Source organism: Lacticaseibacillus sp. 53-4 (assembly GCF_016861805.1).
In the GTDB taxonomy this organism is placed as follows: Bacteria; Bacillota; Bacilli; order Lactobacillales; family Lactobacillaceae; genus Lacticaseibacillus.
Window position 1 is genome coordinate 57672 of the sequence record NZ_BOLT01000007.1, and the last position, 44825, is coordinate 102496.

Genomic DNA, 44825 nt, shown 5'->3' on the forward strand with positions numbered 1-44825 from the left:
CGACCGCACGGCGCTGGAGCGCGTGCTGACGCTGCTGAATGCCAATGGGTACAGCGAGTCGGTGCTGATTCAGGAGTACATTCCTGGCGCCGATGACGCGCTGTGGGACAGTGTGGTTTATGTGGATCGTCAGCACCACGCCCAGATGGTCAGCCTGGCCCAGGTCGTGCTGCAAGAGCACGACCGTACTGCCATCGGCAATTACACCGCGCTGATCGCCCGCTTTGACGCCGCCCTCATGAACCAGCTGGCGGACTTTCTCGAGGCAGTCGGCTACGCCGGGTACGCCAATTTCGACATGAAGCGCGATCCGCGCGACGGCCAGATCAAAACTTTTGAGGCAAACACGCGGCAAGGCCGGGCCAGCTACTACATCACTGGGCTGGGGCAAAACTTGGCTCGTAACCTGGTTGATGATTGCATCAAAGGCGAGACCAAGCCGCGGGTGCTGGCGAAGGGCGACTTTCTATACAGCCTTGTGCCAAAATTTGTGTTGCGGCATTTCGTGAAGTCGCCGGCGCTGCATCAGGAAATCAACCAGCTGATCAGCGGCAAACACTGGGTCAACCCGCTGTTTTACCCGGCGGATCACAACGCAAAACGCCGCCGTTTTCTGTTTTTGCGTCAGTTGAATTACGTTCGCAAGTATTACCGCAATCGCTGAGGCGAGTGCGGTGATACCCCACCTGCGGCCACTTGTTACCGGATAATAAAAGAGGCAGTGCACCTTTAAAGTGCGCTGCCTCTTGCAATTTATTCGGGAAATTATTGAAGTGGCGCGGCCAGCTTGGCCTCTTTGTGCTGGGCGTAGAAGTTCAGCGCCAGCGAGATCAGCATGAGCGCCAGGGCCAACAGCATGATGTTGTGCAAGCCGCTGAAGAGAATCTGGCGCATCGCCGGCAGCAGATGGTTGGGCAGGCTGGCGGCGCTGTTGGAGTCACTCAGCTTGTTCATCATGGCCATGGTGATGCCGGGGTGGGCGGCCACCCCTTTGGCCAGCTGCTGGTTCATCAGCAGGCCAAAAATGGCCACGGTGAAGGTCTGGCTAAGCATGCGAATCAGAAAACTGAACGACGTGGCAACCGACACGTCCTGTTTTTCCGCGTCGACTTGGACTTTGACCTGCAGCTCGTTGAAGCAGGCGCCGTTACCCCAGCCTTCAAATGCGCCGGCCACAAGCAGCAGCCAAAACGGCGCGTGGACGTTCAGGACGGCCATCAGCACGAAACTGATGGTCAGCATCAAAATGTTAAACGTCAGCACCCGGTGCGGCGTGTAGCGGCGGCGCATCATTGGGACCGATTCCGAGCCGGCGACATTGGTGAACGTCGCCGGGATCTGGGTGGCGCCGCCGAGCAGTGCCGTCGTGCCAAGCAGCCCCTGCGCCCACATCGGCGCGTAGGTCAGAAACGAGACGAAGGCGCCCCAAATCAGAGTGAACAGCAGAAAATCCATCACCAGGGGAAAATTGCGAAACAGCCGCAAGGGGATGACAGGGTCTGCGGCGTGCTTTTCGGCACGCAGCAGCAGCGCCATGGCCAAGACCGCCAGCACCACCAAAGCGAGGATGACCGGCAACTTGACCATGCCGATCAGTTCGATGGCGCCCAGCAGGCTGACCAAGAGCACGACCAAGGCGAGGCTGCCGCGCACGTCCAGCGGCGCATCGACGGCGGCGCTGCGGGGCACCTTGTAGTAAATTTGCACCAGCAGGATCGACAGCAGGCCGATCGGCACGTTAATGTAGAAAATCCAGTGCCACGACAGTGTATCGACCAGGAACCCGCCGACCAGTGGGCCGATGATGGTGGCAAAGCTGTAGAAGCCGGAAACCAGGCCCAAGGTTTTCATGCGGTCGCGGACGTTCGGATACAGATCGGCGAACATGATGTATGGCAGTGAAATCATGCCCCCATTGCCGATGCCGGCGATTCCGCGCGTGATGATCAGCACCCAGATGTTGGGTGACAGGCCTTGCAGCAGGGAGCCGACCACAAAGGTCAACGCCGCGAGCTGGTAGGCGAACTTATAGGCGGTCCGCTGGCCAAGCTTGCTCCACAGCAGGGTGGACACAGCGGTGCCAAGCAGAAATACCGCGACGATCCAAGCCATCAGCTGCAGCCCGTGCAGGTCCGCTATGATGGCGGGCAAGGCGGTGTTGACGATGGTGCTGTCGATCCCTGACATCACATTGGACAGCAGAAGGGCGACGGTGACGAGTCTGATGTTACTTTTCGACATAAACGACATTCTCTCAATTAGCGTCATGAAAAAATCATGCATAGATAATCTTATGCTTTTCACTGCCTGGCGTCCATGCTGCGAGCATGAAAAAAGCACTGGCCGCAAGGGTCAGTGCCGAGTGAGTCGGTTACTTGTCTTCGATGGTCCCATCGTGGGTGCGGGCCACTTTCATGTCAACGACTGGGATGTAACCCATTTTCTTAACCAACGTGTTTTGTACCGCTTTGCTTTGGATGTAGTTGATGAACTTGGCGGTGGCGGCGTTCGGCGAGCCCTTGGTGTACATGTGCTCGTATGCCCACACCGGCCAGGCGTTGGTGGTGACGTTCGCGTCGGTGGGCTTGACGTTGTTGAGGGCCACCGCGGTCACGCCGTCCTTAATCGCGGAAAAGGCGAGGTAGGAGATGGCGCCAGGGGTGCTTGAGACCATCTTCTGGACGGTGCCGCTGGAATCTTGTTCCTGCGCGGTTTTGACCTTGTCGGTCTTGAGGGCGAACTGCTCGAAGGTGGCCCGGGTTCCGGAACCCTGCGCACGGTTGATCAACACGATAGCCTTGTCGGCGCCACCCACCTGCTTCCAGTTGGTGACCTTACCGGTGAAGATATCGACCAGCTGCTGTGAGCTGAGGTTCGTGATCTTCGTGTCCGGGTTGACGACCGGTGCCATGCCGACAACGGCGACCTGGTGATCGACTAGCTTGGTTGCCGCGATGCCTTTTTGCTGCTGGGCGAAGATGTCGGAGTTGCCGATGGTCACCGCGCCGGATTGAACCTGCGACAGGCCGGCGCCCGAGCCGCCGCCCTGGACGGTGATGCTGGTGCCTGGTGTCTTCTCCTGATACTGCGCCGCGGCCTGTTCGACCAGCGGCTGCAGGGCTGTGGACCCAACGGCCATGATCTTGCTGGAATCGGCGGCCTTGGCGGTTGACGGCTTGGCCGCGCTGCCGCTTTGCTTGGCCCCGCAGGCGGCGAGCAGCAGCACGACCCCGACGGTGACCAGTAGTGAACCTTTTTTCAAAAGTGAACCTTTTTTCATGAATATTTCCTCCCCTAATGGAATGACTCAAGCATACGCGGTGAGTGTAAAAGCCTTTCGCACTGGGTGTAATTGTTAGGTATCCGGTGTAAAGACACTGCACCGGTTACGTAAATATCGTCAGTACTGACGTTTGTCTTTCAGAAATTGAGACCATATAATAAAAGGGACAAATTCGGGCAATGGAGGCCGCCATGAAAAATTACGTCGACGATCCGCACGTTCAGAAAAATCGCTGGTGGATCATGACCGCCGTCGGCATGTTCACCATCATGTCCACGCTGGACGCTTCCATCGTGAACATTGCACTGCCGGTCATCTCAAAGGACATGCACCTGCCGATGAACCAGGCCGAGTGGACCGTGTCCATTTACCTGATCGTGATTTGCGCGCTGCTGCTGCTCATGGGCAAGCTGGGCGACATTTTCGGTAAAATTCGCATCTTTCGTATGGGTGAGGTGCTGTTCACCATCGGCTCGCTGTTTGCCGGGTTCAACCACTCATTTGTGATGCTGCTGGCGGCGCGGGTCGTGCAGGCCCTTGGCGCGTCGATGACCATGGCCAACAGTAACGGGATTGTGACCGAAGTCTTTCCGTTCCAGGAGCGCGGGCGGGCGCTTGGCATGATTGGCTCGTTTGTGGCCGTGGGGTCGATCGCCGGCCCAGGGCTCGGCGGCCTGATTCTCGGGGTGCTGCCATGGGGCTACATTTTCTGGATCAACGTCCCACTCGGCATCCTGGCCATGATCGTGGGTCAGGTGGTGTTCCCCAAGGACATCGAGCACAGCCAGTCTAAAATTGATTGGCCCGGGTTTGTGGCCTTTGCGCTGTTCATCGTGCCGCTGTTTGCCGGAATTTTCATCGGCCAGGAGATTGGGTTTACGAAGCCCGTCATCCTGGCAATGTTTGCGGTGGCGATCATTGCCTTTGCCGCGTTTATTTACATCGAGCAGCACACCGCAGAACCGATGCTGGCACTGTCGCTGTTTGCCAACAAGGAGTTCACCATCTCGCTGTTCGCCGGTTTTCTAATTTTCGTCACCAATTTTTTCTTTAACGTAATTTCCCCGTTTTACCTAGAAAATGCACGCGGGCTTTCGGCGACGACGGCCGGGTACATGCTGATGCTGTTCCCAATCGTGCAGGTGATCGTCGCGCCGCTGTCGGGCTCGCTGTCAGACAAAATCGGGCCGTATGTCATCACGCTGGTGGGTCTGCTGGTGATTTTGGTCGTCCAGGTCGGGTACGTCACGCTGAGCCTGACCACCCCGTGGCTGCTGGTTTGCGTGATCATTGCCGTGATGGGGTTTGGCAACGGTGCATTCCAGTCGCCCAACAACACGCTGGTCATGTCAGCGGTCGAACCTAAGGACTTGGGGATCGCCGGGGGCCTGAACGCGCTGGCGCGCAACATGGGGATGGTCGTAGGCATCTCCGCGTCGACCACGGTGCTGTACGCGGCGATGAGCCGGGAGGCCGGGCGCAAGGTGACGACGTTTGTCGCCAGCCAGCCGCAACTATTCATCAACGGCATGCACGTTGCCTTCAGTGTGGCGGTGGTGATGTGTGCCATCACTGTGGCACTCACCGCTTATCGGATGATCACGATGCGTAAATAACGCAAAAAAGAGGCTGAGACATCAAGCGGGTTTAGCCCAAAGCACAAGCGCCTCTGTGCCACGATTCGTTTTTAGAATCGCGGTGCAGAGGCGCTTGTGCGCTTGGGCGTTGCTTGATGGAACGCGACTAGGCAATTTTGTCCTACTTTCGTTTGCGTTCGGTTGATTATTTGGCCAAGTCGCGACTGGTTTTGACGCGAGCCATCAGCGTTTCCAGTGGCGTGCCGACATCCAGCTGGTAGGACAGCCAGTGCTGTTTATTCATGTGATACGCGGGCAGCGCCTGGCCATTTTTGAGCTGGGCCTGAATCGTCTGGGGCGTTGCGCGCAGCACCAGCAGGTCGATGGGGTCATCGCCGGTCAAGCCTACCTTGTCCGGGGTGACCTTGACCATCAAGGCGTACCACTTGCGGTTGTCGCTGCGGCGAATGATCGCGTTATTGGGAAATTGCTTCCACAGGTATTCGGGCTGTTCATCGAAGGTCTCGCCGATGGCCGCGGTGACTTTTTTCATCTGCCCGGCGTCAAACATGGTCGGCACGAAGCAGTCCTTTGAGATCGCCGTCAACGCCGCAATGTAGGCCCCGCGGATCTGGCCGATGAACATCCCCGAGTTGGCTGGGTCCAGGTGAAGGGTGTACAAGTCGCCGGACTCCTGGTCGGTGACCGGGCTGGTGATGGTGTCCCCATCGATGTTGACGGTGAGGCTGAAGCCCGGGACCAAGTCGGTTTGATAGCGCCAGGTGGTTCCGGCCTGCTTGAAACCATATGCGGCCAGCTTTTTGGCGTCGGGTTGGCGGTTGTGAAAAATCGTGTCTTGAATCGAGTCTTGTAAGGTGGTCATAAGAATCCTTCTTTCAGGTGGTCATTACGGTGGCGAGTTGCGCAACCCAGTTGGCAATTACTGATGAAAAATAGCTTGACTGTCACGCCGCGTCACAGTTTACCCTAAGGTTGTCGGCGGCAGTGTCAAGGCAGAATACCGGCCTGAATCACTGTGCTACACTAGTTATAAACCATACCGTCACGTGACAGTCAACCCAAAGGACAGTGCGATGCTTAAAATTAGTGAAATGGCCAAGTTAGCCAATACCACCAGACGAACCCTGATCTTTTACGATGAGCAGGGGCTCTTTAAGCCGGCCAAGGTGAGCGACACCGGGTACCGCTACTATGAGTACCAGCAGCTGTACGACCTGATGACGATTCTTGGTCTGCGCCACATCGGGCTCTCGCTTGAACAGATCAAGGCCATCAGGTCCGCCGACAACCGGCAGGCCATCCCGCAGCTGCAGGCCGCTCAGGCCAAAATCACCAGTCAAATCGAGGATCTGCAGCGCGTGCAGGCGGTGATTCAGCAGCGGCTGACGCGGCCTGGCAAGGCGCCGGCCGGTAAATTGTATGCGCCGGTGGTGGCGACGCTGAAGCCCGCCACATTCTGGTGCTCGCGCAAAGCGGTGGACTGCACCGAAGAAGAGGTGGCCCAGCTGTTTTCAGAGTTTTATCAGGAGCTGGATTCGCTGGCGCTGATGAACACGGCCACCTCGGGGTATTTAACCGATTTGCCAGTCGATGATCCCGCCGGTTACATGGACGCGTCGTTTCGGATTCTAAAAGAAACGCAAGGCAAGTCGAACGAAACCTTGCTGCCGCTGATCAAAAAGCCGGCGGGTCGGTATGTACGCGTGCGCGTCGCCAACACCCTGGACGGGATCACCCGCGGGCTGAACGAACTGAACCAGTTCTGCCAGACCGCCGGGCTGCACCCGAGTACACAGCTGTGGCAGATCAATGACCACGACGCGGTGGTGGCGCAAGGCGCAACGCCGTACGGCTGGCTCGAGTACGCGCTGGCCTGACAGAAACCTGAAACGCGATTCAATTAGACAACCAAGGAGGAAACGAATATGCAAGCAATTCAATTAACCGGTCCGTGTGAGGCCAGTGCGCTGAAACCTGTAGAGGTGCCAAAGCCTGAGGTCAAGGCCGGGTTTGACGTGGTGCAGGTCAAGGCCTTTGGGGTGAATGAGTCGGAAGTCACCAGCCGCAAGGGCGAATCCGATGGCGATTTCCAGTTTCCGCGGATCTTGGGCATTGAAGGCACAGGCGTGATTGACACGCCAGCTGCCGACTCACCGTATCAGCGCGGCCAGAAAGTGGCGATGATGATGGACGGCCTCGGCCGGGCGATTGACGGCTCTTACGCCGAGTATTGCCTGGTGCCGCATGCGGCAATGATTCCGCTGGAGACTGACCTTGACTGGGACGTTGTTGGCGCCCTGCCGGAAATGCTGCAGACCAGTTACGGCTCGCTGAACAAGGGGCTAAACCTAACGGCCGGCGACACCGTGCTGATTCGCGGTGGCTCGTCAACCGTCGGGCTCATGAGCATCGGTCTGGCTAAAATGCTGGGGGCGACCGTGCTTGCCACGACGCGCAGTCAAGGCAAGGTGGCCAAACTAACGGCCATGGGTGCAGACCATGTGCTGATCGACGACGGCCACATTGCCGCCCAGGTGCACGACGTACTTCCTGACGGCGTGGCTAAGGCGCTTGAGCTGGTCGGCACCACGACGCTGGCGGACACCTTTAGCGCAGTCAAACCAGCTGGTAAACTCTGCTTCACTGGCGGACTTGGCGGCGGCTGGGAAATCGAGCGCTTCTCACCGTTCATGATCCCCAGCGGCAAGTTCTTGACCAGTTATGCCGGTGAGGCCAAAGACCTGCCGGCCAAGATCTTCAACCAAGTCCTTGCTGCGGTCAAAGAGGGCAAGCTGACCGTCCCAATTGCCAAGGTCTATCGTGGGCTTTCAGCAGTCGGTGAGGCCCATGCCAACTTGGAGTCTGGCCGCTTTGTCGGCAAACACGTGGTGGTGTTAGCTTAATCAGTGTTGGATTTGACCGTACTGCCTGATTTTGGGCAGTGCGGTTTTTTGCGTCGGCGCACGAAAAAACCAGCCGCCTGAGCGACTGGTTGATAGAAGCGGTTAAGCCCGCGGATTTTGCGGGTTCATGTTGCCATGGGTGTAATCGAGCAGGTGGTTCTTGAGGTCTTCTTCCATCTTGCCGAGTTCCTGCTCTGCGGCCTGCCGCTTGGCGCGGCCTTCCTGCTGAATCTGCAGGGTCTGCTGCAAGGTGTCGACCAAGTCGTTTTGCGTTTGGGTCAAAGTCTCAATGTCGACCACGCCGCGCTCGTTTTCCTTGGCGGTTTCGACGGCCGAGATCTTCAGCATCGACGAGTTCTTCTTCAGCAGGTCGTTGGTGGTTTCGGAAACCTGGCGCTGGGCGGTGACGGCATCTTTTTGCCGGAGCAGCGTCAAGGCGATGGCGACTTGGTTCTTCCACAGTGGAATGGCTGTATTGACGCTGGCCTGAATTTTTTCCGCAAGGGCTTGGTTCGTGTTTTGAATCAGGCGGATCTGCGGCGCCTGCTGCAAGGTGATCTCGCGGGCCAGCTGCAAGTCGTACGCGCGTTTTTCCAGGCGGCTCTCAAACTGCTTGAGGTCGTTGACCTCCTGGACCTTCATCTGGTCGCCGGACGCCTGGGCCTCGGCCAAAGCGGCAGGAATCGTCTTGGTTTGCAGCTCGTCCTGCTTGATTTTGGCGGCAGCGATGTAGATGTTCAACGCGTCAAAGTAAGCTTTGTTCTGAGCGTACAGTTCATCAAGCATCTTGTTGTCGTTGAGCAAGCCTTGCTGCTCCTTGGTCAGGCGCGCGGCGATCGTGTCGATTTGCGCACCGATCTTCTGGTACTTGGCTGTGATCTCAAAAATCGAGCGACGAACCTTGCCGAACAGCTTCTTGAAGACATTGTTGTTTTCGGCGCGCAGCTCATCCGGGTTGGCTTCGTTCAGCCGCGCCATCAAGCTGGTGAGGGCGTCGCCGACAGCGCCGGTGTCCTGGCTTTGCACCTTGTCCAGCATTGTCTGCGAAAACTGGCCGAGCTGCTGCTGGGCCTGGGCGCCGTAGCTCATCACGCCGTCATTGTTCTTGACGTCGATCTGCGCTGCAAGGTCCTGAGCCTGCTTTTCCTGCTCCGGGGTCAGGTTCGACGCCGCGTGCTCGGCAGCCGTGGCGGCGGGTGCGGCAGTTGCCGAACTGCTTGGGGCCTGGGTGGCAAAAGGCTGACTCAAGAGGTCGGCGACCAAGTTTGAATCAGCGGCGGTACTGGTTGCGGCTGATGGTGCGGTAGTTTTTGCTTCTTCATCACTCATGCTGTTGCCCCGATTCTTCTGATTTTGGTGTGATGGTGGCGTGCTCCGGTGTCAAATGAACGCCGCGGTCGACTGTTTCGGTCGATTCGGCAAGGCGCGGCTTGATCTGCTTTTTCGCCAAGTCGATGTCAGCTTCCAGATCGTCGATGTCGCTTTCCACAAACTCGCTGTAGCCGGACTTGATGGTGTCGGCCAGGTCGCGCAGGGTGTTGGCCGCGGTGGTCAGCACGTCGTAGGTGTCCTGGGTCTTGACCTCGTGGTGCGTGATGGCCTCGTATTTTTGCGCGATGCTCAAGACGTTTGGCAGCTGCTCATAGATAAAATGTCCAGCTGCGCCCAGCTTCTTGGGGGTCTGCACGATGGCCTTGAAGTAGGCGTGCATGATGTCGAGCAGGTCGGCATTAACGGCAATCGTCTTGATTTTGGGCACGCGGTCGGCGATAGCCTCGAATTCGTGGATCTCGTCTGCGGCCTGGTCCATAGTTTCGCGGAACAAGTTGATCTCGCTTTCGCTCAGCCCGGATTCGGCGTAATGGGCGGCCATGTCTGGGGTGATCGGCGGTGTGGCGGGCTTTTCCACCGGCCGGCTCAACTCGCCGACCAGGCGGGCACCGGCGAAGACCAGCATGACGAACAGCCCGACCCACAGGTGCTGGGTCAAGAGGCCAATCACCAGGCCGGCCGCGGCCCAGAGCCCGACGCGCACCCAGCGGATACGCTTTTCTGTTTTTTTCAACGTCTTTCACTTCCTGAATATGCTTTCGTGCCTTCAGTTTACCATAATATCAGGCCTCAAATATCAGCCTCGAGATGGACTTTGCTGAAGGATTCCTTAAGGCGTTGGTATTCTCGCCGGCCATTGGTATCATAGGATTGAATGCGCCTGTCCAGGCGACAAGAAGGAAGGCTCCCAGATGGAAAAAATCGAAGGACGACAGCAGATTTATCAAGACCAGATACTGACGCTGAGCCAGCTCACGGTCAGACTGGAGGATGACACCATGGCGAAAAGAGTGCTGGTTCACACGACCGGCGCGGCCGGGGTGTTGGCGATAAGCCAGAACAAGGCACTGTTTGTCCGGCAGTGGCGCACGCCGCTTGCGCAGGAGACCCTCGAGCTGCCCGCGGGCAAGATCAATCCGGGGGAGACGCCACTTGAAGCCGCTAAGCGCGAGCTGAATGAAGAGGCGCAGCTGGCCGCCGATGAGTGGGCGCCCCTGACCCACTTTTACCAAAGCGCCGGTTTTTCCGACGCCGAGTCGACCCTGTTTTCCGCCCGGCACCTGCACAAGCCGGCCGAGCAGCGCAGTCAGGACGTCGGAGAATTTGTGACCGGTGAGTGGCTGACGCTGGAAGAGGCCAAGCAGGCCCAAGCTGATGGCCTGATCTGTGACGCCAAAACCACCCTGGGACTGGCGTTGTGGGAGCTGCAGGAGGTGCACCATGCCTGAGTTGACCCGTAAAGAGTACCGTCAGCAGCAGAAGCAGGCCGAGCGCGAGGCCGAAAAACGCGACGAGAAGCGGGTGGAAACCGAGCGTGAGTACGCCAAAGCGGCCCACGAGCCGCGCAAGGCGCCGAGAGCCCCGCACCGCGGCGATTTCGACGAGCAGACCTTTAAGAAGGTCAACAGCATGAAAAAGCGGCTCAACTGGGCCATTGGCATCGTTGTAGTGCTGCTGCTGGTCGTTGCGCTGGTGCTGTTTAAGCTGTAATTTTTGGCTGGCTGGCGTACAATAAGTAAGCTGCTTTTGAACAATAGAAGGGATGAAAGTTAATGAAGATAGGCGTTATTTGCGCGATGGAAGAGGAGATTCGCACGCTGCTCCCCAAGCTGGCAAATCAAGAAGAGCGGGTCGTGGCCAGCCAGCATTATTACCACGGCACGATTGACGGCACCGAGGTCACCCTGGTGGAATCGGGCATCGGCAAGGTGCAGGCGGGAATGACCGCAACCGTGCTGCTCAGCCAGTACCAGCCGGACGTCTTGATCAACACGGGCTCCGCCGGCGGCATCGGCCAGGGCCTGAACATCGGCGACGTCGTGATTTCCAGCAAGGTCGCCTACCATGACGTGGACGCGACGGCGTTTGGCTACAAGCCGGGCCAGCTGCCGCAGCAGCCGCTTTATTTTGACGCCGACCAGCAAGTCGTCCAGGAAATTGCTCAAGCTGCGCATGAAACTGATTTGAACACGCACGTCGGCCTGATCGTTTCCGGCGACGAGTTTGTGTCGAGTCAAAGTGCCGTCAAGCGCATTTTGGCCATGTACCCGGACGCCTTAGCTAGCGAAATGGAAGGCGCCGCGGTTGGCCAGGTCGCGCATGAATTCCACACGCCATTTGTCATCATCCGCGCGATGAGCGACAACGGGGATGACAGCGCGTCGGTCAATTTTGACGATTTCATCATTGACGCGGGCAAGCGGTCGGCGGCGATGCTGCTGGCGTACATTCACAACTTGAAGTAAGGAGCGACAGAGTTGAATCACGTTTATCTCGATAACGCGGCCACCACGCCGATGGCGAAAAAAGTCATTGAGACCATGACCACGCAAATGCAAGCCAATTTTGGCAATGCCAGCTCGACGCACTGGTTCGGCCGGCAAGCACACGCCGTCATGGACGACAGCCGGGCGGTTTTGGCCAAAAGTATCAACGCCAAGCCCGATGACATTGTGATCACCAGCGGGGCGACCGAAGCCAACAACACGGCCATTATGCAAACGGCGCACGCGCGGGCTAACTTGGGCAAGCACATCATCACCACGGCCATCGAGCACCTCAGTGTACTGAAGCCCATGGCCCAGCTTGAAAAAGAGGGCTTTAGGGTGACTTATTTGCCGGTGAACGAGGAAGGCGAGATCAGTCTGGCCGACTTTGACGCCGCGCTGGATGACGACACCATCCTGGTTTCGATCATGATGGGCAATAACGAGGTGGGCTCGCGCATGCCGATCAAGCAAATCGGGGAGCGGCTGGTCGACCACCAGGCCTGGTTCCACACGGACGCGACCCAGGCGTACGGGCTGCTCGACATCGACGTCGACGCACTGCACGTCGACATGCTGAGTGTCTCCGCCCACAAAATCAATGGGCCCAAGGGCATCGGCTTCCTGTACCGCCGCAAGGGCGTCAACTTCCCACCGTTTCTGCGCGGCGGTGAGCAGGAAATGAAGCGCCGCGCCGGCACCGAGAACCCGCCAGCCGTGGCCGGCTTTGCCGAGGCGGTGCGCCTCATCACGCCGCAGGAAAAAGGCGACCGGCAGGCCAAGTATTACGGTTTCAAGGAGCAGATCATGCACGCGCTCAAGGCCGCAGACGTGGACTTCAAGGTCAACGGGCCGCTGAAGCCGGATGCGCTCAATCACGTGTTCAACCTGTGGCTGCCTGGCGTTTCGACTTACGCGCTGCAGACCAATCTGGATCTGGCCGGCTTTGCCATTTCCGGCGGCTCCGCCTGCACGGCCGGGTCGCTGGAGCCGTCACACGTGCTGACGGCGATGTACGGCGCCGACTCACCGCGCATCAGCGAGTCGATTCGCGTGTCCTTCGGGGCGTTCAATACCACCATGGACATCGTGCAGTTCAGCGACGCCCTGGTCAAAATCGTCAATCGGCTCCGTAAAAAGGCTCAGGCATAGCCCTTGCCATCACACCGAATCTGCAGCAACATTGCGGATTCGGTGTTTTTGCGTCCAATTGAAAGAAAGGTAAAAAAGCCGCACCGGGCTTTCAGCGGCTGGCGGCAAAAGCGTAGAGTGGAAGTAGTGTCTAAGGGATTTCTTGAGGAGGAATCAGTTTGGCAGAGGAAAAAAGTCACCTTTCTGGATTAACACAAGTCGAAGCGCAGTCTCGCCTAGCTAAGGACGGCCCAAACGAGGTGGCCGAAAAGCCGTTTAGTTTTCCGCGAGCGGTGGCGCAGCGCCTGTGGGAACCGTCCGCCTGGATTCTGGAAGGCGCGCTGCTGCTGGAAATTATCCTTGGCAAGGGCATTCAGGCCGGCTTCATTATTGTGATGCTGCTGTTTGCCGCGGTGAATGGCGCCGTTCAGAATCGCAAAGCGACCAAAATTCTGTCCAGGCTCACCGACCAACTGACCCTGACGGCGACGGTCAAGCGCGATGGTCAGTGGCGGCGGGTGCCAGCGCGGGAGCTGGTGGTCGGCGACTTGGTCAGTTTGACTTCTGGCGATTTGGTGCCGGCGGATGTTGAGTTGCTGCAAGGCAGCGCCGACATCAATGAAAGCTCAATCACAGGGGAGGCCAAAGGCGTGTCTCGGCGCGTTGGTGATGCCGCGTTTGCCGGGACAGAGCTGACTGCGGGCCACGCTGTTGGCCGCGTCACGGCGACCGGAAAGGCCAGTCGCTCCGGCAAAACCATCAGCCTCATCAACAAAAGCTCGGCGCCTGGCCATCTGCAGCAACTACTGGGCAAAATTATCGGCTACCTGGCCGCGGTGGATGCAGTCCTGGCCGTCATTTTAGTCGTGGCGACGCTGGTGCGGGGGCAGAGTTTGCTGGCGCTGCTGCCGTTTTTGGCGATGCTGGTGATCGCGACGATTCCAATCGCCATGCCCTCTAGTTTTGCCGTAGCCAACTCCGTGGAGGCCAAGGTGCTCAGCGGCCAACAAGTCCTGGTCAGCGACCTGACCGGCATTCAAGAGGCGGCCAACATGAACGTGCTGCTGATTGACAAGACTGGCACCATTACCGCCAACAAGCCCAGTGTGGTGGCCTTTTACAACTTGTCGGCGCAGCCAGATACGACTGTCCTGCAATTTGCGCTGACCGCCACGGATCAGCGCAAGCCCAGCGTGATCGATGCGGCCGTTCAAAATTATGCAAAACAAAAACAACTCACTGCTTTAGCTCAAAGTCACTTCCAACCGTTTGATTCCGGCACCGGCTACTCCCAAGTTGAGGTGTCGACTGAGGCTGGCACGCAAACGGTGCGGCTGGGCTCCCTGAAGCAACTGACCAAACTCACGGCCCCATTTACGCTGCCGGCAGCCGTCGATTTTTCCGCGGGGCGAACGACCGCCATTGCAGTGGAAAAGCAAATGGTCGGGTTGTTCATCATGCAGGATCAGCCGCGTGCGGACAGCGCGGCAGCCCTCGCCGAGATCCGCGCCCGCGGCGTCAAGGTGCTGATGCTGACTGGGGACAACCAGAAAACGGCGGCGGCCGTGGCCAAGAAGGTCGGCTTGCCTGGCCGCGTGATTTCTATCTCTGAGCTGAAACCGCACCAGCCGCTGGATGACCTCGCCGGCATCGCCGATGTCGTCCCTGAGGACAAACTGGCCATGGTGACCAATTTTCAAAAGGCCGGTTATATCGTCGGGATGACCGGTGACGGCGTGAATGATGCGCCGGCGTTGAAGCAGGCGGACCTGGGCATTGCGGTTGCCACCGCGGTGGATTTGGCCAAGCGGTCGGCGCGGATGGTGCTGCTGACTCCTGGACTCACTTCGATCACCAATGTCCTTGATAGTGGTCACCGCGTTTATAAGCGCATGATGACCTGGACCATCACCAAGCTGTCGCGGGCGGCCCAGCTAAGCATTCTGCTGACTTTTGGCTACCTGATCTTCGGCTTTTTGCCGCTGAGCCTGAATGCGATGATCCTGGTCGCGCTGCTCAACGATTTGGTCACGCTGGTGCTCGGCACCGACCACGCGCAAATCAGCCATCAACCCGAGCGCTGGGACATGAAAAAGCTGAGTAAAACGGCCGGTCTTTACGCCGGTGGGTGGACGCTTGCTGGGTTTGGCTGGCTGCTGTGGCTGATTCACGTGGGGCAAACCGCGGGCCAGATCAGCACTGCGCTGTTCTGTTTTCTGATGTTCAGCGCGATGCTCACCATCCTGATGACCCGCACGACCAAGCCGTTTTGGGCGAGTGCCGCCAGCAAGCAGGTCAATTGGGCGATTGGAGGAAATACGGTTGTGACCGTCATTTTGGCAATGGTCGGGTTTGGGGTTGCCGCGATCCAGTTACCCGTGATTGTCTTGGCGTTTGCCCTAACGCTGGTGGTCGGGGTGCTGCTGACCGGTCTGACGCACTGGCTGCACCCCGCGGCGTGATCCGCCAATGATTGTGCGGCATTCTTTGGTGCCTGATATGCGATTATGGTAAGATAAAAGCGAATACAAGCGCCGCTTAGCGCACAGGGAGTGGGAGTTATGGCATTACAGGCAACCGGTTCCGTATTGGGCGATCCGAAAACCTACAAGATATCACCGCAGATCAAGCGCTACACGCTGATGGATCTGGGCTTTGTGAAAACAAAAAACGGCAATTTCCAGCTGGAGCGTTCGCTGGATCCGAACTCGCCGTTCACGCAGGCCAATAAGCTGAAGGTGACATTCAAGGCCGACCTGTCCGGGTTCCAAATGGGTGTGACCACGGCCAACGGACTGAAGGCCATCAATATCTTCAAAACTGACAAGACGGCCGATAACGTTGAGCAGTATCACTTCATTATCGACAACATGATCGAGCGTCAGGTGCTTGAAGAGGCATGACCGTACAAATAAGGCCGCTGCGAAAATAAAATCGCAGCGGCCTTTTTGCGTCCAATCGGCGGCTAGTTGATCTTGCGTTTCGGGTTCAGCAGGTTCATCGGATCCAGCAGCGCCTTGATTTGGTGCTGGAGCATGTCGACGTCTTCGCCGAGCTCGGCGTTGTTCCACTGGTTCTTCAGCATCCCGACGGCGTGCTCGCCGGAAATCGTGCCGCCCAGCGCCAGCGTCTTCTTGAACATCAAGGACAGTGCCTGGCTGACCTTGGCCGGGACGCCTTTTTCCTCAAGCGGCCAGACGATGGACGGGTGGACGTTGCCATCGCCGGCGTGACCGGCCGTGTAAATCTTCAGGCCGAGGTCTTGGCCGACCTGCTTGATGTAGTCCATCATTGGCGCCAGCTGGGACAGTGGCATCGCCATGTCCTCCATGATGTGGTTTTGCCCGGTGAAAATGGCTGGGAGCATGTCGCGGCGGACTTTTTCCAGCTGGGCCTGCTCCTCGGGTTTCTCGGTGACCGTGATGTCGCGGGCTCCGTGCTTGGTCAGCAGGGCGTTCAGCACATCCATGGCCTGCTTGGTGCCGTTATCGATTTTGAAGATCAGCATCGCGCCGGATTCTTTGCTGTAGTCGGTGCCGTCGTACTGGTCGATGGCCTGAATGGTCGGGTGATCCATCGCCTCGAGCATCGTCGGGTAGACGCCCGAAATGCGGATCTCGGCGACGGCCTCGGCCAAGGCGGTCATGTTCTCGAAAAAGGCCATACCCATGACCGGCGTGCCAAGTGGAATCGGCATCAACTTGACCGTGATCTCGGTGATGATGCCCAGCGTGCCCTCCGAGCCGACGAACAGTTGCGTCAGATCGTAGCCGAACGCCTGCTTGAGCGTGCGGCCGCCAAGTTTCAACTCGCGGCCGTCTGCCAGCACCACTTTGAGGCCGAGCACGTTGTCCTTGGTTGCCCCGTACTTGACGGTGCTCATGCCGCCGGCGTTGGTCGCAACGTTGCCGCCGATGCCGGAAATCGGCTTGGACCCAGGATCTGGCGCGTAGAACATGCCTTGCTCGCGAGCGGCTTTGTCGAGGTCGCCGTTAATGACCCCGGGCTCGACCACGGCCAGCGAGTCGGCCTTGCTGATTTCCTTGATCTTGTTCATGCCGGCGGTGGACAGAATGAAACTGCCGGCGATGCCGTCCGCCCCGATCACGGTACTGGTGAACCGGTTCTGGGTGACGACTGGGACGTGATACTTGCGTGCGGTTTTGAGCACACCTTGCACGTCGGCAGTGTTGTGCGCCTCGATGAAGGCGAGGGCCAACCCGGAATCATCGTCAGTCAGGTTGGGGGAGAAGGACTGCTTTTTCAAGGTGGCCGGGTCGGTGATGACGCTGCCGGCGGTCACATTGGCTCTCAGGTCGGCGAGAATCTCGTCGTTAGAAAATGCCGCAAAAACTGTCATGCTAAAGGCTTCCTTTCTTTAATACGCTTACAAAAATACCGTAACACTATTTTGCCAAAAGGGGTGCCATAAGCCATCGGCGGGGCTATCTTCCTGAGTCTATTTCTGCAGTGGCAGAGCAATCTGACGGTGGCGCAGCTAACACTTTCGTCATGTTCAAGTGCAACAGTCAAAAAGTGTTATTGTATGTGCCATGCAGTTGTTTTGCTGCAACGATACCAAGCAGGCCCGCTGTGGTGGCAGGCCGGAGGAGAATGATATGGCTTTTGCAATGGGTAAGGATCTGGCCGCCGCACGCGCTGCAAGCGGAAAGTCGCAGGAAGATACTGCGTTGTCGCTGGGGATCACGCCTGACACGTTAAACCAGTGGGAAAATGGGCAAGTTGTCCCGACACTCAGGCAACTCGGCCAACTGAGTCGGGTGCTCGGCGCGGCGCCGCAAGCGCTTGTGGGGATGAAGCCTAAAAAGAAGCGTCTGCCCCTGATCGGCCAGCGGAATCAGAGCAAAAGCGTGAGCTGGGGTGCGACCTCTGACGAACTGCGCCGTCAGATTTTGGCCAATCTGATCAGTCTGAGTGCCAGCTTGACCGCGGAGCAGGCGGCCAGTCTGCAGCCGGTGCTGGAACAACATTACCAGCTTTTGATCCAAGGGGTCACGGCGGTCGCTTACGTGGTACAAACCATGTCGCTGGGCGTCAGCAAGACCATGCGGCAGGCCGGCATCATGTTTTCACCGGCGCAGGAGGCGGATTACATGGCGATTGTTCGAGCGGATTACATTCGCAAGTAAGGCCGGCAAAGACTTCCGCTGCTTACTTTCAGAAAGCGTTGTTTTTCCCGGTTGCACTGGTATAATTAACCTTACTGGAATTGACGACCTTCAAATCGGATAACTCCAGAATCTGATTGAAATGATGGTGATCATTTTGGACAACAGCAACACCCGCGTTGTGGTGGGGATGTCCGGCGGCGTGGACTCGTCCGTGTCGGCGCTTCTCCTTAAGCAGCAAGGGTATGACGTCGTCGGGGTGTTCATGAAAAATTGGGACGATACAGACGAGAACGGGGTCTGTACCGCGACGACCGACTATGCAGACGTGGCTAAGGTGGCTGACGAAATCGGCATTCCTTACTACGGCATCAACTTCGAAAAGGAGTACTGGGACCGCGTGTTCCAGTATTTCCTGGACGAGTACAAGGCCGGCCGCACCCCGAATCCCGACGTAATGTGCAACAAAGAGATCAAGTTCAAGGCGTTTCTCGATTACGCCGAGGAGCTAGACGCTGACTACATTGCCATGGGCCACTATGCCCAGTTAACCACCGACGCAAACGGTACCGTGCACATGCTGCGCGGCGCCGATGCCAACAAGGACCAGACGTACTTTCTCAGCCAGCTGTCACAGACCCAGCTGAAGAAGTCCATGTTCCCCATCGGCGGCATGCAGAAGTCCGAGGTTCGGGCCATTGCCGAAAAGGCTGGTCTGGCCACTGCCCACAAAAAGGACAGCATGGGCATCTGCTTTATCGGTGAGAAGAACTTCAAGGAGTTCCTCAGCACTTATCTGCCGGCTCAGCCTGGCAAGATGATGACCTATGATGGCGAGGAAAAGGGCACGCACGATGGCCTGATGTACTACACCATCGGTCAGCGCCAGGGGCTTGGCATCGGCGGCAACTCGGAGAACTCCGAGCCGTGGTTTGTGGTTGGCAAGGACATCGAGAAGAACATTCTCTATGTCGGCCAGGGTTACAACAACCCGCACCTGATGGCGACCAGCCTCGACGCGTCTGGCATGAACTTCTTTACCGGCGCAGCGCCGGCCACTGACTTCCACTGCACGGCGAAGTTCCGCTACCGTCAGCAGGATGTCGGCGTCACCGTGCACCTCGACGGCGACAACGCCCGCATTGAGTTCGACCACCCGGTTCGGGCAATCACTCCCGGCCAGGCCGTTGTCCTTTATGACGGCGACGAGTGCTTCGGCGGCGGGACCATCAACGTCGCGTACAACGACGCCAAGGTTCTGCAGTACGTTTAAGCATCAGGCACGATTGGACACTCTCACAAATGTGGGAGTGTTTTTTCGTGGCACCAGGCGCTGGTGCGCTGTTCAGAACACGTGTTCGTATGGTAAAATAAAAGCAATTGGAGGTGCCGTGATGCAAGCACAAAGCACGTATGAATCCCCATTCGGTGAGTTGACCCTGCTGGCCGACGACGATCACCTGCTGGGCATCTGGTTCAAGGACCAGGACTACTTTGGCGGGCAGTTTGACCTGGGTCGGGTGCCGCGCAAGGTGACACCAGTCCTGATCAAAACTGGCCTGTGGTTGCAGGACTATTTTGACGGCGACCGGCCTGATCCCAAGGCGCTGCCGCTCCAGCTGACCGGGACGACGTTTCGTCAGACTGTTTCGCGGGCTTTGCTAACGGTCCCCTATGGTGAAGTGACCACCTATGGCGCGCTGGCCGCTCAAGTGGGCGAAACCCTTGGCCGGCCGACCTCGCCGCGTGCAATCGGCAACGCTGTAGGACACAACCCCATCAGCATCGTCGTTCCGTGCCACCGCGTGGTCGGCAAGCACGGTGAACTGGTCGGGTACGCCGGTGGCATCGACCGCAAAATGATGCTGCTGGGGCTTGAAGGCCACACCATCGACGTGGACAAGGCCTGTTTGATGAACCCAAAGGTTTGATGGTTTTAGCCCCCTTGAATTAGGCGCGTTAAATCGCGATAATTAGTAACTATATAAGACCATTAGGGGGAGCAAGATTGACGCGGTTATATTTTGTTCGACACGGGAAGACGGAGTGGAACCTGGAAGGGCGCTACCAAGGGGCCAACGGCGATTCGCCGCTGCTTAAGGAAAGCTATGAGGAAATCGGCCAGTTGGCCAACTACCTGACCGTACGTGGGGTCAAATTTGCCCACGCCTACATCAGTCCGCTGCCGCGCGCGCAAAAAACGGCGCAGTATCTGATCAAGCAGCTTGGTCAAGACATTCCGACGACGACCACGGTGGGGATGCGCGAGTTCAACCTCGGGCGCATGGAAGGCATGCGCTTTTCTGATGTGGAGAAAAAATATCCCACGGAGCTTCACGCGTTCCGCTACGCCCCCGGCGAATACGATCCGACCAAAATTCAAGGCGAGTCGTTTCCAGAATTGATCCAGCGAATGCAGCCGGTGGTGCTCGCCGCCGTCAAACAAGCGCAGCCGGATGATAACTTGCTGTTTGTCAGCCACGGGGCGGCGCTGGTGGCGCTGATTCAAAGCCTGCTTGGCACCCCCATCAAGGACATGCGCAAAGATGGCGGGCTGACCAACAGCAGCGTCACGATTCTTGACGCGCACGGGCCTCAGCTGCCGTTCAAGCTGGTGCGCTGGAATGACACGGACTACATCACGAAGAAACTTGATCCAACCGACACGATTTAGGAGGCACCAGCCATGGCGTCATTGACCGCACAATTTAATCAAGGGGACCACGATGCAGCGATTCAGGCCGCCGTCAAACGCATTGACGAAAAGCCGACGGACCCGAAGCGCTACGCCGTGCTGGCGACCATGCTGATCGGCATCCACGCCTACGATGAGGCGAGCCAGCTGATCGTCAAGGCGCTGGGGCTTTTCCCCAATGATGCCGAGCTGACGTACGACGCCGGCCTCTTAGCGTTCAGCCAGGGGAATTCGACGCTGGCAATCAAGTACTTCGGTCAGCTGGCCACTGCGAAGAAGGGCACCCTCAAGCAGGACGCGCAGTACATGCTGGCGCTCAGCTATCAGCAGGCCGGTCAGGTGCAAAAGGCGCTGGCCTTTGCGCTGACCGCGCATGACGCCGCGCCCGAAAAGGTGGACGCGGCGCTGCTTTCGGCGGAGCTGCTGCTGGGGCTTGGCGCCTTTGCGGACGCCGCCAAGCTGCTGGCGCCATTTTTGCAGATCAAGAATGCACGGGTGCTGTTCACTTACGGCATGGCACTGACCGGCCAAGACGAAGACGGCAGCCAGTACCTGGACCAGGCGAAAAAGCTCGATCCTAAGGGCTATGATCAGCAGGCCGGTCAGGTCCGGGACATTGCCGGATTCCTGAAGGCGCAGGGTAAAGCCGATGAATGAAGATGCACAGCAAAGCGTCAGCGGCCGGGTCAAAAGCATTATTTTCCAAAGCCCGACCACGTTTTTCAAAATCGTCGCGGTGACGATCACCAAAACAAATATTCAATGGCCCGATGACGAGATCACCGTCACCGGGAATTTTGGTGACATCAAGGAAGACGAGACTTATACGTTTGTCGGCAAAGTAGTCAACCATCCGCGCTACGGGCTGCAGTTTGCGGCCGACAACTATCAAGTCGACAAGCCGACCTCTAAGCAGGGGCTGATCAACTACCTGGCCTCAGACCGCTTTCCTGGCATCGGCAGCATCACCGCCAAGAAAATTGTCGATGCTTTGGGCACCGGCGCCATCGACAAGATCCTCAAGGACGAAAATGTCCTCAAGCCCCTTGGCCTGAACGCCGAAAAACGGGCCACTTTGGTCGACAACCTCCAGCTGAATCTTGGCATGGAGCAGGTTATCATCGGCCTAAACGACTTTGGCTTCACGTCCAACATGGCGGCCAAAATCTACCAAAAATACAAAACCGATGCGCTGGACGTCATCAAGGACAACCCCTACCAGCTGATTGCCGACATCGACGGCATCGGCTTTAAGCGCGCCGATGCCATCGCGGCCAACCTGCACATCGAGCCGGATTCCCAGATTCGGCTGGGCGGGGCGGTGCTAGCCGAACTCCAGCGCTTGACCGACGGCGAAGGCGACACGTACGTCGCGCTGCCGGTGCTCGTCAACTCGGCCCTTGGCGTGCTGGAGAGTGCCCGCAACGTGCAGATCGATGCCAACCAGGTGGGCAAGGCCATTTTGGCCCTGACGGAAAAAGGCGAGCTGTACGCCGACGGTCAGCGCATTTTCCCTAAACGGCTGTACGACGCGGAAGGAGAAATCGCCACGCGGCTGGCCACCTTGAAGGAGCCGGTCAAAGATCCGCCCAGCGACAAAGCGGCGGCGAAGGTCATTAAAACCGTCGAAAAAGAAGCGGGGATCCACTACGACGAGACGCAAACCGCCGCCATTAAGCAGGCGCTGCAAAACGAGATTTTCCTGCTCACTGGGGGACCAGGCACCGGGAAAACTACCGTGGTCAACGGCATCGTGCGCGCGTATGCCGAGCTGAACGGGCTCAGTCTGGACATCAACACGTACAAAGATGAGCCGTTTCCGCTGATGCTGGCGGCGCCAACGGGCCGGGCCGCTAAGCGCATCATGGAAACTACCGGCTTGCCGGCATCGACGATTCACCGACTGCTGGGACTGGCCATCGACGCGCAGGAGTACGAGCCCAAGGACCTGCCGGACGGGCTGCTGGTCGTCGACGAAATGTCGATGGTCGACACCTACCTGTTCCGCACGCTGCTGGCGGCGCTGCACCCGGGCATCAAAGTGATCCTGGTCGGCGATAAAGACCAGCTGCCATCGGTGGGCCCGGGCCAGGTGTTTGCGGACTTGCTTCGCAGCCGGACATTACCGGCCATGGAGCTGCGCCACATTCACCGCCAGGACGAAGATTCGTCCATCATTCCGCTGGCGCATGCGATCAATGCTGGCAGACTGCCGGCAGACTGGCAGCAAAGCAAGAAGGACCGCTCGTTCATTCTCTGCCCGCCGGAGCAGCTGGCGCGGGTGGTCGGCCAGGTCGTTGGCAAGGCCGCGACCCAGTTCGACAAGGCGGACGTGCAGGTCCTCGCCCCAATGTACCGCGGGCCGGCCGGCATCGACCAGCTCAACCCGCTGATTCAGGACATACTGAATCCGAAAAAATCCAACCGCACCAAGGAAGTCGAGTTTGGTCCGGTCAAGTACCGCATCGGCGATAAGGTCCTGCAGCTGGTCAACAATCCAGACGCGAATGTGTTCAACGGTGAGCTCGGCATCATCACCGGCATCACCGCGGCCAAGGAAGCCGAAAGCAAAACTGACGAGCTGACGATTGATTTTGACGGCAACGAGCTGCAGTATCAGCGCAGCGACTGGTCCAAAATCACGCTGGCCTATGCGACTTCGATCCACAAGGCCCAGGGTTCGGAATTCCCGGTCGTGATCCTGCCGCTGACGTTGAACGCGCGGCGCATGCTGCGGCGGAACCTGCTGTACACGGCGGTGACGCGGGCGCGGGATTTCTTGATCCTGATGGGGGACGCGCGGGCCTTTGAAACGGCCGTTGAAGCCGTCGCCGACAACCGCAAAACCGCGCTGGTTGATCGGCTGGCCAAGGTGATGAAGCAGGATCAGCCGGACATTTTTGCCGCAAGCACGCCTGCCGCGACCGCGGCGCGACCACCTGCTTCCACAGCGGTTGACAGTGCGCCGGATGCTTCGGATAATGAAAATAGTGAAGCAATTGATCCAAATAAAGAATACCGCCTGACCAAAGCTTTGATTCAAGCTCAGACCATCGACCCGCGTATCGGGTTAAATGGGCTGACGCCGGCGAAGCTGTTGGCAGCGCAGGAGGCTGAGTAAGCCACTAAGGAGTTTTTATGGCAGACGACATCCGCGACGAGCTTGAGATCAGGCCGGTCACCCCGGCTAACCTCGAGCAGTTCAACGATTTATTAGCCTACGTGTTTCAAGTGACAGCCAAAGAGGTCGAGGAATCCGGCTACGAGGACGGCGAGCTCGAACGGGCCAAGCGCCCAGTGCTCGAAAAGTCCGACGTCATCGGCTGGTGGCAGGGCGATCAGCTGATCTCGCAGCTGGCGATTTACCCCTGCCGCGTCAACATTCACGGCCAGCTGTACGACATGGCGGGGCTGACCGGCGTGGGGACGTACCCGGAATACGCCGGCCACGGCCTGATGCACGATCTGGTCAAAATCGGCCTGTCCCACATGCGGGACCACCACCAGTGGATCTCGTACCTGTATCCGTACAGCATCCCGTTTTACCGGAAAAAGGGCTGGGAGATCATGTCCGATCACCTGACCTTCGACGTCAAGGACACCCAGCTGCCCAAGGTCGACAACTCGCTGCCCGGCCACGTCGAGCGGCTGGAAATCGATGACCCGGACGTGATCGAGATTTACAACCGGTTCGCCTTGCACAATCACGGCGCGATGATCCGCAACCAGCTCAACTGGGACGAATACTGGCGCTGGGAGGACGAGGACGAGCGCATCGCCGGCGTTTATTACGACGACAATGACATTCCGCAAGGGTACGTCCTGTACTGGATTGCCGATGAGGTGTTCCACATCAAGGAAATGGTTTACAACACCCAGGAGGCCCGCATCGGCCTGTGGAACTTTGTCGCGGCGCATTTTTCCATGGTGGAGCACGTCAAAGGCGACATCTACAAAAACGAGCCGCTGCACTTCCTGCTGGACGATGGTGACATCACCCAGACCATCCACCCGTACTTCATGGCGCGGATCGTGGACGTGGCCCAGTTCCTCAAGTCGTACCCGTTTGAAGAGGCGGACAAGCCGCTGCACTTCGTCGTGTCAGACCCCTTGGCCGACTGGAACAACGGCGTCTTCGGCCTCTGGTGGGACGAAGCCGGCCATCTGCAGGTCACCGATCGGCCGGTGGGCGACCCGGTCAAGCTGGACATTCAGACGCTGACGACCATGCTGATGAGTTACCGCCGCCCGTCGTACTTGGCCAAAATTGAGCGCATCGAAGCTAGCAAGGCGGCCATTAAGCAGCTGGAGCGCATCATTCCCAACGACGAGCCGTACTTCTCAGATTACTTCTGACCGTCTCAACGAGGCGATGAGAAAAATGCCATTGCCTTTTTTATTCAGGCAATGGCATTTTTGTTGGCATTGAACGGGTGCTAAGGCTAGTCAACACGCTTGATCTGACCGGCGGCGATCGGCAGCGTCACGTGCTGATCGAAATCGCCGACCATGCCGGCGACGGTGGCAGGCAGAACGAGGCTTTGCGGCACCCCGTGAATGTAAACGACGCGCTTGTCCAGCTGCAGGTCGCGGCTGCCGAACGCCTGCTCAAAGTGGTTTTGCAGGGCGGCCAGCGGCACGACTTTGGTGTAGGCAAAATGGCCGGTGGCATCAGCGACCGGGTAGCGGTCGTGGGGGATGTCCATGTTTTCGGGCGCATCATCGAACGGGACCATGGTGGTGCCGGAGACACTGCCGGTTTCCATCAGGTCGATAAAACGGTCGCCGTTTGCGTCCTGCGCGGGGCCGGCGACCAGGGCTTGCTTGCCGTCCGGGAAGCCGTGAAAATGTTCCCAGTGTTCAGTGTTGGCCGGCGTGTCGAACATCTCGATGGTGATGGTCAATGTTTCGTCAGTCAGGGTGAAGTCCGCGGTGCCGTGCGCGGCGGTCCCAATTTTGTCAGCGTTGAGGGCCACGATTTCTGCGTGATAATTTGCCATGATGAATTGCTCCTTTGATTTTGATACCGTTAGTGTACAATGTATTTGGACACTTGTAATTGACATATATCAATTCCACCCAAAAAGGAGACATCATGATGCATGATCCAGTGGCATGCGTGCGCGGGGCTGAGATTTTTAACGGACTGGACGATGACGTGGTGAAGGCGCTGGCAGCCATTTCAACGCACCAGCGGCCAGTCGGCAAAGGGACAGCGCTGTACGAACCGGGGACGCCGGTGGCCGCGCTGCTGGTGGTCGACCGCGGCCGCGTGAAAGTGATGCGGGCCACACCTGACGGGCAAGAGAAGGTGCTCTACTTTCTTGGCCCGCACAGTGTGGATAGTGAGGCGGCGTTGTTTGCGGAGCAGACTCATCAAAATGAGGCGGTGGCAGTTGAGGATTCCCTCGTCTGCACGATCAGGCGGCAGGATTTTCAAACACTGCTCGAGCAGTCGCCCAAGTTGGCAGTGCGCCTGCTGAATGCGTTTGGCACGCGGCTGACGGCGCTGGAAACGCGCAGCGCCCGCTACGGCACCCTGACCGCTCAGGCCCGCCTGCAGCAGTACCTGGAAGATCTCAGCGCGCAGCAGGGGACGCGGCATCTGCAACTGCCTATGAGCAAACGTGACCTCGCTTCCTGGCTGAGCGTGACGCCGGAAACGCTCAGCCGCCAGTTCACCAAGCTGACGGCAGAAGGCGTGCTCACGACCAGCGGGCAGAAAGTGACGCTCCATTAAAAAATCTCTTTGCCACGTTGGGCGAAGAGATTATTTTTTTTCTGATAGGTTGAACCAGAAGTTTTGCTTGGCCACGGTGAATTCCAGCTCGAAGGGGCGGGTACCCATTTCCTCGCCGTCCATTTGGCCGGCCTCAAGCTCGGTGGTTTCGAGGCGCAGGTGATTGCCCTTGAAGTGGTGGATGCGGTCGTACTTGGCTTCCTTGCCGCGGATCAGCTGAATCAGGTAGAACAAGAACACCACCCAATTGGGATGCTCGACCAACACCAAGTCCAGCTGGCCGTCTGTTGGCACGGCGCCGGGCATGAAGCGAATGCCGCCGCCGAAGTAGGGATGGTTGGTGGCATCGACGAGGAAGGCGTCTTGAATGATTTCCATGCGGCCTTGCTGGTCGTAGACGATCACCGGAAACGGTTTTTGCGCGAAGAACACAATGACACCAGTGATGAAGTAGGAGAGCTTGCCCAGGTGGAACCGATTGAGAAAAGTCTTGATTTGGCTGTGTGAGCTGCGGGCAATGACGTTGCCGTCGTAGCCGATGCCGATGTTGTTGACGAAATAGCCGCTTTCCTGATGGGTCTGTTCAGCATATTGACCAATGTCCAGGACAAGGGGCGTTTCGGTGCTTAGGACGCATTCGAGCGCCTTCATGGGATCGTCCGGCAGCCCAATGCCGCGCGCAAAATCGTTGCCGGAGCCGGCGGGGATGTAGCCAACGGCAAGGTCGGCCTGCCGCGTCATTTTCAATCCCGTAATGGTCTGGTTGAGCGTGCCGTCGCCGCCGATGACTAAGACGACCGCGCCCGGATGGTCGTTGAAGCTGCCGATTTGTTTGGCCAACTGGACCGTGTGGCCGGAGTACCGGCTGACGCGCACCTCATAGTCGATCTGCCGATCGTTCATGACCTTGCGGACTGCCTTTAGCGTGTCCACAGCGTTGCCAGAGCCGGCTGCCGGATTGAAAATGATGTAGTAAAATGCCGCCGCCATGCGTTCGCCTCCTCCAAAAATCACTAGTACCGATTATACCGGCCAGCAATGAATAACACAATAAAATCGGTGGTACGCGATGAATATTTATGCGTTTAAATCAAGCTTGCGACTGCCTGCCGTGACCAATCAGACAAAAAAATGATCCTCAGCGAAGCGCCGAGAATCATTTTCGATTTTATAAGGTGATCAGCATTGGCAGGATCACAGGGTGACGCTCGGTCTTATCAAACAGGAATTCCTGCAGGTTTGACGTAATCGCATCCTTGAGCATGCCTTCGGTGACCTTCTCGTTTTCCTTGAATGTGTTCTTGATCGTGCGGTAGACGCGGTGCTGCGCTTGATTGATCAGCTCACCGGATTCGCGCATGTAGATGAACCCGCGGGAAAGCAGGTCCGGGCCAGCAAACACGGCCTGTTTTTGCATGTTGATCGTGGCCACGACCACGACCAAGCCTTCTTCGGAGAGCATGCGGCGATCGCGGATGACCGCGTTGCCGATGTCGCCGACGCCATTGCCGTCAACATAGACGTCGCCGGCCGGGAAGTGCCCGGCGCGATGGCAGGTGTCCGCCGTCAGCGCCAGCACGTCGCCGTTGTCCATGATGAAGCAGTTTTCTGCCGGGACGTGGCACTCCTGCGCCAACTCGGTGTGGATCTTGAGCATCCGGTATTCACCATGGATCGGCATGAAGTACTTCGGCTTCATCAGCCGCAGCATCAGCTTTTGTTCCTCCTGGCCGCCGTGACCAGAGGTGTGGACGTTGTTGACCTTGCCGTGAATGACGGTCGCGCCGGCTTCTTCCAGCTCGTTGATCACGTGGTTCACGGAAACCGTGTTGCCAGGGATCGGGTTAGAGGAGAAGACGACGGTGTCGCCAGGCTGGATCGTGATCTGCCGGTGTGTGCCGTTGGCGATCCGGGACAGGGCGGCCATTGGTTCGCCTTGCGAGCCGGTGCAGAGGATCATGACCTTTTCGGCGGGCATCTTGTTCAGCTCGTGCGGGTCGATCAGTTCGTCGTCGGTGACGTCGAGGTAACCCAGTTCGCGGCCATTGACCAGCGCGGTTTCCATCGACCGGCCGAAGACGGCGATTTTGCGGCCGTGCTCACGCGCCGCCTGAATGGCTTGCTCCATCCGCGAGATGTTCGACGCGAAGGTGGCGAAAATAATGCGGCCTTCGATGTCATCGAAAATGTGGCGGATTGACCGCCCCACGAATCGTTCCGACTTGGTGAAGTTCGGGATCTCGGCGTTGGTCGAGTCGCTCATTAAAAGCAGCACGCCTTCTTCGCCAAGTTTGGCCATACGTTGCAGGTTCGGCGCTGGCTGGTCGCCAACTGGGGTCAAGTCAAACTTGTAGTCCCCGGTTTCAACGATTGCCCCATACGGTGTATGAACTGCCACGCCCAGGGTATCAGGGATACTGTGGGTGGTGCGGAAGAAGTCGACCCAAAGACTCTTGAACTTCAGGACGTCTTCTTCCTTGATTTCGTGCAGCTCGGTCGAACGCAGCAGGCCGTGTTCTTCGAGCTTGCCGCGGATCAAGGCCGCTGCCAGCGGTGGGGCGTAAACAGGCACATTCGGCACTTCGCGCAGGAAGTAGGGAATGCCGCCGATGTGATCTTCGTGCCCGTGGGTGATGACCAGGGCATCGATCATGTCCTTGTGCTCAACCAGGTACGAGTAGTCAGAAATCACGTAGTCAATGCCCAGCAGGTCGTCTTCGGGGAACTTGATGCCGTTGTCGATCACGACGATCTCATCCTTGTATTGGACGCCGTACATGTTTTTGCCGATCTCACCGAGACCGCCAATGGCAAAGACTGCGACTTCATCTTTCTTTATGTTTAGATCCATAATTAGAACTCCGTCAGCTTGTAGTTCGGCGACTTCTGTTCGTATTCCAAAAAGTTGCCGGTGAGCTCCTGCACAAGCTCAATGTTGTAGTCCGTGTGCTGTTCGACAGCAGCACGCGCAGCGGCCGCAGATTCGGCCTCCATGTAAAGGGTCTGGGTGGTTTCCCGCCGCGGATTGCGGATCTTGTCCGGTTGGTACAATACTTTATAGATCATAAATAAAACTCCTTTGCACGCGAAAATGGCCTCAGGCTGAGGATCTTCGCAAATTTTGCCGGTCAAATGTTGAAAACTCAACAGTTATAGATAGTTTAGCATATAAGGGGCGCTTGCGCCACCAGCTGCCAGCGGCGCCGCGGGCTTTAAAGCGGTATAATGAACGCAAAGGAGGCGAGACCATGTACTGGTTGCTTGCAATTCTTGCGGTCGGCGTGGTCTTAGCCGGCGTCATTTGGCTCCGCATCGCCAGGCGGCGGCGCGCGCTGCGCCTGTTCGTGCGGCACAGTCAGCAGCTGACCGACCAGGTGGTGGCGGAGGTGTTGACGGTCCTGCACTGGCCGTTTGATAACCCGCTGCACTCGGATGCGGTCGCCGATGTGTGGGGCCACGGCATTATGGGCTTTGAATACGAGACGGACACCCCGAAAATCAAGATCACGCGCGACCGGCTTCAAAATCAGCTGCGCGACACGGCGGAGGATCAGCACATCGCCAGCTCCGATCCGCGCTATCCGGCGTTTGTGATTACCGATTTTTGGGAGCGGGACGGCAAGACACACTTCGATGTCGCCTTTGTCACGAATGCCCCAACGATTGCGTACCTGCAGGACATTCAGCGAGTGTAAAAAAGCGTCTCTGATGGGCGCGCGGCAAGTCAGGCTTGCCGCCGCACCAGAGACGCTTTTGGGTTTAGTCGATCAAAATGCCCTCAGGGTCCATTTTGAACGGCGTCTTCTTATTAATGTGATCGTAGAACAAAATCCCGTTGAGGTGGTCGATTTCGTGCTGGCAGACGATCGCCGGGTAGTTCTTCAGGCGCACCTTCTTGGTTTCGCCATCCAGGTTCTGATAGCGGATGGTGACGCGGTCGTGGCGCACCACGTAGCCTTCGATGTCCTTGTCGACGGACAGGCAGCCTTCACCTTCGGAAAGGGCGGCGTCTTGCACGGAGTTCGAGATAATCACCGGGTTGACCAACACTTCCTTGAACAAAATCTCGTTGTCCGGACCGGGGACCAGCACGGCGGCCATGCACTCGGACACGCCGACCTGCGGGGCAGCCAGGCCAACGCCGGGCCGCAGCTGATACTTCTTGTTTTCTTCTTCGTCTTGGCTGATGACCAGGTATTCCATCAGGTCATGGGCCAGCTGCTTATCCTCATCGGACAGCGGAAACTTGACCTTCTTCGCCCGCGCGCGCAGGACGGGGTCGCCGTCTCGGGTAATGTCTTTCATTAGATACAAGCGTAACGCCTCCACTTCAAATCGATTCCTTTTTACTTTAGCACAACTGGCAGGCAAGCAAAACGCGCAAATGAGGGCGGGCAGGGGTGTTTGGCGAATTCTGTTGGTGTCGCGCTCAAAATGAGAAAATGCTCATCAAGGCTGATGTACCAGGGTCTGGCGGTTGACAGGCAAGGCAAAAGTAAGTAGAATTAGGCTTGTAAACAAATATGGTGCTTTCCGTTAGGTGAGGCTCCTATACGAACAATGCTGCTGCTCAGAAACATCCAGAGATGCCAATGAGTCAACTGCGCCTGTCTACAAAGGCCCGCGCTAATGCAGCTGAGAACTTTTCTAGGCGTATAGTGCTAAAACTAAACGATTGGGATGCAAATCGCGCATACTCAATCGGTGTGCGCTTTTTTCTATTCTAGATGAGAAAAAACGCGGGTGGAAACCGCGAGCACAACGGCAAGTCAACTGAAAGGTGGTGAGCGCAATGAAACAAACAGCGATTGACGGTGGCGGTAGTCCGGACAGTGCGGATCCCGGAAGGTTTGTCATTGTGCCACCACTTAGTTCGATATATAAGTAAATAGGCGCATCGCAAGCCCTCTCTGGGAAGAGAGGAGAACACGATGTTTATGCAAGAATATTCTGGCCTGAGCACGACTCAGGTCAACAAGATGCAGTTCAACTTGCGCACTGTTGCGACGCCACTTCGTTCCACGTTCCCACTGCGCCCAATTGCCATGCTCAGCGCTGGCTTGGGTGTGCTCAGCGACGTGCTGCTTGACCGGGTTTGGCTCGGTTTGGCGCTCACGGCGCTGCTGGTGATGGGCGGCTACGCGGTGCACGCCGCATTTTGCCGCTGGCTGACCAACTTCAATGGCAACCGCCAGGTTCTGGTGGTGCGCGACGGGTTGGTTCGGGGCACGACGCTTGCTGGTTTAGTTGCCGGTGATATCGTCAAGATCCCGGCCGGCACGCTGCTGGCGACGGATGTGGCGACCACTGCTTCTGCTACGCCAAGCCGCTGGTTGCAGGTAATCCTGACGCTCACCGGCAAGACGATGCCGCAAGGGGTTGCCTTGGCGGGCAGCCGCGTCAATGAAGACGTTCAGGCGCGGGTGCTGGCCGTGGGCGATCAGCGGTACATCGCGAAGATGGCCAACGAGATTTTCGCCGTTAAAAGCGGGCTGCCAGTAGTCGCGATTTTCCAAGCGCTGCTGACTGGCATCAAGTGCACCATCATCCGGTTAGGCCGCGTGATCAGCGCAAGCAAGTTGATTCAGCAAGTTGAAATTAAAGTCAAGCAGGTTCACGACGACTTGGCCCTGATCCCGCAGGTTGCGGGTCGGGCTTCCCTGGTTAAAAGTGACGTGAGTGCGGTCAAAGCGACCGCGTTCCGGTACAACCAGGACCCAGTCACGTCGCCCCGACCCTCAGTTTAATTGAAAATGAAATGCATACCGCCCATCATTCGATGGGCGGTATTTTTGCGCTTTCCTGCTGGGCGTGGAGAGCCGATGGGGCTCATCCGGCGCGCAAGTTCGGCAGCAAGCGGGTACACAGGAGTCAACCAAGCCTTCAGTTTACCCCACACAAAAAGCGCATTGGTGAGAGTCTTAAGCTCATCATCAATACGCTTTTGAGTTAGTATTTGGCGTCCTGGCGAACCAGAATGTCGGCGATTATCTCTGCCAACGTGTGCTTGGCCATGCTGGCTTCAGTATCGCGTTGAATGTTGGCGTATACGACATTCAGGGTGTCTTGAATATTGCCACCAACAATGCACAATGGGTTGGTTTTATCATCGATGTGTAACAGGTTTTGATTGTCCTCAACAGCCAGATAAACGTCGAGCAGAGTGATGTTTTCAGGGGACTTAGCCAGGCTCACTGCGACCTTGCCAGGTTGGCTATTGAGCAGGCCGGCCTTGACTAGTTTAGACATCATTTGCCGCACCATGCTTTGGTTGGCTTCCACGCTTGCGGCAATCGCAGCACTGGATAGGTCGCCGCCAGCATAAATCTGGACGTACGCCAAAATGTGGAGGGCATCACTGAGTTTATGGGAAAATTTCATCGTGTATCCTGCTTTCAGAATGGCGGCGCCAGTGACGGTGTTCCCCACCCGATGCTGGGGCAAGGAAACCAGGAGGCTTACGCTTCTGGGCGGTAGCTGCGCTTCAGGAAGGCCGACATGCTCTCAGGCTTTTCGCCAGTGATCTTCGAAAAATCGTTGGTGGCCTGGTCGAACAGACCCAAGGCGCCGGCGGCATACATGCTGGCGAGTTCTTCACCATCGCCTTCCGCCGCATAAATGCGGCCGAATTCTGCCGTGGTCACGGGTTTATAGCCAATTTCATGACCGGTGACTTTGGTCATGATCCGTCCTAGTTCTGGCATGGTCAGGGCTTTTTCCTGGGTCAGCGTGTATATTTGGCCAGCGTCGCGCAATTCCGGCTTTACGGCCAAGGTGGCAATTGCCTTGGCGCTGTCGTCCTGGGTGATAAAACTCATCGCCTGATTGCCGACGGGATAGATCAACGCCTGGCGCTCGATCAACTCCGGCAGATAAGGCACGAGCGGATCGGCGTACAGCGAGTTTTTCGCGACCGCATACTGGAGGCCGCTGGTGGCTAGCCTGCGTGGAGCGTAGGCGTAGTATGGTGACATTCTAAAAGGATTATTCTCCTGGTCGGCATAAAAACTGACGAACACGACAGATGGCACCTTCGCGAGTTCGAGCGCCTTGATTGAGTTTTCAAATTCGGTGATTCGCTGTAAGACATCGTAGGTTTTGCTGGGAATATAGAGGACGACGTCTTGACCAGAGAAAGCCTGACGCATGGTCTCGACGTTGAGGTAATCCAGAACGACCGTGTTGATTCCTCGCTCGCTCAGGGCAGTGGCTTTTGCTGGGGTGTGTACAGCCGCGGTTAATGCGGACGCGCCGACCAGAGCGACCAACTGATCGATGACTTTGCGACCGAGATGTCCTGTAGCGCCAGTGATGAGATATTTCATGGATTGAGCCTCCTGGTAGAATGATTGACTGACATGGCCTGATGTTTTTTTGTAATTAACCTGTTGTTTTAACAATAACATCTAATAAACATTATGCAAGAATTTTTCCGAAACTTTTAGATGTACAGTGGCATTTCGGTGGGGAAAGTGCGATGGTCCACTAGTTCAGGGACCAGCATCTCTCCTGAAAACTGCGCGTGTTCCTCAGTTAGACACGCCTGCCACTGTCCACGATCCAGTGTCCACGTTTTGACATGAAACTGTATCGTCTTATCGCACTGCAATTGTTTAATATTACCTTAAGAGACTTGGAGGGTAAGTTATGCAAAAAGTAGTGGTTTGTGGGGACACCAGCGCGACGCAAGACATTGCCGCCAAACTGATTCAAAGCCGGCTGCCGCTGGCGGTTTTACTGGACACACCGGCGACCGAACATGTGGGGCTGGATGGCCTAATTGCGCTGGCCGCGGTGAGCGAGAACGCGTTTCAAAAGGCCACGCCCAAGCAGCTGGCCGATGCGGATGTGCTGATCATCACCGATTTTGCCGAAGGGGCGGCAGAAACGGTGCAGGCAGCCAATCTGGCCGGCATGCGGCGCGAGTTGAAGGCGGCGATGGGCGCCGGGTTCAGCGGCCGCCTGCTGGTGGCGACCCAAGAAAGCGAGCTGTGCACCCATTTTGCGCAGCGCTTCTCCGGCTTAAAGGCAGACGCGGTGATGGGACTGGGCACGATGGGGCTGACCCGCTGCTTTGAGCACAGCCTGGCGCGCGAGTTTGACGTCCCGGCAGGTGCGGTCACGGCGTATGTGATCGGCACCCAGCCGGACTTCACCTTGCTGTGGAGTCGGGCCTACATTGGCGCGACTGCGGTGATGACGCTGCTGCAAGACGCAGACGACGCGTCCGGCATCATGACGCGCGTGCTGACGGCCTGCCAGGCGTACGCGAAGGCGGCAGACGGTCACAGTTTGTGCGGCCTGGTCGAGCGGCTGCTGGCGGCCAACGCTGGCTCTGCCTTGATTGCGCCGGTGGCCGTGCGCTACGATAAAGGCGACCAGCCGCTGGTCTACTCGCGGCCGGTTCAAATCGATCGACGCGGCATCACCGCGGTGGCGAGCGTCACCGGGTCTGAGGCTGAGCAGCAAAGCTTGGCCGAAGCGCTGACTCGCCTATCCGCGCAAATTGCCGCGATCGAAGCAGGAGAGAACTAAATTTGGAAGCCAATTATGAATACCCGCTGGACCTGGATTGGTCCAAAAGCGAGATGATCAAAGTCACCACACTTTACACATTAGTGGAAGACGCCTATGAAAAAGGGGTCGACCGCGCCAATTTGCTGGCCGCTTACGCCGGGTTCAAAGAGGTGGTGCCGGACAAGGGCACCGAGCGGCGGCTGGGCCGGGAGTTTGAACAGGCCTCTGGCTACTCGATTTACCGCGTGATGAAGGCGGCGCAGGCGACCACTGACGGTCGCGTGCGCGTAAAGGAGGCAGCCCATGATGCTCGAGGCGCTCGCAGCAAACATTGAAGCCTGGCTGACCGAAGACCGCACGCGGATCCTCACGGCGATGCAAACACCAGTCAACGTGGCAACCAAAACCGGTCGCAATGACCTGGTCACCAATGTCGACGCGGCAAGTCAGCAGTTTCTGGTTGCGAAGATTCGCACCGCGTATCCGGAAGCAAAAATCGAAGCCGAGGAAGGCACTGCGGCGAAAGTTGCTGACATGGCCGGTCTGGTCTTTTTTGTCGACCCGATCGATGGCACCATGAACTTCGTCAAGCAGCGGGCCAATTTCGCCGTGATGATTGGCGTGTACCAAGATGGCGTGCCGCTGTACGGGGCCATCCTGGACGTCATGCGCAACGAGCTGGTCACCGGCGGGCCAAACCTGCCGCCAATGCTGAATGGCCAGCCGGTCAGCCTGCCGCTTGACCGCTTGCTAAAAGATGGTCTGCTGGGCGCCAGCGGGCCGATGACGATTCACAACTATTTGAATCTCGGCGACATCGCGCTGGCCAGCTCCGGCGCGCGGATCTCCGGGTCCGCCGGCATGGAGTTTAAAGCCATCGCCCTGGGCCAGCTGGTGGGGTATGTGTCGTACCTGCAGCCCTGGGACATCGCCGCCGGCATGGCGATTGGGACCGGGTTCGGGCTCAAGTGCACGCGGCCAAACGGGTCGGCAATCGATCTGCTCAAGGCCGACGTGGTGGTGGCCGCCATGCCGCAGGCGCACGCGGAGATTCTGCACCAGATGCCTGCCAAGTAATTTTCACGAAAGCCTCGCATGACTTTTCAGAAAAGGTATCCGAGGCGCGTGGTTTGTGCTATACTCTTATTTCGAAGACTGTCTCAGAAGAGGCATGTTTTTTTATGCCAGAACCAGCGCCGAGTTGGTTGGCATTTTGCAGCCACACAAGGCCATTCTGAAAGGAAGTTAATTAATTTGAAGACTCGCGACGATATTCGCAACATTGCGATCATTGCCCACGTCGACCACGGTAAGACCACCCTGGTCAACGAAATGTTAAAGCAGTCCGACACCTTGCCGGAACACATGCAGATCGGGGACCGCGCGCTTGATTCCAACGCGATCGAAAAGGAACGCGGCATCACCATTCTGTCGAAGAACACGGCCGTTAAATATGGGGACACCACCATCAACATCGTGGACACCCCAGGGCACGCGGACTTCGGTGGCGAAGTGGAACGGATCATGAAAATGGTCGACGGGGTCCTCTTGGTCGTTGACGCGTTCGAAGGCACCATGCCGCAGACCCGCTTCGTTTTGAAAAAGGCCCTCGAGCAGCACCTGACCCCAATCGTGGTCATCAACAAGATCGACCGGCCCGGTGCGCGTCCTGCTGAAGTCGTTGACGAAGTCCTTGAATTATTCATCGAACTCGGCGCTGACGAAGACCAGCTCGAATTCCCAATCGTGTATGCATCAGCGTTGAACGGGACCTCCAGCTACTCGGACGACCCGGCCAACCAGGAACACACCATGAAGCCGCTGTTTGACACCATTCTCAAGACCATTCCGGCCCCGGAAGACACTTCCGACGAACCGCTGCAGTTCCAGGTTTCCATGCTGGACTACAACGACTACGTGGGCCGTATCGGGATCGGCCGCGTGTTCCGCGGCACGATTTCCGTTGGCGATAACGTCACGGTCATGAAGCTGGATGGTTCTCACAAGAACTTCCGCGTCACCAAGATGTTTGGGTTCTTCGGCCTCAAGCGGGTCGAGATCCAGACGGCCAAGTCCGGTGATCTGATTGCCGTGTCCGGGATGGATGACATCTACGTCGGCGAAACCGTTGCCGCCGCTGACCATCCGGAAGCCCTGCCGATTCTGCGGATCGATCCGCCGACTCTGCAAATGATGTTCATGCAAAACGATTCCCCGTTTGCCGGCCGCGAAGGCGACAAGGTCACCGCGCGCAAGCTCGAAGACCGTCTGAAGGCTCAGCTGCAGACCGACGTCTCGTTGCGAGTTGACGACACCGATAAAGCCGGCGCCTGGATGGTTTCCGGCCGTGGCGAACTTCACCTGTCCATTCTGGTCGAAGAAATGCGCCGTGACGGCTTTGAGCTTCAACTCGGCCGCCCGGAAGTCATTTACCGCGAAATCGACGGCCAGACCATGGAGCCGTTTGAAGAAGTGCAGATCGACATTCCAAGCAAGTACACCGGCACCGTGATCGATGCGATGTCTCAGCGTAAGGGTGAGATGCAGGACATGTCTGATGAGGGCAATGGTCAGACCCGTCTGGTCTTCCTGACCCCATCGCGTGGCCTGATCGGTTACTCGACTGAATTCTTGTCCTCGACCGGTGGTTACGGCATCATGAACCACACGTTCGAGAAGTACATGCCGGTCGTTCGCAACTGGACGCCTGGCCGGGTCAACGGTGCGCTGGTGTCCATCAACGCAGGCGTGGCCACCACCTACTCCTTGCAGAGCATTGAGGAACGCGGGCAGTTGTTCGTTGACGCCGGCACCGAAGTGTACGAAGGCATGATTGTCGGCATGAACAACCGCGAAACCGATATCGCCGTTAACGCGACGAAGGGGAAGAACCTGACCAACACCCGTGCGGCCGGGAAAGACCACGCGGCGGCCATCAAGACCCCGAAGAACATGAGCCTCGAAGAGTCGATCGAATTTTTGAACGACGACGAGCTCTGCGAAGTGACACCTAAGAGTGTTCGCTTGCGCAAAAAGATCTTGAACACTGGCGAGCGTCAAAAGGTCGCTAAGCGCAAGAAGATCGCCACGACCGACAAGAAATAACTTGTCCGAGTCGTTCACGAACCGTCATCACAACTCTGTGGTGACGGTTCTTTTTGGTTTTTTCAAAAAGAAGTGACGAGCGGAAATTTGGGGGTTTCGGGAAGACTAAAATATCGCTATACTTACATATGAAGTTTTATCATAGACGTAGACTGTATTTGGGAAATCCTGAGAAGGGGAGGTGGCGTGATGGCAAAGTCATCCCGCAAAGAGCACCAAGTCATGTTCGCTGAAGAGGAGGCCGGCTCGAAAAGCTTGGACGAAATCAACGGCAGCATCGAGGTCCCAAAGAACGCCGGTTTCTGGAAAACCCTGCTGACCTACACCGGACCGGGGATCCTGATCGCGGTCGGCTACATGGATCCCGGCAACTGGATCACCTCGATCGCCGGGGGCGCGCAGTTCAAGTACACGCTGCTGACAGTGGTCCTGATCTCGAGCTTGACCGCGATGCTGCTGCAGGCAATGGCCGCCCGGCTGGGTATCGTCACCGGCAAGGATCTGGCGCAGCTCACCCGCGAGCGTACCGGCAAGGTCACTGGGTTCATCTTATGGATCATCACCGAGCTGGCCATCATGGCGACCGATGTGGCCGAGATCATCGGGTCGGCGATCGCGCTGGAGCTGCTGTTCAAGATCCCGCTGATCGTCGGCATCATCGTCACATCGGCCGACGTGCTGATCCTGCTGCTGCTGATGCGCCTCGGGTTTCGAAAAATTGAGGCTATTGTCGCGGTGCTGGTCGCCGTGATCCTGATGGTCTTCACGTACGAAGTGCTGCTGTCCCAGCCTGATGTCGGGCAGATGCTGCAAGGCTACATTCCGTCGCCGACCATTTTGACGAACCGCTCCGAGCTGTACCTGGCTTTGGGGATCGTCGGGGCGACCGTCATGCCGCACGACCTGTACCTGGGGTCGTCTATCTCGCAAACGCGCGCGGTCGACCGCAAGGATCCGAAGGCGGTACACCGGGCCATTCGCTTCAGCACCATCGATTCCAACATTCAGCTGAGTATCGCGTTCGTGGTCAACTCGCTGCTGCTGATTTTAGGGGCGGCGCTGTTCTTTGGCACCAATTCCGACCTGGGCCGCTTCGTCGATCTGTTCAACGCCTTGCAGGACAGCAAGGTCGTCGGCGCGATCGCCAGCCCAGTCCTGTCGATGCTGTTCGCCGTGGCCCTGCTAGCTTCGGGGCAGAGCTCGACCATCACCGGCACCTTGGCCGGCCAGATCATCATGGAAGGGTTCATCCGCCTCAAAATGCCGCTGTGGGCCCAGCGCCTGCTGACTCGCCTGCTGTCGGTCACCCCGGTGCTGATTTTTGCCATTATCTACAAGGGCAACGAGGCCAAAATAGAAGGGCTGCTGACTTTCTCGCAGGTGTTCCTGTCAGTGGCGCTGCCGTTTGCGGTCGTGCCGCTGGTCTCGTACACCTCCAGTGAGGAGCTGATGGGCGAGTTCAAGAACCGCGCCTGGGTCAAATACGCCGCGTGGTTTGTCACGATTGTCTTGATCATTTTGAACATCTGGCTGATCTTGCAGACCTTCGGCATTAAAATTTAAATTCAAAAGTCGTCCAGAACGTTGGGCGACTTTTTTGTTGACTTCTTGTTGTGAAGAGGGTATCTTGACAGCGTAGGTTAGTTACTCAACTAATTAACTAAATAACCGGAAGGAGGCGGCCCATGAAATTCGATGCAAGCAGCGTCGTGCCGCTGTACCAGCAAATTGCCGATCAGTTCACGGCGGGGATTCTGAGCGGCGCGTTCGCTGAGGACACGCAGATCCCGTCGACGACTGAAGTGGCGAAGAGCTACGCCATCAATCCAGCCACCGTGCTCAAGGGGATGAATGTTTTGGTCGATTTGGGCCTGATCGAGAAGCGGCGGGGCATCGGCATGTTCGTGGTGCCAGGGGCGCAGGCTAAGATCAAGGCGAAGCGCAAGCACGATTTTTACGCCGAGCGCATCGCGGACCTGGTTGCGGCCGCCAAGGCGTTAGATATTAGCAAGGCGGAACTGATCGCCGCAGTGGAAGAGGGGTATGGGGCATGAGTAAGTTAGAGTTTAAGCAGGTCACGCGCAACTTCGGCGCCAAAAAGGTGCTGCGCGGCGTCAACATGACATGGGAGGCCGGCCAGCTATATGGCTTGCTGGGCCGCAACGGCGCGGGCAAGAGCACGCTGATGAAAATCGTCAATAACCGCCTCTTCCCGACGGCCGGCAAGGTGCTCCTGAACGGCAAAAACGTCACCGAAAACAGCGACGCCCAAAATCGCATTTTCCTGATGAGCGCGGCGATGCTGTACCCAGGCGATAGCCGGATCGAGCAGCTGTTCACGCTGACGCGGGAGATGTACGGGAGCTTCGATGACGAGCTGGCCGCTCACCTAGTCAAGGCTTTTGGGCTGGATCCGCACCAGCGGTTCCGCAAGCTGTCGACCGGGTACCGCACCATCGCCAAGCTGATCATCGCGCTGTGTGTGCCGTGCGAGTTCGTCATGCTGGACGAGCCGGTACTGGGGCTTGACGCCAACAACCGCGAGATTTTTTACCAGGAGCTGGCTAACACCTTTGCCAGCAAGCCGCGGACGTTCATCATCGCGTCCCACCTAATCGAAGAAATCGAGAATCTGGTCACCCATGTGTTCGTGCTGGATGGCGGGACCATCACCTTGGATGAGGATGTCGCTGATCTGACTGCCAAGGGCCGGGTGGTCACCGGTCCGACGGCACTGGTTCATGAGTGGCTCGGCGGTACGTGCACGCTGCGCGAAGTGCCGCTGGGCGGCATGCTGACCGCCTACACCTTGGATGCGCCACTGGAAAAGCCGGTGCCGGCAGGCGTCACAGTCGGCGGGATGGATCTCCAGCAGATGTACCTGGAGCTGACCCGCGATGGGGGTGGCGCTGATGACGAGTAAATTTCAGGCGATGCTGAAAGTGCAGTTGCAGATGATGAGTATCGTTATGATTGGCGGCCTGTTTGGCTGGGGCGTGCTGGTGGTGATGAGTTTTCTCGGCGACACGTCTGACGCCAACGGCTGGTCTGGCGAGTTTATTGGCCTGTATATCGCCGCAATTTTGGGTTATTTTGCCACGCCATGGGCGCTGGGGTCGGCGTTTCAAAACGGCGTCAGTCGCAAGCTTTATCTGCAAACCGCAGCAGTCGGGCTGGTGGCTTGTTCCGCTGTTCTGGCGGGGCTCGTCACCTTGGTCAGTCTCATTCCGCTGTTCAACGGTACGGGCAGTTTTCTGGCTTCTGTTTATCACCTGACTGGGCCAACTGGGGTACTCATGAGCGTCTTGTTGCGGCTAATGGCGTATTTGGCATTTTCGGCGCTTGGGGCTGCACTCGGTTTCCTTAGCCTGCCATTCAGCGGAAAAGTGAGATTTGCGCTGGTGTTTGGCATCTATGGGTTGATGGTTTTGCCGGGGTTGGCCTTGGTCCTGATCATGCTGGCACTGCCGGATCTGGCCACCGATTCAGGCGTGCTGCAGTTCTTGCTGGCGCTGATTGGGCTGCCGCTGCACGGGGCGCCTCAGCCGCTGCTCCTGCTCTTGATCTTCACGGTGCTGGCGGTCGGTTTTGGGTATTTAGCGGCGCGCTTGGGCCGCCGCGCCGAACTCAACGACCGGGTTTAGGAGGGAAAAGTCATGAAAAAACGTGTCATGTTAAAAATGCAGCTCCTGGACCTGGCGAAACCGTTTCTCATCTTTGCCGTGGTGATGCTCGGGCTTAGTTTTCTCTTTGTGGTCGGCATCAACGCCATGGTCGGCGCGAAGATGGACTGGAATCAGCCCTTCGGCAACACCATGATCGTGCCGACTGGCATGTTCACCATCGTAGCGAGCATGATCTTGACCCCAAAATGGCTGCGTCTGGCCGCTCAGTTTGGCATTCCGCGTTGGCAGCAGTTTTGGACGCAGCTGACCGGCTGGCTGTGCTATGGCTTGGTCGGGTTTGCCCTTGACTGGCTGATCATGACCATCTTCGGCGTGCCGATGCTGTTTATCAAGGAGCTTGGGTACTCGGGGACGTACACACCGGTTGCGTGGGTCGCCAACGCGCTGTTCATTGTGCTGGTGTTTGCTTCACTCGGTGGCATTGGGATGTTCTTCAACGTGCTGATGCAGCGGGTGGACCGGGTGGCAGCAGCCTTGACGCTTTGCGGGGTGTTCATTGCGGTTGCGCTGGCCTGGTTTCCGGTTGGCCGGTTAATTGCGCCTTCCGACAGTGCTGCTGCTGCGCTGACCCGGCACTTGGCCAGTGGATCCCTGACCCAGACGTTGCCGGCAGCTCAGGCGAACCCGTTTTTGATCGTGGCAGCAGCGCTCTTGGTCTTCGCTGTAATCTTTGGGTTGACCGCGCTGGGGATGCGGCGCATGACCGTGGCTGAGCAGTAGGCAAGACAAAATGTTAGTTGCATCAGCCAAAAATTAGCCTAAATATTCGTTAACAATTGATTATGATATTAACAATATTTAGTATTTCGGAGGGATATTATGAAACACCTAGATGACGCGCTTGTCCGTAAAAATCGCAACTCGTATTATGGCGTTGGTGGTTTCCGGGCAATAAAAGCGTTCTTTGCCAACTACGTGAACTTTGTCGGTAAAAGTAGTAGACGAGAGTTTTGGTGGACAACGCTTTTTGAAATTATTTTTGGGTTAATATTGTTCTTTTCGGTAGGCGCAGTCGTTGTTCAGCATGTACTCAAAGTGATCAATAGCGGGAAATTTTCGGCAAGTAGCGGAGTACTGGACTTTCTGGGTGGATCGATTGCGGCGTTACTCATTTTGTTAGTCGTTGTGATTGTTCTGTTCTTACCGTCTATGGCAATTACCATCCGCAGATTTCGTGATGCGGGTGTGAGTTGGATCGTTTTTGCCGTATTATATGCAATCAATGTCTCGAGCGTGTTCATTTTTTCAAATAATGCGAGAGTCTCGTCTCTGATCGTGGGGCTTGCGACAACGGCGATGTTAATTATTGAACTGTTGCCCACCAAGCAAGCTGCACGTTAAACACCAAAAAAGCCACCAAGGGCTGAGTGCTACTTCATTTGCACGAATGGCCAGTGCGGCGAATCATCTAAATCCGATTGGCTAGAACCTATCATTACAAACTCAGTCAACTGGAACTAAGAAAGACTTGCCACATACAGGCAAGGCGAATTGTTTGCCTCAGTGCCGGGCCGGGCGTAAAGTGGGCGCGAAAGGGGCGGTTTAGATGTTAGACGTGAAGAACAGTATCGATAACCTGGAATGGACCACCACCCATCACTTGGCGCACATTCAGAATCAGCACCCGTTCATGCGTCGGTGGGCCGTGCAGTTCGAACTTGCCTACACCGATTTTCGCGTGATCCAGATGGCACTGCAGCTGGACGGTCAGCACCACGAGCTGTTGGCGGATTTCAGCCAGACGTACGAGACCATTCACAACTACGAGTTTGCCTTCGCCGGCGACGGGCTGGAAGGGTTCAACCAGCAGTACGGTGGCGAGCTGGACGAGTACGCGAGCCAGGTCGACCATTTTGAAGACTTGCTCGATCAGATTCGTGACTTAGAGCCATGATTTTCCCGTTTCTGAATTGTGGAACAATCTACTGAGCTTTGTCCACATGGGCGGATTAGTTCGATTCTCGAATATACTTACACGATTTGCAGATTAACAGCAAAGATAATCAGGCTTGGCGTGCAACCGGGTTTCTCAACATTAATCTCTTGAGAAGCAACAAGGCTGGTCCGAGAGAATTCGGACCAGCCTTGTTATTTGTCTATTTTCCTTGCCTTCGGAATCGTGGTGCAGTTAGTTGATAATCTCTTCTTCGATACATTTTGCAATCTCAGTGGTTCGAGACGCCTGCATTACCATTTTTGGCATGTGCTCATAATAATCTCGAAACCGGGCCAAACTAGAGAACCCATCTGGTTCAGATGCTGTGTGACCAGTGATTTCCGCAGCATCGTCATTCTTGGTATCGTCATCTCCGTCAAGCCGGCCGTTTAAATCGAAAATTTTGTTTTCATCTGACTGAGGGTACGCGTATAGTACGAAACCATGCACAAATGGCGGAATCTCCAGGTGCTCCTTCAGAAAAGTATGCAGTTTGGCCATCGTGGTCTTCACTTGCTGAGCAGGGTCGTGCCAGTTCGCATAGCCCTCGAGTGCTTCATCAGGTCTGGCAACCAGCGTAAAGAAATCAGAATGCTTTAGTTGGCGGATGGTGCTAGGCAATGAATCTTTGACAATCGGCCAGTAGTCGGCACATTCTTCAGTGAGTTGATCGAGTGTAATCTCGTGATAAATGGTGCCGGTCCAGTACTTGGTCTCAAGAACAAACAGACCGCGGTGACTTAATAACAGGTGATCGATTTGCCGGTTGGGCTCCCCATCATTGAGACTGAGAAACAGGTTAGCGTAAATTTTGATGCCGTCTTCAGGATACTGGGTCTGCAGTAACTTTGCCATTTTGTAGGTTTCGTATTCTCCGCGGTTGGTATATTGACGCTCTTGCATGCTAGAGAACCTTCTTTCAAGCCAGGGTAAGTTTATTCTGACTATTTTGTTTAGTTCTGAAACTTCGTGGGAATTTCATAAACCGTCGTATAAGAGGTGTATTTCATTTCAACCTCATCACTCTTATCATAAGGCACAACCGTGACATCATGTTCTCTTGGAATCTGATGTTTTTGAATCAGCTCCTTCATAAATTTTTCTGTGTCCCTGCTGTCAAAATTGTAAGATAGCTGAATGTGCTGGCTGTCACTCGAGACCTCTGTATGTGGATTATCGCTTGGCATATCTTGTTCTTTGTCCTCAATTTTCAAGTCAAGTGCAACGGTGATAACGAATCCTTGATAGTGGTCTAGGTTGTTAAGCCATGCGTCGGTAGTAATC

At 57.0% G+C, this 44825-nt stretch carries 46 protein-coding genes and 1 riboswitch (1 of these 47 only partly in view); of the genes, 31 read left to right on the forward strand and 15 right to left on the reverse strand.

Annotated features, from left to right (window positions below):
• Nucleotides 1-664 carry the 3' portion of a hypothetical protein gene (locus JUF21_RS04435; RefSeq protein ID WP_203663219.1) on the forward strand. The gene continues 545 nt to the left of window position 1, outside the view, so 664 of the gene's 1209 nt are visible here — the last part of the coding sequence; the start codon falls outside the window, past its left edge; it ends in the stop codon at nt 662-664.
• Between the two features lie 101 nt (nt 665-765).
• On the opposite strand, the gene JUF21_RS04440 is transcribed toward JUF21_RS04435, so the two are convergent.
• Entirely contained in the window at nt 766-2241 is a 1476-nt protein-coding gene (locus JUF21_RS04440) for an MFS transporter (protein ID WP_203663221.1), read from the reverse strand.
• A gap of 130 nt (nt 2242-2371) precedes the next feature.
• On the reverse strand, nt 2372-3280 hold the full coding sequence (locus JUF21_RS04445) for a phosphate ABC transporter substrate-binding protein (RefSeq protein ID WP_203623591.1): 909 nt from the start codon (nt 3278-3280) through the stop codon (nt 2372-2374).
• Nucleotides 3281-3474: 194 nt separating this feature from the next.
• On the opposite strand from JUF21_RS04445, the gene JUF21_RS04450 reads away from it, so the two are divergent.
• Nucleotides 3475-4899 carry an MFS transporter gene (locus JUF21_RS04450; protein WP_203623592.1) on the forward strand — a complete coding sequence of 475 codons (1425 nt, stop codon included), beginning with the start codon at nt 3475-3477 and terminating at the stop codon, nt 4897-4899.
• Between the two features lie 166 nt (nt 4900-5065).
• On the opposite strand, the gene JUF21_RS04455 is transcribed toward JUF21_RS04450, so the two are convergent.
• Nucleotides 5066-5743 (reverse strand): MmcQ/YjbR family DNA-binding protein, encoded by a 678-nt coding sequence (locus JUF21_RS04455; protein ID WP_125755493.1) that lies wholly within the window; start codon nt 5741-5743, stop codon nt 5066-5068.
• Nucleotides 5744-5954: 211 nt separating this feature from the next.
• Between JUF21_RS04455 and JUF21_RS04460 the strand changes: the two genes are divergently transcribed.
• On the forward strand, nt 5955-6758 hold the full coding sequence (locus tag JUF21_RS04460; protein ID WP_203663223.1) for a MerR family transcriptional regulator: 804 nt from the start codon (nt 5955-5957) through the stop codon (nt 6756-6758).
• Between the two features lie 48 nt (nt 6759-6806).
• A complete protein-coding gene (locus tag JUF21_RS04465) occupies nt 6807-7784 on the forward strand; it encodes a zinc-binding dehydrogenase (RefSeq protein WP_203623594.1) in 978 nt (325 codons plus the stop codon).
• A 102-nt stretch (nt 7785-7886) separates the two neighbouring features.
• Here JUF21_RS04465 and JUF21_RS04470 read toward each other — a convergent pair whose 3' ends face one another.
• Both JUF21_RS04470 and JUF21_RS04475 read right to left on the reverse strand, forming a co-directional pair.
• Nucleotides 7887-9113, reverse strand: a complete 1227-nt coding sequence (locus JUF21_RS04470; RefSeq protein WP_125755488.1) for a toxic anion resistance protein — start codon at nt 9111-9113, stop codon at nt 7887-7889.
• Nucleotides 9106-9849 (reverse strand): 5-bromo-4-chloroindolyl phosphate hydrolysis family protein, encoded by a 744-nt coding sequence (locus JUF21_RS04475; RefSeq protein WP_203623595.1) that lies wholly within the window; start codon nt 9847-9849, stop codon nt 9106-9108. Before JUF21_RS04475 ends, JUF21_RS04470 begins: the two co-directional genes overlap by 8 nt.
• A gap of 178 nt (nt 9850-10027) precedes the next feature.
• Here JUF21_RS04475 and JUF21_RS04480 point away from each other — a divergent pair, with 178 nt between their 5' ends.
• From JUF21_RS04480 to JUF21_RS04505, 6 genes are all read left to right on the forward strand, one after another.
• Nucleotides 10028-10564, forward strand: coding sequence for an NUDIX hydrolase (locus JUF21_RS04480; protein ID WP_203623596.1), 537 nt, complete (start codon nt 10028-10030; stop codon nt 10562-10564).
• Nucleotides 10557-10826, forward strand: a complete 270-nt coding sequence (locus JUF21_RS04485; RefSeq protein ID WP_125755482.1) for a hypothetical protein — start codon at nt 10557-10559, stop codon at nt 10824-10826. The genes JUF21_RS04480 and JUF21_RS04485 overlap by 8 nt, the downstream gene beginning before the upstream one ends.
• Nucleotides 10827-10888: 62 nt before the next feature.
• On the forward strand, nt 10889-11581 hold the full coding sequence (locus JUF21_RS04490; protein ID WP_203623598.1) for a 5'-methylthioadenosine/adenosylhomocysteine nucleosidase: 693 nt from the start codon (nt 10889-10891) through the stop codon (nt 11579-11581).
• A gap of 12 nt (nt 11582-11593) precedes the next feature.
• Complete coding sequence (locus tag JUF21_RS04495) at nt 11594-12754, forward strand: cysteine desulfurase family protein (protein ID WP_203623599.1); 1161 nt, start codon at nt 11594-11596, stop codon at nt 12752-12754.
• A gap of 158 nt (nt 12755-12912) precedes the next feature.
• Complete coding sequence (locus tag JUF21_RS04500; RefSeq protein WP_203623600.1) at nt 12913-15195, forward strand: HAD-IC family P-type ATPase; 2283 nt, start codon at nt 12913-12915, stop codon at nt 15193-15195.
• Nucleotides 15196-15294: 99 nt separating this feature from the next.
• Nucleotides 15295-15636 carry a DUF1831 domain-containing protein gene (locus JUF21_RS04505; protein WP_203663225.1) on the forward strand — a complete coding sequence of 114 codons (342 nt, stop codon included), beginning with the start codon at nt 15295-15297 and terminating at the stop codon, nt 15634-15636.
• Between the two features lie 62 nt (nt 15637-15698).
• Here JUF21_RS04505 and JUF21_RS04510 read toward each other — a convergent pair whose 3' ends face one another.
• Nucleotides 15699-17093 carry an FAD-binding oxidoreductase gene (locus JUF21_RS04510; protein ID WP_203623602.1) on the reverse strand — a complete coding sequence of 465 codons (1395 nt, stop codon included), beginning with the start codon at nt 17091-17093 and terminating at the stop codon, nt 15699-15701.
• A 259-nt stretch (nt 17094-17352) separates the two neighbouring features.
• Here JUF21_RS04510 and JUF21_RS04515 point away from each other — a divergent pair, with 259 nt between their 5' ends.
• The 7 genes from JUF21_RS04515 (at nt 17353) to eis (ending at nt 24913) form a co-directional block, all read left to right on the forward strand.
• A complete protein-coding gene (locus JUF21_RS04515; RefSeq protein ID WP_203663227.1) occupies nt 17353-17883 on the forward strand; it encodes a helix-turn-helix domain-containing protein in 531 nt (176 codons plus the stop codon).
• Between the two features lie 133 nt (nt 17884-18016).
• Nucleotides 18017-19135, forward strand: coding sequence for a tRNA 2-thiouridine(34) synthase MnmA (mnmA, locus tag JUF21_RS04520; protein ID WP_304599156.1), 1119 nt, complete (start codon nt 18017-18019; stop codon nt 19133-19135).
• A 121-nt stretch (nt 19136-19256) separates the two neighbouring features.
• On the forward strand, nt 19257-19793 hold the full coding sequence (locus JUF21_RS04525; protein ID WP_203623605.1) for a methylated-DNA--[protein]-cysteine S-methyltransferase: 537 nt from the start codon (nt 19257-19259) through the stop codon (nt 19791-19793).
• 77 nt (nt 19794-19870) lie between these two features.
• Nucleotides 19871-20536 (forward strand): histidine phosphatase family protein, encoded by a 666-nt coding sequence (locus JUF21_RS04530; RefSeq protein WP_203623606.1) that lies wholly within the window; start codon nt 19871-19873, stop codon nt 20534-20536.
• A 12-nt stretch (nt 20537-20548) separates the two neighbouring features.
• Nucleotides 20549-21214: a tetratricopeptide repeat protein gene (locus JUF21_RS04535; protein ID WP_203623607.1), complete on the forward strand. Its 666-nt coding sequence runs from the start codon at nt 20549-20551 to the stop codon at nt 21212-21214.
• A complete protein-coding gene (locus JUF21_RS04540; RefSeq protein WP_203663229.1) occupies nt 21207-23678 on the forward strand; it encodes an ATP-dependent RecD-like DNA helicase in 2472 nt (823 codons plus the stop codon). The genes JUF21_RS04535 and JUF21_RS04540 overlap by 8 nt, the downstream gene beginning before the upstream one ends.
• Nucleotides 23679-23695: 17 nt before the next feature.
• Entirely contained in the window at nt 23696-24913 is a 1218-nt protein-coding gene (gene eis / locus JUF21_RS04545; protein WP_125755457.1) for an enhanced intracellular survival protein Eis, read from the forward strand.
• 86 nt (nt 24914-24999) lie between these two features.
• Here eis and JUF21_RS04550 read toward each other — a convergent pair whose 3' ends face one another.
• Complete coding sequence (locus tag JUF21_RS04550) at nt 25000-25560, reverse strand: hypothetical protein (protein ID WP_203623611.1); 561 nt, start codon at nt 25558-25560, stop codon at nt 25000-25002.
• A 92-nt stretch (nt 25561-25652) separates the two neighbouring features.
• On the opposite strand from JUF21_RS04550, the gene JUF21_RS04555 reads away from it, so the two are divergent.
• The gene (locus tag JUF21_RS04555; RefSeq protein ID WP_203663231.1) at nt 25653-26297 is read left to right on the forward strand and encodes a Crp/Fnr family transcriptional regulator; all 645 of its coding nucleotides are present in this window, start codon (nt 25653-25655) and stop codon (nt 26295-26297) included.
• A gap of 30 nt (nt 26298-26327) precedes the next feature.
• Here JUF21_RS04555 and JUF21_RS04560 read toward each other — a convergent pair whose 3' ends face one another.
• From JUF21_RS04560 to JUF21_RS04570, 3 genes are all read right to left on the reverse strand, one after another.
• Nucleotides 26328-27287 (reverse strand): diacylglycerol kinase family protein, encoded by a 960-nt coding sequence (locus tag JUF21_RS04560; protein ID WP_203663232.1) that lies wholly within the window; start codon nt 27285-27287, stop codon nt 26328-26330.
• 178 nt (nt 27288-27465) lie between these two features.
• Nucleotides 27466-29148, reverse strand: a complete 1683-nt coding sequence (rnjA, locus tag JUF21_RS04565; RefSeq protein WP_203663234.1) for a ribonuclease J1 — start codon at nt 29146-29148, stop codon at nt 27466-27468.
• Between the two features lie 2 nt (nt 29149-29150).
• A complete protein-coding gene (locus JUF21_RS04570) occupies nt 29151-29363 on the reverse strand; it encodes an RNA polymerase epsilon subunit (protein ID WP_125755449.1) in 213 nt (70 codons plus the stop codon).
• Nucleotides 29364-29545: 182 nt separating this feature from the next.
• Here JUF21_RS04570 and JUF21_RS04575 point away from each other — a divergent pair, with 182 nt between their 5' ends.
• Nucleotides 29546-29992: a hypothetical protein gene (locus JUF21_RS04575; RefSeq protein WP_125755448.1), complete on the forward strand. Its 447-nt coding sequence runs from the start codon at nt 29546-29548 to the stop codon at nt 29990-29992.
• 64 nt (nt 29993-30056) lie between these two features.
• Here the strand turns inward: JUF21_RS04575 and def are convergent, their stop codons facing one another.
• Complete coding sequence (def, locus tag JUF21_RS04580; protein WP_203624287.1) at nt 30057-30611, reverse strand: peptide deformylase; 555 nt, start codon at nt 30609-30611, stop codon at nt 30057-30059.
• Nucleotides 30612-30822: 211 nt separating this feature from the next.
• A riboswitch (M-box (ykoK) riboswitch) is annotated at nt 30823-30984 on the forward strand.
• 244 nt (nt 30985-31228) lie between these two features.
• Between def and JUF21_RS04585 the strand changes: the two genes are divergently transcribed.
• A complete protein-coding gene (locus JUF21_RS04585; RefSeq protein WP_203663236.1) occupies nt 31229-32044 on the forward strand; it encodes a hypothetical protein in 816 nt (271 codons plus the stop codon).
• Between the two features lie 202 nt (nt 32045-32246).
• On the opposite strand, the gene JUF21_RS04590 is transcribed toward JUF21_RS04585, so the two are convergent.
• On the reverse strand, nt 32247-32678 hold the full coding sequence (locus JUF21_RS04590) for an Rrf2 family transcriptional regulator (protein ID WP_203624285.1): 432 nt from the start codon (nt 32676-32678) through the stop codon (nt 32247-32249).
• 77 nt (nt 32679-32755) lie between these two features.
• Entirely contained in the window at nt 32756-33622 is an 867-nt protein-coding gene (locus JUF21_RS04595; protein ID WP_203624284.1) for an SDR family oxidoreductase, read from the reverse strand.
• Between the two features lie 322 nt (nt 33623-33944).
• Between JUF21_RS04595 and JUF21_RS04600 the strand changes: the two genes are divergently transcribed.
• The 11 genes from JUF21_RS04600 to JUF21_RS04650 all read left to right on the forward strand — a co-directional run bounded on the left by JUF21_RS04600 (nt 33945) and on the right by JUF21_RS04650 (nt 43499).
• Entirely contained in the window at nt 33945-34832 is an 888-nt protein-coding gene (locus JUF21_RS04600) for a lactate dehydrogenase (protein WP_203624283.1), read from the forward strand.
• A 2-nt stretch (nt 34833-34834) separates the two neighbouring features.
• Nucleotides 34835-35149 carry a UPF0223 family protein gene (locus JUF21_RS04605; RefSeq protein ID WP_203624282.1) on the forward strand — a complete coding sequence of 105 codons (315 nt, stop codon included), beginning with the start codon at nt 34835-34837 and terminating at the stop codon, nt 35147-35149.
• The gene (locus tag JUF21_RS04610) at nt 35118-35891 is read left to right on the forward strand and encodes an inositol monophosphatase family protein (RefSeq protein ID WP_203624281.1); all 774 of its coding nucleotides are present in this window, start codon (nt 35118-35120) and stop codon (nt 35889-35891) included. The genes JUF21_RS04605 and JUF21_RS04610 overlap by 32 nt, the downstream gene beginning before the upstream one ends.
• Before the next feature lie 177 nt (nt 35892-36068).
• Nucleotides 36069-37919, forward strand: coding sequence for a translational GTPase TypA (typA, locus tag JUF21_RS04615; protein ID WP_203624280.1), 1851 nt, complete (start codon nt 36069-36071; stop codon nt 37917-37919).
• Nucleotides 37920-38108: 189 nt separating this feature from the next.
• On the forward strand, nt 38109-39482 hold the full coding sequence (locus tag JUF21_RS04620) for an Nramp family divalent metal transporter (RefSeq protein ID WP_203624279.1): 1374 nt from the start codon (nt 38109-38111) through the stop codon (nt 39480-39482).
• Nucleotides 39483-39604: 122 nt separating this feature from the next.
• On the forward strand, nt 39605-39973 hold the full coding sequence (locus JUF21_RS04625; RefSeq protein WP_203624278.1) for a GntR family transcriptional regulator: 369 nt from the start codon (nt 39605-39607) through the stop codon (nt 39971-39973).
• On the forward strand, nt 39970-40842 hold the full coding sequence (locus JUF21_RS04630) for an ATP-binding cassette domain-containing protein (RefSeq protein WP_203624277.1): 873 nt from the start codon (nt 39970-39972) through the stop codon (nt 40840-40842). The genes JUF21_RS04625 and JUF21_RS04630 overlap by 4 nt, the downstream gene beginning before the upstream one ends.
• A complete protein-coding gene (locus tag JUF21_RS04635) occupies nt 40832-41563 on the forward strand; it encodes a hypothetical protein (protein ID WP_203624276.1) in 732 nt (243 codons plus the stop codon). Before JUF21_RS04630 ends, JUF21_RS04635 begins: the two co-directional genes overlap by 11 nt.
• A gap of 12 nt (nt 41564-41575) precedes the next feature.
• Nucleotides 41576-42325: a hypothetical protein gene (locus JUF21_RS04640; protein WP_203624275.1), complete on the forward strand. Its 750-nt coding sequence runs from the start codon at nt 41576-41578 to the stop codon at nt 42323-42325.
• 99 nt (nt 42326-42424) lie between these two features.
• The gene (locus tag JUF21_RS04645; protein WP_203624274.1) at nt 42425-42946 is read left to right on the forward strand and encodes a DUF805 domain-containing protein; all 522 of its coding nucleotides are present in this window, start codon (nt 42425-42427) and stop codon (nt 42944-42946) included.
• A 205-nt stretch (nt 42947-43151) separates the two neighbouring features.
• Nucleotides 43152-43499, forward strand: coding sequence for a hypothetical protein (locus JUF21_RS04650; RefSeq protein ID WP_203624273.1), 348 nt, complete (start codon nt 43152-43154; stop codon nt 43497-43499).
• Between the two features lie 234 nt (nt 43500-43733).
• Here JUF21_RS04650 and JUF21_RS04655 read toward each other — a convergent pair whose 3' ends face one another.
• Both JUF21_RS04655 and JUF21_RS04660 read right to left on the reverse strand, forming a co-directional pair.
• Nucleotides 43734-44444 (reverse strand): nuclease-related domain-containing protein, encoded by a 711-nt coding sequence (locus tag JUF21_RS04655; RefSeq protein WP_203624272.1) that lies wholly within the window; start codon nt 44442-44444, stop codon nt 43734-43736.
• A gap of 50 nt (nt 44445-44494) precedes the next feature.
• Nucleotides 44495-44825, reverse strand: a 331-nt coding sequence (locus JUF21_RS04660; RefSeq protein WP_203663238.1) for a hypothetical protein, incomplete at its 5' end; no start/stop codon positions are given.

Excerpts from the sequence above, each read along its gene's own strand:
- JUF21_RS04440 (WP_203663221.1), bottom strand. The coding sequence starts at position 2,241 with ATGTCGAAAAGTAACATCAGACTCGTCACCGTCGCCCTTCTGCTGTCC.
- JUF21_RS04445 (WP_203623591.1), bottom strand. The coding sequence starts at position 3,280 with ATGAAAAAAGGTTCACTTTTGAAAAAAGGTTCACTACTGGTCACCGTC.
- JUF21_RS04450 (WP_203623592.1), top strand. The coding sequence starts at position 3,475 with ATGAAAAATTACGTCGACGATCCGCACGTTCAGAAAAATCGCTGGTGG.
- JUF21_RS04455 (WP_125755493.1), bottom strand. The coding sequence starts at position 5,743 with ATGACCACCTTACAAGACTCGATTCAAGACACGATTTTTCACAACCGC.
- JUF21_RS04460 (WP_203663223.1), top strand. The coding sequence starts at position 5,955 with ATGCTTAAAATTAGTGAAATGGCCAAGTTAGCCAATACCACCAGACGA.
- JUF21_RS04465 (WP_203623594.1), top strand. The coding sequence starts at position 6,807 with ATGCAAGCAATTCAATTAACCGGTCCGTGTGAGGCCAGTGCGCTGAAA.
- JUF21_RS04470 (WP_125755488.1), bottom strand. The coding sequence starts at position 9,113 with ATGAGTGATGAAGAAGCAAAAACTACCGCACCATCAGCCGCAACCAGT.
- JUF21_RS04480 (WP_203623596.1), top strand. The coding sequence starts at position 10,028 with ATGGAAAAAATCGAAGGACGACAGCAGATTTATCAAGACCAGATACTG.
- JUF21_RS04485 (WP_125755482.1), top strand. The coding sequence starts at position 10,557 with ATGCCTGAGTTGACCCGTAAAGAGTACCGTCAGCAGCAGAAGCAGGCC.
- JUF21_RS04490 (WP_203623598.1), top strand. The coding sequence starts at position 10,889 with ATGAAGATAGGCGTTATTTGCGCGATGGAAGAGGAGATTCGCACGCTG.
- JUF21_RS04505 (WP_203663225.1), top strand. The coding sequence starts at position 15,295 with ATGGCATTACAGGCAACCGGTTCCGTATTGGGCGATCCGAAAACCTAC.
- JUF21_RS04510 (WP_203623602.1), bottom strand. The coding sequence starts at position 17,093 with ATGACAGTTTTTGCGGCATTTTCTAACGACGAGATTCTCGCCGACCTG.
- JUF21_RS04515 (WP_203663227.1), top strand. The coding sequence starts at position 17,353 with ATGGCTTTTGCAATGGGTAAGGATCTGGCCGCCGCACGCGCTGCAAGC.
- JUF21_RS04525 (WP_203623605.1), top strand. The coding sequence starts at position 19,257 with ATGCAAGCACAAAGCACGTATGAATCCCCATTCGGTGAGTTGACCCTG.
- JUF21_RS04535 (WP_203623607.1), top strand. The coding sequence starts at position 20,549 with ATGGCGTCATTGACCGCACAATTTAATCAAGGGGACCACGATGCAGCG.
- JUF21_RS04540 (WP_203663229.1), top strand. The coding sequence starts at position 21,207 with ATGAATGAAGATGCACAGCAAAGCGTCAGCGGCCGGGTCAAAAGCATT.
- eis (WP_125755457.1), top strand. The coding sequence starts at position 23,696 with ATGGCAGACGACATCCGCGACGAGCTTGAGATCAGGCCGGTCACCCCG.
- JUF21_RS04555 (WP_203663231.1), top strand. The coding sequence starts at position 25,653 with ATGATGCATGATCCAGTGGCATGCGTGCGCGGGGCTGAGATTTTTAAC.
- JUF21_RS04560 (WP_203663232.1), bottom strand. The coding sequence starts at position 27,287 with ATGGCGGCGGCATTTTACTACATCATTTTCAATCCGGCAGCCGGCTCT.
- rnjA (WP_203663234.1), bottom strand. The coding sequence starts at position 29,148 with ATGGATCTAAACATAAAGAAAGATGAAGTCGCAGTCTTTGCCATTGGC.
- JUF21_RS04570 (WP_125755449.1), bottom strand. The coding sequence starts at position 29,363 with ATGATCTATAAAGTATTGTACCAACCGGACAAGATCCGCAATCCGCGG.
- JUF21_RS04575 (WP_125755448.1), top strand. The coding sequence starts at position 29,546 with ATGTACTGGTTGCTTGCAATTCTTGCGGTCGGCGTGGTCTTAGCCGGC.
- JUF21_RS04585 (WP_203663236.1), top strand. The coding sequence starts at position 31,229 with ATGTTTATGCAAGAATATTCTGGCCTGAGCACGACTCAGGTCAACAAG.
- JUF21_RS04590 (WP_203624285.1), bottom strand. The coding sequence starts at position 32,678 with ATGAAATTTTCCCATAAACTCAGTGATGCCCTCCACATTTTGGCGTAC.
- JUF21_RS04595 (WP_203624284.1), bottom strand. The coding sequence starts at position 33,622 with ATGAAATATCTCATCACTGGCGCTACAGGACATCTCGGTCGCAAAGTC.
- JUF21_RS04600 (WP_203624283.1), top strand. The coding sequence starts at position 33,945 with ATGCAAAAAGTAGTGGTTTGTGGGGACACCAGCGCGACGCAAGACATT.
- JUF21_RS04610 (WP_203624281.1), top strand. The coding sequence starts at position 35,118 with ATGATGCTCGAGGCGCTCGCAGCAAACATTGAAGCCTGGCTGACCGAA.
- JUF21_RS04620 (WP_203624279.1), top strand. The coding sequence starts at position 38,109 with ATGGCAAAGTCATCCCGCAAAGAGCACCAAGTCATGTTCGCTGAAGAG.
- JUF21_RS04625 (WP_203624278.1), top strand. The coding sequence starts at position 39,605 with ATGAAATTCGATGCAAGCAGCGTCGTGCCGCTGTACCAGCAAATTGCC.
- JUF21_RS04630 (WP_203624277.1), top strand. The coding sequence starts at position 39,970 with ATGAGTAAGTTAGAGTTTAAGCAGGTCACGCGCAACTTCGGCGCCAAA.
- JUF21_RS04635 (WP_203624276.1), top strand. The coding sequence starts at position 40,832 with ATGACGAGTAAATTTCAGGCGATGCTGAAAGTGCAGTTGCAGATGATG.
- JUF21_RS04640 (WP_203624275.1), top strand. The coding sequence starts at position 41,576 with ATGAAAAAACGTGTCATGTTAAAAATGCAGCTCCTGGACCTGGCGAAA.
- JUF21_RS04645 (WP_203624274.1), top strand. The coding sequence starts at position 42,425 with ATGAAACACCTAGATGACGCGCTTGTCCGTAAAAATCGCAACTCGTAT.
- JUF21_RS04650 (WP_203624273.1), top strand. The coding sequence starts at position 43,152 with ATGTTAGACGTGAAGAACAGTATCGATAACCTGGAATGGACCACCACC.
- JUF21_RS04655 (WP_203624272.1), bottom strand. The coding sequence starts at position 44,444 with ATGCAAGAGCGTCAATATACCAACCGCGGAGAATACGAAACCTACAAA.